We start from the raw sequence: 49251 nt of genomic DNA, 5'->3' as shown, positions 1-49251 counted from the left end.
ACGACGCTCGAGTGGCAGCTGTCATCGCCGCCGCCGTTCCACCAGTGGGAAGAGCTGCCGCGCATCAAGTAGCCTATTTCCGGACGCCGTGATAAGCGGCGTCCGGCTCAACTGACATTGGAAGAAAGAATGACGGTCATCGACAATCACGAAGCGCTTGCGAAGGAAGGCGATAACGGCCTCTCGGAAGCGGGTGCGCGCGATTATTTCGAGCTTCTGAAGCCGCGTGTCATGTCGCTGGTCGTCTTCACCGCCTTTGCCGGTTTGGTTCTGGCGCCGGGGCATATCAACCCGGTTCTCGGCCTGATCGCCATTCTCTGCATTGCCGTCGGCGCCGGCGCGTCGGGTGCGCTGAACATGTGGTACGACGCCGATATCGACGCGATCATGACCCGCACGGCGAAACGTCCGATCCCGGCTGGCCGCGTGGCGCCTTCCGAGGCGCTGGCTTTCGGCCTGGTGCTGTCGGGCTTCTCGGTGACGATCCTCGGCCTCGCCGTCAATTGGCTGTCGGCCGCGATCCTCGCCTTCACCATTTTCTTTTATGCCGTCGTCTACACGATGTGGCTGAAGCGCTCGACGCCGCAGAACATCGTCATCGGTGGTGCCGCCGGTGCTTTCCCGCCGGTCATCGGCTGGGCCTGCGTGACCGGCAATGTGACGATCGAAAGCGTTGTGCTTTTCCTGATCATTTTCCTCTGGACACCGGCGCATTTCTGGGCGCTGGCGCTGTTCAAGATGGGTGACTACGAGGCCGTCGGCGTGCCGATGTTACCGAACGTGGCGGGCGTGCCCACCACGAAGAACCAGATCGTCGCCTATGCCGTGCTGACCGCGATCATCGGCGTCGTGCCGTCCTTCATGGGCTTTGCGAGCCTCGGTTACGGTGTTGTCGCCACCGTTCTCGGTGTGATCTTCGTTCACTGTTCCATCTCTGTCTGGCGCATGCCCGATGGCGATGTGAAGATGGTGCCGGCGAAGAAACTTTTCGCTTTTTCGATCTTCTATCTCTTCGCAATTTTTTCGGCGCTCTTGATCGACAGGCTCGTTGCCGTGCTGATGTCGGGCGGCGTGGGGGGCTGGCTATGATCGAACTTGTCAAGCTTACGGACAAGCAAAAGAAATCACGGCGAGGGCGCAATATCGCGCTCGGCCTGGTGCTCGCTGGCCTGGTGATCCTGTTCTACGCGATCACCATCATCAAGGTCGGCACCGGACACGTTTGAGGAGGCGTGATGGAGGAGGGGACAACGAACAAGGTGAGGACGGCAGGCCGCAACAACGGCCTGGTAGTCGCCATGTGCCTGAGCTTCGTCGTCGGCATGAGCGCCATGTGCGCCGCCGCCGTGCCGCTCTATCGCATCTTCTGCGAGGTCACGGGGTTTAACGGCACGACGCAGCGCGTCGACCAGGCATCCAGCATCATTCTCGACAAGCCGATCAAGGTCACCTTCGACGCCAATGTCGCTCCAGGCGTGCCCTGGGACTTCAAGCCGATGCAGAAGGAAGTCAATCCGAAGATCGGCGAGACGATCGAGATCAAGTTCGTGGCCGAAAACAAGTCCGATCAGCCGACGCGCGGACAGGCTATTTTCAATGTCTCGCCGGTGGAAGCAGGCGCCTATTTCAACAAGGTGCAGTGCTTCTGCTTCAACGAGACCGATCTCGCGCCGGGGGAAAAGCGCGAGATGCCGGTGGTCTTCTACGTCGATCCTGAGATCACCAAGGCGGAAGAGACGAAGACGATCACGGCGCTGACGCTGTCCTACACCTTCTACCCACGCGATGGTGCAAAGCCGGTCGCGTCGAACGAGGGCGCGGCGACGAAGGCGGCGGAAAAGAAACTTTGATGGAGAGTGCTTTTCGGCTCGGCCGGAAGCAATATGGGAAAAAGTCATTCGGGGATTGCTGACATGGCAGAGGCGCATCAGAAGAAACACGACTACCACATCATCGACCCGAGCCCGTGGCCGCTGCTGGCAGCCATTGGGGCCTTCATCATCACCTTTGGTGGCGTCGGCTTCATGCGCTATCTCAACGGCGGCTCGCTGCACCTGTTCGGCCTCGATTGGGCGCATCCATGGCTGTTCTTCATCGGTCTGGCACTGATCCTCTACGTCATGTACGGCTGGTGGTCGGACACGGTGAAGGAAGCGCATGAGGGCGCACATACACGCGTCGTCTCGCTGCATCTGCGCTACGGCATGATCATGTTCATCGCCTCCGAGGTGATGTTCTTTGTCGCCTGGTTCTGGGCCTATTTCGACGTCAGCCTCTTCCCGAACGAGGCGATCCAGGCATCGCGTACGGCCTTCCTCGGCGGGCAATTTCCGCCCAAGGGCGTCGAAGTCCTCGATCCCTGGCATCTGCCGATCTACAACACCATCATCCTGCTGCTGTCGGGCACGACGGTCACCTGGGCGCACCATGCGCTGCTGCATAATGACCGCAAGAGCATGATCCAGGGCCTGACGCTCACGGTTCTGCTCGGCGCGTTCTTTTCCTGCGTGCAGGCCTATGAATACGCCCATGCGCCCTTCGAGTTCAAAAACTCGATCTACGGCGCGACCTTCTTCATGGCGACCGGTTTCCACGGCTTCCATGTATTGATCGGCACGATTTTTCTGCTGGTCTGCCTGATCCGCGCGATCAAGGGTGACTTCACGCCGAAGCAGCATTTCGGCTTCGAGGCGGCCGCCTGGTACTGGCATTTCGTCGACGTCGTCTGGCTGTTCCTGTTCTTCTGCATCTACATCTGGGGCAGCTGGGGCGCACCGATCGCACACGGCTGACCGACCGCTGCTCCGCGTTCGGCCTTTGGTCGAAACGAACAATGCTTGCCGCCGCAAAATCTGGCCTGGTCCGGAACGTTTGCGGCGGCATTTTTTCGACATGGCATGCAACATCATGTTTGCCCTCCACCTCCAGGATCGCCTGTCCGCTCATAAGGGATCGCTCCGTTGCCCATCTGGATTTGCAAGACATGTGGCGCGCATACCGCGTTAAGCGCCGTCCCGCCTCCGACTTGTTCCATTTGCGAAGATGAACGACAGTTCGTTCCCGAAGGCGGCCAGGAGTGGATCGCCCGGGAAGCGCTAATCTCCACCCACGCGAACGAATGGAGTGAGCTGGAACCGAACTTGATTGCCATCGGTGTTTCACCAGCAATCGGTATCGGCCAGCGGGCACTTCTGGTGCTTACTCCGCATGGAAATGTCCTGTGGGATTGCATCCCTGTTTTGGACGGCCAGACGCGGAGCCGCATTTTAGAGCTCGGCGGCATCAAGGCCATCTGCCTGTCCCATCCGCATTTCTATACCGGCATGGTGGAATGGAGCGAAGCCTTGGGCGGCGTGCCGATCCTGTTGCCTGAGGCCGATCTGGCCCATGTCCTGCGCCCGAGCGAGCATATCCAGCCTTGGCGGGGAGACCGCCGCGACGTGTTGCCCGGTATCGTCCTTCACCGGCTGGGCGGGCATTTCGAGGGGAGTAGTGTCCTGGAATGGCAGGCCGGCGCGGACGGAAATGGCGCGCTGCTCGTCGGCGACACCATGCAAGTGGTTCCGGCGAAGGGATGGGTTTCCTTCATGTATTCCTTCCCCAACCTGATCCCTCTGCCGGCGCGTGAAGTCCGGCGTATTGCGAATCGCGTTGCAGAGATAGGCTTCGATCGCATCTACGGCGCCTGGCGCGAAAAGTTCATTGCTAGCAAGGCCAAGGATAGCGTCGCCCGCTCCGCCGAACGCTATATCCGGCTGCTCGAATCGCAGCCGTAGGGTTCCACCGAAAAACCACGCTGAGATTTGTCGCAGGAGCCAGGTCGGATGAGGCATACCGCTCGACCATCCGGCGCGAGTGGGTGAAGGCTGGAAGATGGTCATTCACCGGGCTCAGGACCTATTAAACCGGATTGCGGATCAATTGATTCATTGCGGCGCGAGGCGGCATTGCAATCCATACCAATCAATTAGTATTGACTCATTAATTAGTATGGGCTATTGATTTCCCATGACCGAAGCCGCTCCCATCAATGCCGTCATGCGCGCACTTGCCGATCCCACACGGCGGGCCGTGTTTGAGAAGGTCGTCAGCTCCGACGAGATTACCGTCGTCGAACTGACGCGAGGAAGCGGAGTGACTCAGGGCGCCATTTCTCAACACCTCAAGGCTCTGAAACAGGCCGGCCTGGTCGCCGAGCGCCCCGAAGGCCGGAAAGTCTATTACCGTGCCCAGCCGGAAGGCCTCGATCCGCTGGTCGAGTGGATGAGCCATTATGGCGTCTTCTGGCGCGAACGTTTTGTAAATCTCAGGACGCTGCTGAAGGAGATTGATCCATGAACGACGCCGTATTGGAGCCCAACACGCAGGACATAGTGGTCGATGAGGTTTTTCCGCATACGCCGGAGGCGATTTGGAGAACGCTGACCACGGCCAGTTTGATGGGCCGGTGGTTGATGATGCCGGCTGGCTTCGAGCCCGTGGAAGGCAAACATTTCACCTACCAGACCACGCCGGCCGGCGCATGGGACGGCACCATTCATTGCCAGGTGCTGGAGGTGAAGCCGTACGAGCGTTTGGCTTATGCCTGGAAAGGCGGACACGCGAAAAATGTCGGATACGGCTCACAGCTCGACACTGTGGTCACGTTCATCCTTTCCAAGGTTGAAGCCGGCACGCGCCTCCGCCTCGTCCATTCCGGCTTCGTCGTGCCGAAAAACGATACCGCCTTCAACAAGATGAGCGAAGGTTGGAAGAAAGTAGTCCAGAACATTGGCGCTATCGTCGACGGGAAAGACTGACGCGACAGAAGCGTCGTGGCCGATGAAGCGCTTAACCAGGAGAGAGACATGAACAAGCCTTACACCGGCGGATGCGCCTGCGGTGCGATCCACTATGAAATCTCGGCTGAGCCGATCGCGATGAACGACTGCCAGTGCCGCGACTGCCAGAGTACGAGTGGCACCGGGCATGGATCCTATTTGACCTTCCCGAGCAGGGAGGCGGTGAAGCTCGAAGGCGAGGCGACGCATTGGGATATGGTCGGCGACAGCGGGAACGTGAAGACGCGTGGCTTCTGTCCCGCCTGCGGATCGCCCGTCTATCTGACCTTCGCGGCCATGCCGGACCTCTTCACCATTCACGCCGCGAGCCTCGACGATCCAGGCCGATACAAGCCGCAGATGGTGACGTACACGGTGCGCGGTCATGCTTGGGACCGGCTCGACCCGGCCGTGCCGAAATTCGAGAAGATGCCGCCGATGTGAAGCTAGGCTCAGGACTTATTGCTCAGCGCCGTGTCTCAGCGGTCCGCCGCAAGCCGCTCGAATGCCGTCGGGCGCGAAATGCCCCGGTCCATCAGCTGCCTGATCTCCTCGGCGCAGGCCTCAGCGCTCCTGACCGAAGTATCGACCTCCAGATCATAGATCCCCGGCTGGTGCACCTCTTGCTGCCAGGCAAGCACCGGTGCCGGGATCGGCTCGCCGGCGGCAACGCCGACATAGGTGCCGCTCCGTTCGGGGCCTTCCGCCAGACGCCGCTGCATGATGGTCTCGATCGGGCATCGCACGCCGATGAAAAGGACGGGCAGGCCGGCCAGTTGCCGGGCGCAGTCCTGCAAGATGCCCAGTGGGCGCGAATGGGCGTCATGATGACCGAACTCGGCGACGACGTTCAGCCCCAGCCGGCTATGGGCGGCGATGGAGGCATAGAGCGCGGCATAAAAGCGCGGCACAAGCGCTTCCATATCCGGTCGCTCGCCGCCGGGGCGCAGGCCGATGCCTGGCCAGTAGCGTTGCGGCGTGGCGTGGCGGACATAGGTGTCGACGCCGAGATTCATCCAGGGGCCGTCGAAACCGGCCTGAATAGCCTCGACAATGCTGGATTTTCCGGATCGCGGCGCACCGTTCAGGATGATGATCCGGCCGGCTTCGTGGTCTTGATCGAGTTCCATGGGCCTCCTCGGGGGCGTCTGTATTGTAGCAGGCCCGCCGCGCTTACCAAGCTTTTGGATTGGACGGACGGCCGCATCGCGGTTACTGATGATGCAGGGGACGAGAGGTGGAGCTCGTCCGGGATGATGGATCGATCGAGACCAAACTTTGAGCTCAGAGCAAGACAAAACCCCGCATGATGGGGCAAGCAGCGACAGCGCCCTGTTTCCGCCGGTCGATCCCTTCAAGGTCGGTATCCAGGGATGTTGCCCGCGTTGTGGAAATGGCAAGCTCTTCGATGGGCTTTTGTCGCTGAAACCGCGCTGTGCCGCCTGCGATCTCGACTATGCCTTTGCCGATGCCGGCGACGGGCCGGCGGTCTTTGTCATCCTCATCGTCGGCTTTATCGTCATCGGTGCGGTCCTGTGGCTGCAGGCCAATTACGGGCCGCCGATCTGGGTGCATATCCTCCTGTTTGCGCCGCTGACCATCATCCTGTCGCTTCTGTCGCTGCGCTGGTGCAAGGGCATTCTGATCGCTCTGCAATACCGCAACAATGCCAGCGAAGGGCGTATTCACCGTGACTGAGGCCGCTATCCCCGCTCGCCGGCCGAATGTTTTCTGGCAAATCTGCAAGGCGCTGATCCTGCTCGTTGCGCTGGGCATCCTGCTGGCGCTCGGCACTTGGCAGGTTCAGCGGCTGCACTGGAAGGAAGGCCTGCTGGCCGACATCGCCGAGCGTCAGGCCGCTGCTCCGCTGCCGCTGTCGGCGATCGAGACCATGGTCGCATCCGGCGGCGATATCGAATATCGCGTCGTCACGGCATCGGGCCATTATCTCAACGACAAGGAACGGCATTTCTTCACCACCTACGAAGGCGATGCCGGCTATCATGTCTATACGCCCTTGCAGCTTGCCGACGGGCGCTATCTCTTCGTCAACCGGGGTTTCGTGCCCGATGTCGACAAGGCGCCGGAAAAGCGCATGCAGGGGCAGTTGACGGGCGAGCAGACCGTCACCGGCCTTGCCCGCGCCAAGCTCGCCGGCCAGCCCTCCGGCATACCGGACAACGATCTCGCCAAGGATATCTTCTACTGGAAGGACCTCGACGCCATGGCGACGAGCGACGGGCTGCCGAAGGACAAGGTGTTGCCCTTCTTCGTCGATGCCGGCAAGGCTCCGAACCCCGGCGGCCTGCCGATCGGCGGCGTCACCATCGTCGACCTGCCCAACAGCCATCTGCAATATGCCGTGACATGGTACGGTTTGGCGGCGGCGCTCACCGCCATCGTTGCGATCTCCTGGTGGCGCAAACATCATCCGGGCGCGCCTCAGCAATAGAGGCATGCAATAGAATAGCTTCATTTCGATGGAATATTCGGCTAGAGCATGATCCCAAAAGTGCGCAGCGATTTTTGGATAAGATCATGCGGACGAGTGGGACAAGCGGCAAGGCGAACCTATCTATTGCTTTGCCATCGTCCCGGATTTCGGAAGAGACATGAACATAGCAGTTTCCAAACCTGACCTGACCATCCGGCTCTGCGGCCCGCGCGGCTTTTGCGCCGGCGTCGATCGCGCCATCCAGATTGTCGTGCTGGCGCTGAAATCCTATGGCGCGCCGGTCTATGTCCGCCATGAGATCGTGCACAATCGCTACGTGGTCGAAGGGCTGGAAGCCAAGGGCGCCATCTTCGTCGAGGAGCTGGATGAGATTCCGGCGGAACATCGCGCTCAGCCGGTGGTCTTCTCCGCCCATGGCGTGCCGAAGGCTGTGCCGGAGGATGCGGATGCCCGCAATCTCTTCTATCTCGACGCCACATGCCCGCTGGTTTCCAAGGTGCACAAGCAGGCCATGCGCCACAATCGCCTCGGCCGCCACGTCGTCCTCATCGGTCATGCCGGCCATCCGGAAGTGATCGGCACCATGGGCCAGCTTCCCGAAGGCACGGTGTCGCTGATCGAGACCGTCGAGGATGTCGACGTCTATGAGCCCGCCGATCCGGATAATCTCGGCTACGTTACGCAGACGACGCTCTCGGTCGACGACACCGCCGGGGTCATCGCGCGGCTGCAGGAGCGCTTCCCGAACCTGACAGCGCCATCAGCCGATTCGATCTGTTACGCCACCACCAACCGCCAGGAAGTGGTGAAGCAGGCGGCTCCCGGCTGCGATCTCTTCATCGTCGTCGGCGCACCGAATTCGTCCAATTCCAAGCGTCTCGTCGAAGTGGCGCTGAGGGCAGGCGCGACGAAATCCGTGCTGGTACAGCGCGCCGCCGAGATCGATTGGGACGATATCGGCGATATCAAGACCGTCGGCCTGTCTGCCGGTGCATCTGCGCCAGAGGTTATCGTCAACGAGATCATCGAAGCCTTCCGCGACCGCTATAGTGCGGTGGTGGAGCTGGCCGAGACGGTCAAGGAGACCGAGAATTTCCTCGTCAATCGCGAGCTGCGCAACATCGAATTGACGACGGCCGACATGGCTTTCGTCAACGGCGAATAATCAAATCCCTTAAAGCATTTTCCAGGAATAATTCGTGGCCGTTTATACCGATATTACCGAAGACGATCTGAAGTGGTTCCTGACGGAATATGATGTCGGCACATTGCTCTCCTACAAGGGCATTGCCGAGGGCGTCGAAAACTCCAATTTCCTGCTGCACACCTCGCGCGATCCGCTGATCCTGACGCTCTATGAAAAGCGCGTGGAAAAGAACGACCTGCCGTTCTTCCTCGGTCTGATGCAGCACTTAGCGAGCCGTGGCCTTTCCTGCCCACTGCCGCTGCCGCGCAGGGATGGCGAGCTGCTCGGCCATCTCTCCGGCCGCCCGGCGGCGCTGATCTCCTTTCTCGAGGGCATGTGGCTGCGCAAGCCCGAGGCTAAGCATTGCCGTGAAGTCGGCAAGGCGCTGGCCGCCATGCATGTTGCGGGCGAAGGTTTCGATATCAAGCGGCCGAACGCGCTTTCGCTGGCGGGCTGGCAGGGGCTTTGGGAAAAGTCCGAGGCCCGCGCCGACGAGGTCGAGCCCGGCCTACAGGATGAAATCCGTGGCGAACTCGATTTCTTGGGCAGCCATTGGCCGAAGGACCTGCCGGATGGCGTCATTCATGCCGATCTCTTCCCGGACAACGTCTTCTTCCTCGGCGACGAGCTGTCCGGCCTGATCGACTTCTATTTCGCCTGCAACGACCAGCTCGCCTACGACGTCTCGATCTGCCTCAACGCCTGGTGCTTCGAGAAGGACGGCGCCTATAACATCACCAAGGGCATGGCGCTGCTGGAGGGCTACCAGAGTGTGCGTCCGCTGAGCGACGCCGAAATCGCCGCCCTGCCGACGCTGTCGCGCGGCTCGGCGCTGCGCTTCTTCCTGACCCGCCTCTACGACTGGCTGACGACGCCGGCCGGCGCCATGGTCACCAAGAAGGACCCGCTCGAATATCTGCGCAAGCTGCGCTTCCACCGCCAGATCGCCTCCAGCGCCGAATACGGGCTGAAGGCATGAAACAGGTCGATATTTTTACCGACGGCGCTTGCTCCGGCAATCCCGGCCCAGGCGGCTGGGGTGCTGTGCTGCGCTATGGCGATAAGGAAAAGGAATTGTTCGGCGGCGAGGCCGAGACGACCAACAACCGCATGGAACTGATGGCGGCGATCTCGTCGCTCAACGCGCTGAAGAGCCCTTGCGAGGTCAACCTCTATACCGATTCCAAATATGTGATGGACGGCATCTCCAAGTGGATTTTCGGCTGGAAGAAAAACGGCTGGAAAACCGCCGACAAGAAGCCGGTGAAAAACGCCGAACTCTGGCAAGCGCTCGAAGAAGCCCGCAACCGCCATCAGGTGACGCTGCACTGGGTCAAGGGCCATGCCGGGCACCCGGAGAACGAGCGGGCCGATGAACTGGCGCGCAAGGGGATGGAGCCGTTTAAGCGGAAATGAGGGTTGGGGTGGGCCAATGTGCGGACATTGTCCTTTGGCAGGCAACAGGTCAGCCTCGGTCAGATTGGCGACAAGACGGCTTCGTGATAGCAAAGTAACCTATGATCCGTCCGCGTAGAGTTACGCGGCGTTAAGGTCTTGGGGACGTCGGAACTCGTATGAACGCAAGGGTTGCTCTTCTAAGGCGACGCAGGCATCTTATCGGTTGTCGGTAGTTCAACTTTTGCATTGAGGTCAGGCGTGAAGCACAAATCAATTGATCTCGCATCTGAAGTAAAGCGGGCGACGTTACCTGACGGCTTAGAGGGCTTCCTTTTTCCTCTTTACGAGGCTGTGTCTAATTCCTTCCACTCACTAGAGGGGCGATGACGTCGAAGAAAAAGGACACATCGAGATCGAATTCGATGTCGATGGCCAGGAAATCCTAATCGCCGATAATGGTGTCGGGTTCGACGACAAAAACTTGGGCGCCTTTCTCACTCCCCTTACCGGTAATAAATACGAGCGAGGGGGGAAGGGCTTCGGAAGATTTATCGCGTTCAAAATCTTCAAGGAGGTCTTCTACTCTTCTCGGCAGACCGGTTCAGACGGCTGGACTTCTAGCGGCTCTTATAGATATGAGCCGTTCGCAACCGATGATAATCTTATCGAGGTTTCCCCGGACGTAGGAGCCGGAGCCCATCGTTTCGACACGGGCTTGACCGCGCTAATGAAGTCGCCGCTGCCAGAGTCGCAAGACTTCTTTGACTTGGATGGAGAGCGGTATTTCGAAGATGGGCAGGAAGCAATAGCTTCAGCGCTGTTGGATCACTTCCTAATCGAATTCATCCAGAAGAAAGTACCGCAGAACTTTTTCCTTACAGTTCAAGGGCTTCGAGTCAACCTTCACGACTATTTCCACAAATCGCTTTCAATTGGGGGCTCCAAGGTCGAGAATCTTGAAATCGGGCAGGTCGATAGGCTATTTGAATTCAGCTACTTCAAGGTAGGTGAAGCGCAAGCGAAGAAGCACCGACTGTATTTTTACGCGAACAACCGGGCTGCCAGCGACCTCGAAAATATCTCTTCTGGCCTGAACGACAAGCCATTTTCCGAAATGGGAGAGGATGGCCTACGCCGGTATTTCTATCTTGTTGCGGTCTCAAGTGACTTCTTTGCATCTTCTCAATCGCGTGACAGGATCACAAATCTGCATGCAAAAATCGAGTATGACGGTAAGAGAAAGTCCATTAAAGATCACCTGATCGCCTTGGCAAAACAGCACATTTTGGAGATCGAGAACGCCTACACTGCCGAACGAAGAGCCAAGATGGCCGCAGATGTTGAACATCTTATTGCGATCGATCCTCTCTTGCGGCGCGGTCTAGGTGATAAGTCCGCCGCAGACTTTGTGCGAAAGCGCGCGATCACGGAAACGCGGGAGCAGCTCGCACAGGACCTATTTGTCGAGAGATTCCGCAAGAAGTTTGATTTCACAAAACTAGATGGTAACGCGAGCATCGATCAGCTCGTCCACCTTGTTAAGACGCAAATTCCTGAAGACGCGAAGGAAGCTCTGGCGGTTTATGTAGCATACAGAAACCATGTAATTCGGATTTTTCGCGAGTTGTTGAAAAAGGAAGAGGATGGCCTTGCAACGGAAGACAAGGTGCACCAGCTGATCTATCCGCGCTACAAAGACAGTGAGGAAGTAGATTATAGCTCGCATAACCTCTGGTTGCTAGATGACGATCTTGCTTACGCTCAGTATATCTCCAGTGATCGGACGCCGGACGGAAACTATCGGGCCAAAGGTCAGTACGCGCACGATCTCCTTATAAATAACGAAAACGAATTGATGGTCGTCGAGATGAAGCGGCCTCAGAAGACCGGGTACGCCGCTGACAGCGATAGCGCCACGAACGACCCCGTGGACCAGCTAAAAAAGCAGATTTCGGATATCCGTAAGAAGGGCAAGGTCAAAACCTCAAGCGGACGAGAGATCACCATCTCTCCCGACACGATGGTGCGGGGATATGTCCTGGCCGATTGGAACGATAACCTACAAAGCTATCTGGAGATGGAGGATTTCATGATCACCAACTACGGTGGCCGGATGGCATATCGGTATTACAAGACGTTGAACCTCATGCTCGAAGTTGTTGCGTTCGACCGGTTGGTGGATCGTGCTAGCAATCGGAATGAGGCCTTTGTTCAGATGCTCGAAGGTCGTTCAACATTTGATCGAAAGCCAAAAGGTACACTTTTGAGCCTTAGCGACGCGGCGAGCGTACCGCATCGTTAAGCTCCTGCTGACTGAGACATTGGTAATCACGGCAGGAACCACCTTAACCCGGGAAATTTCAACTACTGCTGCCTTTGAGGCACTTCGAAACTGGATAAGACTTTTGGGGTAAGCCATCAGGTTCTACGTCCGCAATAGAGCGAAAACGGTCATTGTAGGTGATCACCCAAAAGCCCAAACATCGCGACTCTGCATCTTGCCCCATCCCCCTTTCCCTCTATGCTGCCCCCAACATCCAGGGAGGCTGTATCCATGATCCTGCATTGCGTTTTCTTACGGCTCAAATCCGCCATGACACAGGATGAGAAGAAAGCGCTTTTCGAATCCGTGGCCGCGTTGCAGCAGGTCATTCCCGGCATCGTCGATATCAAATACGGGCCGAATGTCTCGCCGGAAGGGTTGCATGGCGGCTTTGTCGATGGGTTTGCGGTGACGTTTGAAAGTGCCGAGGCGCGGGATGCCTATCTGGTGCATCCGGAGCATGTTGCCGTTGGCGAGCGCATCGTCTCGTCGACCGATGGCGGGCTTGCCGGGCTGCTGGTCTTCGATCTCAATCTCTAAATAAAAGTAGGGCCGCGGGCGGGTGCCCGCGGCCCTCTCTGTCCTGATATCTCAGCTCGATTTCGCCATCGCGGCGGCGAGCTGGTCAACGTTATAACGGAACATTTTTTCATATGTCGGAGCCGGGCCGTTGGCCTTGGAGAGGGATTCGACATAGAGCTCGCCGCCCGGCTCGGCGCCGGTGGCCTTGGCAACCTGCTTGACCAGGCGCGGATCGTTCGAGTTCTCGAAGAAATAGGTCTTCACATGCTCGGTCTTGATCTGCTCGATCAGCTTGGCGACGTTGGCGGCCGAGGCTTCGGTCTCGGTGGAAACGCCGAGCGGCGACAGGAAGCTGACATTGTATTCGCGGCCGAAATAGCCGAAGGCGTCATGGCTGGTGAGCACCTTGCGGCGGTCGTCGGCAATCTTGTCGAACTTGCCGTGGGCATAGGCGTCAAGCTCGGTGAGCGTCTTGGTGTAGCGCTCGGCATTGGCCTTGAAATCGGCGGCGTCGGCCGGGTCGGCGGCGGACAGCGCCTTTTCGATGTTGGCGACCCAGATCTTCACATTGACCGGGCTGTTCCAGACATGAGGATCGGTAACCGTCTTGCCGTCGTCGACCATGGTGCGGGTGTTGATGCCTTCCGAGGCGACGACTGGCGTGCCCTTGTAGCCCGAGGCGCTGATCAGCCGGTCCATCCAGCCTTCCAGGCCTTCGCCGCTGACGAAGGTGACCTTGGCGGCATTCAGCTTCTTGGCGTCGGCCGGTGAGGGCTCGAATTCATGGGGGTCACCGTTCGGGCCGACGAGACTCGACACCTTCACATGGTCGCCGCCAACCTGCTTGACGACGTCGGCAAGCACGGTGAAAGAGGCGACGACGTTTAGCGTTTCGGCGGATGCGGGAGCCGCGACGCCGAAGGCGACGAAGGCGGCCGCAGCCGTGGAGAGAAGCAGTCTGTGTTTGCTCATGAATGTCTCCTTGATGTATTGATGGAAATTAGCCCCTGAGATGGGAACGGGGGAGGAACCGGCGGGCAATGCCCGAGGGTGCGAAGAGAATGGAAAAGCCGTAGATGATGCTCGCCGTGATGATGATGGTCGGGCCGGAGGCGAATTCGAGATGGTAGGAGGCGATGAGGCCGATATAGCCCGAGGCCGCCGCCGTTGCCGTCGCGATCGCCATCATCGCCGGCAGGCTGCGCGACCAGAGCTGCGCGATCGCCGCCGGCAGCATCATCAGCCCCACGGCCATCAGCGTGCCGAGCGCCTGGAAGCTGGCGACGAGGTTGAGCACGACGAGCAGCAGAAACAGGAAATGATAGACCGGCCCGCGTCCGCCGACCGCGCGCAGGAAGCCGGGATCGAAGCACTCCATCACCAGCGGCCGGTAGATGACCGCGAGCATCAGCAGCGTCACTGTGGTGATCGCGCCGATCTGATAGAGGGCAGGGGCGTCGATGGCGAGGATCGTGCCGAACAACACATGCAGCAGATCGATATTCGACCCGCGCAGAGAGACGATGAGCACGCCGAGCGCCAGCGACGTCAGATAGAAGCTGGCGAAACTCGCATCCTCCTGCAGCACCGTCATGCGGCTGACGAGCCCGGAGAGCAGCGCCACGGAGAGCCCCGCCACCAGCCCGCCAAGCCCCATCGCCGTCAGCGACAGCGAGCCGGCGATCAGATAGCCGATGGCCGCACCGGGCAGCACCGCATGGCTCATAGCATCGCCCATCAGGCTCATGCGCCTCAGCATCAGGAAGACGCCGATCGGGCCGGAACCGAGGCCCAGGCAAAGGCAGGCGATCAGCGCGCGCCGCATGAAGCCGTAATCGGCAAAGGGCGCGAGGAAAATATCATAGGCCGTCATTCGGCCGGCTCCCGCTTCACCAGTTCGTGGCCGGCATGATCCGGCTCGGGCGAGCAGCTTTCGGCGTCTTCGTCCCAGCTTTCGGCCATGGCTCGCGCCCGGATGAGGTTGGCGGGGCTCATCACATCCTGCGTCCGGCCCCAGCCGACCAATTCGCGGGCTATCAGCAGCGTCTCGGGAAAATGCGCCCGCACCTGATCGAAATCATGCAGCACGGCAATGACCGTGCGCCCGTCGCCATGCCAGCGCAGCACGATGTCGAGCAGGTCGCGCGTCGTGCGCTGGTCGATGGCGGTAAAAGGTTCGTCGAGCAGGATGACGCGGGCGTCCTGCAGCAGCAGCCGGGCAAAGAGCACGCGCTGGAACTGTCCGGCCGAGAGCGAGCCGATATGCCGGCGCTCGAAACCGGAAAGGCCAACGGCGGCCAGCGCATCGCGCGCGCGCTCGGCGTCCTCGCGGGAAAAGCGGCCGAAGGCACCGGAATTCTTCCAGGCGCCGAGCATGATCGTATCGGCAACCGAAATCGGAAAGCGGCGGTTGACCTCCGCCGCCTGCGGCAGATAGCCGAAATCATTGCGCGTCAGCTGGCCGCGATCGATCGAGCCCTCAGCGACCCGGAGCTCGCCGATGATCGCCTTCAAAAGCGTCGATTTGCCCGCCCCGTTCGGCCCGGCAATCGCCGTCAAGCTGCCCGCCTGGAAGGCGCCGGAGACATGATGAACGGCCGGATGGCGCTCATAGGTGACGGTGAGATTGTCAAGGCGGATCAGAGCGCTCATGCCAAGGCCACCGCCCAGCCGATGGCCGCCCAGAGAGCCGCAATGCCGACCGCGACAAAGACCAGACGCGTCAACACGGAGCGCCCGATCAGGGATGAGGCGAAGGGATCGTTGCTGAAGGGCATGCGGCGTTCTCTTAATGTAATAACGTTACGTGTAGTAGCCGAGAGAATGCGGCGAAAAAGAGGCGGGGTGTGGATAGATGGGTGTTGCGGACTGAAATGTTGATGGGAAGATATTTCCGTGAGTGTCGCCGTGATTAGCCTCAAAGCAAAAGAGGGCGCCGTCTGGCGCCCTCTTTTGTTTATCGAAGCTCGGAAGCGCTCAAAGCTGCTCGATCATCGCAGCCGCTGCCGAGACCGTGGCCTGGCCGGGGCTTTCCTCGATGTTGAGTGTCTTTACCACGCCGTTTTCCACCAGCATGGAGTAGCGCTTGGAGCGCACACCGAGGCCGCCGGCGGAGAGGTCGACGTCAAGGCCGACGGCCTTGGCGAAGGAGCCGTCCCAGTCGGCGAGGAAGTGGATCTTGCCGAGGCCGCCGGAGGATTGCGCCCAGGCGCCCATGACGTGCCAGTCGTTGACGGAGATCACGGCGATGTCGTCGACGCCCTTGGCGAGGATAGCGTCGCGGTTTTCCAGGTAGCCCGGCAGGTGGTTCAGCGAGCAGGTGGGCGTGAAGGCGCCGGGAACGGCGAACAGCACGACGCACTTGCCGGCAAAAAGCTGTTCCGTGGTGATTTCCACCGGGCCGTCGGCGGTCTTTTCCTTGAAGGTGGCGGCAGGCAGCTTGTCGCCGATAGCGATGGTCATGGCTCTCTCCTTGGGTCGCGATTGTGGGGCGGCTCAACCACCGCCCCGAATGAAGATGTCGGGCGAAACTATAGATCCGGCCTATTCGAACGCAAGCGTGGTTTCCATGGCATGCTCGCCGTCGATGACGAGAATGCCCCAGTTCTTGCCCTTGATATCGTAATTTTTCGGCAGCTTGCCGATGGCAATGTCGGTCGCAAAAGTCTTGCCGTCGCGCTTGCCGTTGGCCTGTTTGAAAAAGACGTAGCCGGTCGGTCCGGTCACATAGATCAGCGGCGCATCTCCGGTTTCCTCCGGCAGCGTCAGGCGCAGTGAAAGTGTCTTCGTATCCGTCGAAAGACTGTGGCTTTCGACCGTAAAATCCGGCGCCGGGCCTTGCGGCAGCGCCGCGTCGGCCGCATCGAGCAAGGCCTGTTCATGCGGGGTCGACTGACCGGCGGCCGACAGTGGCAGCGAAAGCGCAGCCTGGAACGGAATGCAGATATCCTTGCAGAGGCCGATGAAAGCCGTGAGCTGGAGGGTCGCCGGTTGCTTGCCCTCGACACGAAAATCCAGCAGAAATGTCACCGGCGCGTCATAGCCGATCTCCTGGATCGTGCCGACGGTGATCGGCTTGGGCACGGGAAAACCCATCTTCGTAAGCGTCACGCCACTGTCCGGCACCGGACTGACCTGCGGTGGAATTCCACTCTCGCCGGGCTCTCGCCAGTAGGTAATCCAGCCGGGTGCCGGCTCGATCTGCAACGCGGCGCGTATATGACCTTGCGCGTCCGGCGCCAGCGCCACCAACCGCATGCGGCCGCCCTGATTGTCGGCCCAGTCGCTCATGGCAGCATGGGCCGGGGAAGAGGCAAGTATCGCCGCCGCGAGCACGCCCATCGGCATTCCAAACAGGCGGGCTAAAGAGAGTTTTTCCAACATGGAGCAAGGGTTTACCGGATGGCGTCGTGCTGTGCCAGAACAGCGGGAAAAAGAAATGATCATTTTCAGTTGATTGATTTATGACATTGCCCCATCTTTCTTCTCAGGGGCGCAGTTACGGACTGCAGTCAGGAGGCACGATGTCCCTATCGACGTTGAAGAATAGACGCGAAAGAGGTTTGCTCGACGGCCAGTTCCTGATTGCCATGCCCGGCATGGAGGATCGGAATTTCAACCGTACGGTGATCTATATCTGTGCCCATTCCGATGCCGGCGCCATGGGTTTCGTCATCAACCGTGCGCAGAACCTGACCTTTACCGACGTGCTGCTGCATCTGGATATGATCAAGGACGACGATGCCATCGTCCTGCCGCCAGTCGCACGGGATTTCCCGATTCAGACCGGCGGACCGGTCGAAAGTGGCCGGGGCTTCGTCCTGCACTCCGACGACTATCTGAGCGACGGCAGCATCCCGGTCAGCGATGACATCAGCCTGACGGCGACGCTGGATATCGTGCGCGCCATTTCCAGGGGAAGCGGGCCGAAGCGCGCCACCATGTTGCTTGGCTACGCCGGCTGGGGAGCAGGCCAACTGGAGGCGGAGATCGGCAGCAACGGCTGGCTGAACTGCCCGGCCAATGAGGAGTTGATTTTCGACCGCAGCCTTGACGACAAGTATGAACGCGCTCTGGCTTTGATGGGCATCAACGCCGCCATGCTGTCGCCGCATGCGGGGCACGCGTAATCTATTTGCGCGGAACGAAACACTTCTCGTGACGTTTCCTCCTGACAGCACCGGCAACTCCGCTGGTGCCGAATGAGGAGGTGCTAGACATGGGCAGCATGAGTGACAAGATATCCGGCAAGGTCAATGAAGTGGCCGGCAAGGCCAAACAGGCCGTCGGCAAGGCCACCGATGACAAGCGCATGCGCGCCGAAGGGGCAGCCCAGGAAACTAAGGGCAAGGTGCAATCGGCTGTCGGCAAGGCCAAGGACAAGGTCAAGGGTGCGGTCGACCGGATGTGATCGGACTGGCGATTAAGCATTGGCTTATAAATCGCCGCGCCGTTTGATAGACTGCCAAAGCAAAGAGCCTGTCACGAACGCGCGACAGGCTCTTTTATGTCCGTCATGGCTTAATTGTGGGGGCTTTCCATGCGGCTTTTTGCCTGTGACCATTGCGGCCAGCCGGTGCATTTCGATAACAGGCAGTGCATACGATGCGGCCATCAGCTCGGCTTTGTTCCCGAGCTTCTGGCGATCTACGCGCTTGAGGCCGGCGATGGACAGAGTTGGTGCGTGCTCGCCGAGCCGGATCGCACGGTGCGTTTTTGCGCCAATGCCGAGCTCGATATCTGCAACTGGCTTGTGGATGCGGCGGATCCGGAACCTTTCTGCCTGGCGTGTCGCCATAATCGCCTAGTACCGAACACCGATACGCAACAGGGCATCGACCGTTGGCGGCGGATCGGCCAGGCGGAGCGGCATCTGTTTTATTCGCTGTTGCGCTGGAACCTGCCGCATCCCGATCGCAAGCAGGATCCGCAGGGCGGTCTGGTCTTCGATTTCCTCGAGGACGAGGTGCAGGGCGGTTATGTCGTACCGGCCAGGACCGGGCATGAGGAAGGACTGATCGCCATTCGCGCCGCCGAGGCCGATGACGTGACGCGCGAACAGGCGCGTGCCTCGATGAACGAGCCTTACCGCACCTTGCTCGGCCATTTCCGCCACGAGACCGGCCATTTCATCTGGAACAAGCTGATCCGCGACCGCAACCAGTTCGACACCTTCCGCGCCGTCTTCGGCGACGAGCGGGTGGATTACGGAGTTGCCCTGCAGCAACACTATGACAACGGCCCGCCGCCGAACTGGCGGGACAATTTCATCAGTGCCTATGCCAGCGCCCACCCCTGGGAAGATTTCGCCGAATGTTTCGCGCATTATCTCCATATCGTCGACACGCTGGAGACCGCCCGCTCTTTCGGCCTGGCGGTTGATCCCTTCGGCTATCACGAGATGGCGGCCGAGGTGGATTTCAATCCCTATAGGGCCGAAAGCGCCGCGCAGCTGGTCAGCGCCTGGATCCCCTTGAGCGTCGCCATCAATGCCATCCAGCGCAGCATGGGCCAGCCGGATGCGTACCCATTCATCCTGTCGTCGCCGGTGGTGACGAAGCTGGAATATATCCGGCAGGTGATTGGCGGGGTGTGATTTTCACCCTTCCCTTGAGGGGTAGGGTCGGAGCGAAGCTCCGGGGTAGGGTGATGTCTCCTCGCATTCAGGGTCACCCCCACCCGCGCGTTCCGCGCGACCTCCCCCATCAAAGGGGGAGGTGGATATTATATCAAGCCCGCTTCGTCAGCGGAAAGCGTTCCTTCAGCAGCCGCAGCACCGAGTCCGTGCCCATCGGCGGTCCGAAGATGAAGCTCTGGCCGTAGGCGCAGCCCATCTTGGCGAGTTCGAGCGCGTCTTCTTCCGATTCGATACCTTCGGCGACGACGCGCATGTTGAGTTCGCGGGCCATGGAGATGACGGAGCGCAGAAGTATGGCCTTCTTGTCGCTTTCGTCACAGACCATCGTCTTGTCGAGCTTGATCGTGTCGAAGGGGAAACGGGTGAGGTAGGAGAGCGAGGAATAGCCGGTGCCGAAATCGTCAAGCGCCAGGCCGATGCCGGCATCGCGCAGCTTGCCGAGCACGAGGCGGGCCTGTTCCGGGTTCTCCATCACCTGCGATTCCGTCAATTCGAGCTTGATGCGGTGCGGTTCGCAATGGGTTTTCGCGAGCAGGGCTCGGATATCGTCGTAAAGCTCGTTGTTGAGGAGCTGCACGCTGGAGAGGTTGATGGATACGAAGAGCGGCAGGTCGCCCGTCTGGCGCTGCCAGGCCATCAGGTCGTTGGTCGCCTGTTCCAGCGCGAACATGCCGAGCGGGCCGATAATATCGGAGGCTTCGGCGATCGGGATGAATTCCGACGGCGGAATATTGCCGCGCTTGGGATGTTCCCAGCGCATCAGCGCCTCGAAACCGGCAACCTCAGCGTCTTCCAGTCGAACAATCGGCTGGTAGACCAGCGACAGTTCCTTGCGCTCGACGGCGCGGCGCAGATCCGTTTCAAGCTGTAGGCGGTCGGTGCCGAAGCTGCGGAAGGCGGGCTGGAAAGGCTCGACGCGATTGCCGCCGGCGCGCTTGGCGCGGTACATCGCAAGCTCGGCATCGCTCAATAGGCCCGAGGCATTTTCCTGCTGGTCGACCCAGGATGTCAGGCCGATCGATGCCGTCAGAATGATCTCGCGATTGGCAAAGTTGATAGGCACCATGATCGCCTTGCTGATCGCATCGGCGAAATCGGCGACCTTGGCCGGATCGCGCTCTGACACCAGGATGAGGCCGAACTGGTCGCCGGAGAGCCGTGCCAGCGTATCCTGCGGCTTCATAAGGCGGCGCAGGCGCCGGGTCAGGGCAATCAGGATATTATCGCCCGCCGCAACGCCGAGCGTATCGTTGACCAGCTTGTAGCGGTCGATGTCGATCACCATCACCGTCGGGCGAAGCTGATTGCCTTCCGGCGCCAAAGTGAGCACGGCCTGCAGGCGGTCGAGGAAGACCTGACGGTTCGGAAGGCCGGTCAGATTGTCGTGCAACGCATCGTGCAGCAGCCGCTCGATCGAGTTCTTCTGCTCGGTGACATCGACGATGGTGCCGACGCAGCGGATAATTTCGCCGTTCGAACCGAGTACCGGCCGGGCGCGGATCGACAGCCAATGGAAATGCCCGTCTTCGGCACGAATGCGGAATTCATGATTCAGCCGGCCGCGGCGATGTTCGAGAAGCACATCGAGCGTGGCACGGAAACGGTCGCGATCGTCGGGATGCAGCCGCGGCAGCCAGTTGCGCGCCGCGCCATGCATGGTTCCGGGCGACAGGCCAAGCTTCGTCGAGATATCCGGTGTCGTTACGACGCGGTCGCGCGCCACATCCCAGTCCCAGACGGTGTCGCCGGAGCCGGTCAGCGCCAGCGATTGCCGCTCGAGATCGGAGAACAGGCCCTGCTGGAACGCGCCGCCGGCAAAGGCATGCTGCATCACGGTGAAGCCGATCAGGAGCACGATCAGCACGAGGCCGCCGCCGAGCGCCGGCTGAATGATGTCGTTGTCGAGCTTGCCGGTGATCGTCATCCAGCCGCCGAACAGCCAAACCAGGATCAGAGCCCAGGCGGGCACCAGCAGAATGGCGCGATCGTAACGGCTGAAGCCGAGATAGATGATCAGCAGCAGGCCCGCCGTCGCCGTCAGCGCCAGCGACAGGCGCGCGATGCCGGACGCGATCGACGGATCGTAGATCGCCACGCCGAAAAGCAAGGCGAGACCGAGAATCCAAGCGAGCGTCACGTAGCCCAGATGGGCATGCCAACGATTGAGGTTCAGATAGGTGAACAGGAAGATCACCAGGCTCGACGCGAGCGCCACCTCCGCACAGGCGCGCCATATTCGCTGATCGCTGGAGGTAATGCTGATGAGTTTGCCGAGGAAGCCGAAGTCGACGCAGATATACCCGAGCACCGCCCACGCAAGTGCGGCCGTCGCCGGCAGCATCGAGGTGCCCTTGACGACGAAGAGAATGGTCAGGAACACCGCCAGCAGGCCGGCAATGCCGAGCACGATGCCGCGATAGAGCGTGAAGGCGTTGACCGTATCCTTGTAGGCGTTCGGCTCCCAGAGATAGAGCTGCGGCAGGTTCGGCGAGGAAAGCTCGGCGACGAAGGTGACGACAGCGCCCGGGTTCAGCGTGATGCGGAAGACATCGGCCTCGTCGCTCGGCTGACGGTCCAGCGCGAAGCCTTCGCTCGGTGTGATCGCGACGATGCGTTGCGAGCCGAGATCCGGCCAGAACATCTTCGAATTTACCAGACGGAAGTGGGGGGCGACGATGACGCGCTCAAGCTGCTCTTCCGAGACATTGGCGAGCGCGAAGACGGCCCAGTCGCCCTGATGGTTGGGTGAAGAGGAGCGTACCTCGATTCGGCGACGAATACCGTCGGCGCCGGCGGCCGTGGAGACCTGAAAGGCCTCGCCCTGGTTGGTGTAGATCTCCGTCGTCGCGGTGAGGTCCAGCGCGGTGTCGTCGCGCGAAATCTTCACAGGCTCGGCCGCCTGCGCCATGCCGGCCAGGAAAAACAGAATAGTAGCCGCAAGGGCCGCGAGGATCGCGGACGGCCATTTGGTCACCGGCAAGGATGGCTTGAGCGCGGCGGTCATCGCTTGACGGAGTTTCCGTTCAAGTCGGTGTCGGACACCAACCGGGAAAACATCACGTGATCACGCCACTGACCGTTGATTTTGAGATAACCGCGCAAATGACCTTCCCGTTGGAAACCGGCCTTTTCTAAAAGCCGTATGCTACGCTCGTTATCCGGAATACAGGCTGCTTCAATACGGTGCAACTCAAGTCCGGAAAAGATATAGGGTATAACCAACCGAAGTGCGGCGAACATATGGCCCTGACCGGAATGACGCTCGCCCATCCAATATCCGATCATGCAGCTTTGCGCGGCACCCCGGCGAATATAGCCAATCGTGATGCCGCCAAGTAATGTGCTGTTTTCCTTAAGGAAAACGAAAAGAGGAATGGCCTGGCCGGAGCTGTATTCCTGTTTTCCCCGAATGACTCTGGCCCGATAAGCGCCTTCAGTCAGCTCATCGTGGCGCCAGGTCGGCTCCCAGGGCTCCAGAAAACGGCGGCTCTCGGCTCTCAGCCTGTGCCATTGGTTAAAATCAGAATAACGCGGCAGGCGCAGCACATAGGTCGCGTCTTCAAGTTCAACCGCGTCCGGATGACGTGACAGAAACCGAAAGACCGATTTTTGCATTCCGCCCAACACTCCCCCGAGAATTGATCCGATCGGCACGCGAAGCGGGTTTTAGCCGCTCGCGCTTTTGGAGGCGGGGGTCGATGAAGACAGCGACGTGACGATGTCTTCCATCGGCGCCAGCTGCTCCAGCGGTCCGATCGCCGACAGCGTCGGCACAGTATCGAAGAACAGGCGGCCGGCAAGGTCCGTCAGGCGTTCGATGGTAATGCCCTGCAGACGCTCCTGCATCTCCTGGTTCGGGATCGGCCGGCCATAGAGCATCATCTGCCGGGCGACCTGACCTGCGCGGGCTGCCGGGCTTTCCTGACCCATCAGCAACTGCGCGCGGATCTGGGCGCGGGCGCGCTCGATTTCCTGCTGCTCGATCTTGTGGGAGGCTTTGTGCAGTTCGTCGACGATGACCGGCACCAGTTCCGGCAGGTTTTCGCCGCCGGTGGCGGCATGGATGCCGAAGATGCCGGTGTCGGAAAAGCCCCAATGGAAGGCATAGACGGAATAGCAGAGACCGCGAAGCTCGCGCACTTCCTGGAACAGCCGCGAGGACATGCCGCCGCCAAGCACATTGGCAAGGATCTGCGAACAGTAGAAATCGCGCGTGTGGTAAGCGCGGCCCTCGAAGCCGAGCAGGATCTGCGCATCCATCAGGTCGCGCGTCTCGCGGATATTGCCGCCGATATAGCGGGCCGGCTCAATGATGGGCGGAGCGGACGGTTTGGTCGGCAGGCTGGAAAAACGCTCCTCGACCTGGCGCACGAAGCTGTCATGGTCCACGGCACCGGCGGCCACCACGAACATGCGGTCGGTCGTGTAGTTGCGGTCGAGATAGCCGCGAATCTGTGCGGGCGAGAAGGAAACGACGGTTTCCGGCGTGCCGAGGATGGCGCGTCCAAGCGTCTGGCCACGATAAGCGACTTCGGAAAACTTGTCGAAGACCACGTCGTCGGGCGTGTCGTTCGCCGCGTTGATTTCCTGAAGAATGACCTGCTTTTCGCGGGCCAGTTCCTCTTCGTCGAAGGCGGACTCGGTCAGAATATCGGCAAGGATATCGACGGCGAGCGGCACATCGTCCCGCAACACGCGGGCATAATAGGAGGTCGTCTCGGTGGAGGTGGCGGCGTTGACTTCGCCGCCGACATTCTCGATTTCCTCGGCGATCTGCCGCGCGGAGCGGCGGGCAGTGCCCTTGAACGCCATGTGTTCGAGCAGATGGGCGATGCCGTGCTCCGCCTCGGTTTCGTTACGCGAACCCGATTTGATCCAAACGCCAAGCGCCACGCTTTCCAGATGTGGCATCGTTTGGGTCGCTACTGTCAACCCGGACGCAAGCCGGGTGCACTCCACTGTCATCGCTTGTCTTTCTGCGTTTATCATTCCCCGGCCCGAGTATGGTTGCCGATGAAAGTTTCAACGGCTTTAAGCTCCGGATCGAGGACGTCGAAACGCTCCTCCCTGTTCATCAGTCCAGCAAGCCACGTCGGAAGCGCCGGGTCAATACCACATGCCGATTTTACTGCGGCGGGGAATTTTGCCGGGTGCGCGGTTGCAAGCGTCACCATGGGACTCGTTGGTTTCTCATTCTTTTCCGCCACGAAGACGCCAATGGCGGTGTGCGGGTCGATGAGATATCCGGTGTCGTCGAGGGTTTTGCGGATTGTCGCGGCCACCTGCTTTTCGCTGGCACGGCCGGCCCGGAAGTCCTTCTTGATGAACTTCAGTGCGTCTTCGCCGATCGCGAAACCGTTCGATTGTTTCAGGCTTTCCATCGCGGCGCGCACCTTCGATGCATCGCGGCCATGGGCTTCGAACAATAGCCGTTCGAAATTGGAGGAGATTTGGATGTCCATCGACGGCGCCGTGGTCGACTTGACCGCGCGCATCTCGTAGCGCCCGGTCTTCAGCGTGCGGGCGAGGATATCGTTTTCATTGGTCGCGATCACCAGCCGGTCGATCGGCAGACCCATGCGCTTGGCGACATAGCCGGCGAAGATATCGCCGAAATTACCTGTGGGGACAGTGAAGGAAATCTTCCGGTCCGGCCCGCCGAGCGCGACGGCGGTGGTGAAGTAATAGACCACCTGCGCCATGATGCGTGCCCAGTTGATCGAATTGACGCCGGACAGCCTGACGCCGTCGCGGAAAGCCTTGTCGTTGAACATCGCTTTGACAAGGTTCTGGCAATCGTCGAAATTGCCGTTGATCGCCAGCGCATGCACGTTGGCGGCCGTCGAGGTCGTCATCTGCCGCTGCTGCACCGGCGAGACCTTGCCGTTGGGGAAGAGAATGAAGATGTCCGTGCGGTCGCGTCCGGCAAAGGCATCGATCGCAGCGCCGCCCGTGTCGCCCGAGGTCGCACCGACGATGGTCGCCCGTTGCCCGCGCTTTTCCAGCGCATAGTCCATCAGTCGCGCGAGCAGCTGCATGGCGACATCCTTGAAGGCGAGCGTCGTGCCGTGGAACAGCTCCATGACGAAGCTGTTCGGACCGGTCTGCACCAGCGGGGCGACGGCCGGGTGACGGAAGGTGGCATAGGCCTCATCGATCATGCCGCGGAAGACGTCATCGGGGATTTCGCCATTGGTGAAGGGCGACAGCACCGCGAAGGCGACCTCCTGGTAGCTCTTGCCGCGGAAGGCGCGAATCTCTTTTTTCGTCAGGCTCGGCCATTGCCGGGGAACATAGAGCCCGCCATCACGAGCAAGGCCGGCCAGAAGAGCGTCGCAGAAGCCAAGGGCAGGGGCTTCTCCCCGCGTTGAGATATAGTCCACGGTATAGAATTCCTTTGGTCGCAAAATTGCCTGAGTGATGGGTTGAGAGAGTAGAAGAACGAAGCGATGGCCGTCCGTCTTTTTGCGTCGGATCAGCCGCGTGGTTTTCGCGTTTGCGCAATGTCCGTCCGGTGGCTTCCGGAGGGCGGCGGCTTTCGCCAATCTGTCGACGTCGAAAAGTGAGCCAAAACGGTGTCTACCCAATCGATTTTTCGCTGCGTCGCTGGTATAGACCATCGCCAAGTGTCATAAAAGGCCCGTCGAACAGGCTGCAGGCCGATAATGTAAATTATATGCAGAGGGTGGAATTATAGTGTTTGGCAGGGTTTCGCGTCGTCTTTTCTCCGCTTCGCTTCTGGCATTGCTGGCAGGTTGCAGTTCTCTCGGTTTCGGCGGTGGCGGCGACAAGCAGCCCGCGACGGATGTGACGGTGGCGCCTGCGGCGGGAGCTGCTGGCTCTGCCCAGCCGGTCACCGGCGGTCAGGCCTATATCGCCGGCAAATGCCCGCAAGTGGTGATCCGCGACGAGGCATCCACCTATCGCACCTATGCCAAGGGCGCCAAGGACGATCCGAACCAGTTGACCTATCAGGCATCGCTCGCCCAGGCGACGCGCCAGTGCACGAGCGATGGCACCAGCCTTGGCATCAACATTGCCGCCCAAGGGCGTCTTGTCGCCGGCCCGATGGGTAGTTCCGGCACGGTCACCCTGCCGGTGCATGTCGCCGTCATGGACAACAACACGGCGCTCTACGACAAGACCATTAACTTCACCGCCGAAATCCCGCCGGGCGAGACGACCACGCAATTCCTGTTCACCGCAAACGACATCAAGGTCGCCGGTGGTTCGGGCGGCTTCACCATTGTCCAGCTCAGCTTCGATCAAGGTCCGCAGAAGCCAGCAAAGGCCGAGAAGCCGGCTCGCAGGAAGCACGCAGCGACAAACTAAGCGTTCAAGCAGCAAGGCAGTAGGCTGAAACTATTGCCTGCTGCCTTACAGAACTCCGTCCCATTCCGCCAAAGCCATTACCACGCCCGGAAGGTCAACCATCCGGGCGATGACCGTTTCAGCGCCCGCATCCGTCAGCTTGTCGGCGTGCGACGGGTAGGTGTGTGATGCCCCGGTAAAGCCGATGACGCGCATGCCGGCGGCCCGCGCCGCCTGGACGCCGTGAACGGAATCTTCGACGACGATTGTGTTGGCCGGCGAGACATTCATTTGCTTGGCGCCATGCAGGAAGATATCCGGCTTCGGCTTGACGCGATCGGCGCCGAGATCCTTGGCGGAATAGATGTGCGGCGCGAACAGCTCCTTGTAGCCGACCTTGGTGAGCATCATGTTGAGGCGCGCCGAGCTGGAATTCGAGCAGATGCAGCGCGGCATCGGCAGGCGCGACAGGGCAAGCGGTACGCCGGGGATAGCCTTGACGTCGCTGGCGAGCTTCAGATCGAGCAGCTTCTCGGACTTATCGAGGAGCGATGCGGAGAGCGGGATGCTCGCCTCGCGCTCAACCTGGAACAGGATGTTCTGCCAGGTCATGCCGGCGAAGCGCTCGCCCATTTCCTCGGTGCTGATTGGATAGCCGGCGTCCGTCAGCAGCTTGGATTCGACTTCCGCCGCGATGATTTCCGAATCGACCAGAACGCCGTCGCAGTCGAAGATGATGAGGTCGAAGCCATTGCTCATGAGGATATTCTGCCTTTGAAGAGGGCGCTGGATCGGGCATCGCCTTGTCCGAAAGCCGTCCACGGCCTTCGGGGCATGCTCTGAAATGGGATCGTGCGGCTTTACACGATGCGCCGGCAAAGCTCAACCGTTCGGCGGGCATGGCTGGACTGCGCTGGCGGAAAGGGTCCTTGAGTGCTCGACAATCGGCAATCCCGCCTTTAAGGATCAGCCATGGCCAAAGAGCGCGACGACACGATTGCCAGCCGTATCAGCCGGGTGCTTGCCGACCGCATCATCCGCGGCGAGATCGCGCCCGATGCGCGGCTGCGGCAGGATCATATCGCCGAGGAGTTCGGCGCTAGCCATGTGCCAGTGCGTGAGGCGTTCCGGCGCCTGGAGGCGCAGGGTTTGGCGATCAGTGAGCCCCGTCGCGGCGTTCGCGTCGCTTCTTTCGATCTCAAGGAAGTCCGTGAAGTCGCCGAAATGCGGGCGGCGCTCGAAAGCCTGGCGCTCAAGCACGCGGCGCAGCATCTAACGCCGGCCATTCTTGATGCCGCCGAGGAGGCGACGCGGGAAGGGGATGCCGCCGCCGATGTTCGCGCCTGGGAAGAAGCGAATCGCCGTTTCCACCGTTTGATCCTGGCTCCCTGTGATATGGCGCGGCTACTCGCCTCGATCGATGATCTGCATGCCGCCAGCGCCCGCTTCCTCTTTTCCGCATGGCAATCGGGCTGGGAAAAGCGCACCGACCATGACCATCGCGCTATCCTTTTTGCCCTGCGCCAGGGGCGGACGGAGGAGGCTGCGTCTATCCTGCAGAAACATGTGCAGTGGATCGGCCGGGCACCGGTTCGGACACCTTCCGGGGTGACGCGCGAAGCATTTGCGATTGTCGGATAGCTCTCCGCGCAAATTATAGATAATTCAGCAGTGGCCTTTCGCCTACCTTTGCGGTGGAAAGGAGGATTGCACCCGGCTGCCTCTTGCATCGCGCTCCAATTTTCTTCATAAAAATAGATGAGACTCAAAAATTATCTATAGTTTTAAAAGGAGAGCCATATGTCCCTGTTGCATCATCATGAAGAGACCACCTTCGATCCGCTGCGCCTCGGCGGTCGGTCGCTGATCGTCAAGGCAATTTTCGTTCTTGCGGGCACGCTGATGCTGACGCTTGCTTCGTGGATCTCGGTGCCGATGGTGCCGGTGCCGATCACCATGCAGACCTTTGCGGTCACCATGATCGGCGCACTCTATGGCTGGCGTCTTGGTGCGCTCACCATTCTTGCCTGGCTGGGCGAGGCGATCATCGGTTTCCCAGTTCTCGCCGGCGGCGCCGGCGGCATTGCCCCCTTCATGGGGCCGACGGCCGGCTATCTCGTCTCCTTTCCGATCATGGGCGCGCTGGTTGGCTGGCTTGCCGAGCGTGGCTGGAGCGGTGATCGCGTCGTGCGCAGCTTTACGGCGCATCTTGCCGGCAACGCCCTTGGCCTGGCGATCGGTGGCGCCTGGCTCGCCATGCTGATCGGTGCGGAAAAGGGCTGGCTCCTCGGTATTGCCCCCTTCATTCTCGGTGCCGTCCTGAAGTCGGCGCTGGCTGCCGCCGTGCTCAAGGGTGTGAGGCTCTATGGCGGCAAGGCGCGCCTGAATTGACCATCCGGCTTCGTGCCCATCATCTGCTCTGCATGCTGACCTTCGTCGGTGAAGGCTATACGCCGGCCTTCACCGCCAATTATCGCCGCATAGCCGAGCGTCTGACAGCGGGAGAGGAGATCAAACTCGTCTCCGGCCCAGACGACATCTGCGCGCCGCTTTTCGACGAGAAGGAGCCGCATTGTTTCAAGGATTCCGTGATCGAGCGCGACGCCGCCGCCCTGGCGGATGTGGTCGCGCTGCTGGGCGAAGAACTCGCGCCCGGCTCGGTGGTCGTTCCCGATGCCAGCCTTCTCGCCAAACTGCGCCGGCATTTTGCCAGCGGAGACATTCGCCATGCCTGTCTCGGCTGCGAATGGACGGGGCTTTGCAGCCGTATCGCCACGGACAGTTTCAAAGGCGTGCTGGTGGGTCAAACTACGTGAAGCCATAAGCCCAACGGGCGTTTCCTTCTCAATAGCCGAAGAGGATTTCCGCGACCTTGTGCGCCCGTATCCGGGGGCCTGGAACGCCCATGTGGTTGGTTAGGACGATGATCGTGCGCTGGGTATTAAGAAGGCGGATTATGTAGTTGTTGTAGGCGACGCAACTGCCTCCGTGCGCGACGTGGCGAAGATCAGTTCCGCCAAGTGCCAGCAGTTGTTCGCGCTCGGAGGCGTTACAGTAAGGAAGGACATTCGTGATCCAGCCGAAGCCGTAGCCAACCGGTGCGCCGTCATTGGTTGCGCCGGAGGTAAAGGCTTGCTCCAGTACCGCTTTCGGGACGAGACATTCGGTATTCAAGGCCTGATCCCAGAGAAACAGATCACCGAGCGTGGAGAAGAGACCGCCGTCGCCCGCTGTCAGCAGGGGGTAGTCCCACCGCTGGAATTGACCCTCGTCTTTCCAATAGCCATGCGCCAGCTTGTGACGCGTGGGACGGGACGCATCGTAGACGACGGTATGCTTCATGCCGAGCGGATCGAAAACCTTGGCTTGCAGGAATTCGGCAAAGGATTGACCGGAGACAATCGCCACGATCATCGCCAGCAGCGTATAGCCCACGCCGCTATAGGCGTACTGCGTGCCGACGGGGAACTCCAGTCCTGCTAGGCCGATGGTTCGTTCGAGTACGGCCTCATTGGTGACGCCGGTGACATCGCGGGTCCATTCGGGGATCCCTGCGTTGGAGCTGAAGAACTCCATATATCCCGGCAGCCCCGCCGTGTGATTCAGCAAATGGCGAATGGAAATTTCCGCGCTCCATAATGGAAGCTGCGGGAAATAGGCTGGCAGGCAATCTTCGTAGTTTAGTCTCCCGTCCTCAGCCAGCAGCATGATCGCCATGGCGGTGAACTGTTTGGAGATCGAGCCCAGATAAAACGACGTGTCCGTTGTAATCGGCCGCTGGGTTTCCAGATCGGCAAGGCCATAACACTTGCGGTAGGTGATCTCGTCATGATCGATAACGAGGAGTGCTGCGCCCGGATGCTGCGGCACGTCCATATCGGCAAAGACCGCATCAATCTTGCCGGCGAGCCTGTCCATCGATCTCTCCCTTCGAGCGAGGGGATGATACACCGCTGCTTTGCACCGTGGAACCCGAAGCTGGCCAATGTCGGCTCTCAGTCATTCACGATTTTGGTATGTTCACGCCCTAGCGCCGGACGGTTTGCCGATAGTTTTAATCCGCGCTTTCCAGTTCCCTGGCGTTGCGCTCGGTTTCAAGGGGAAACAGCGCCAGGAAGCGCCGCTCGCCTTCCGAGGTGAACAGGATTGAGCGGCTGTCTTCCATTCGGTGCGCCCAACCCTTGTCGAAGAAGCTGGATAGCAGCGCCTTGCCGAGGCTGCCGGCAAGATGGGCGCGGCGCTCGCTCCAGTCGAGACAGAAGCGGCAGAGCGGGCGGCGTGTCGAACGCAATCCCGTCACATCTATGCCGATCGAGGTGAGATGCGTTTCGCCGCGTTCCGTCAGCCTCAAGCTCTCATCGACCGCCGAGATCGCGCCGGCCGCAATCAGGCTGTCGAGCATGCGTACGCCGTAATCGCCGGCCAGATGATCGTAGCAGATGCGCGCCTTGCGCAGTGCCGGTTCCTTCGGGCCGGGGCGATGGCGCAGGTGCCCTCGCGTGGCGGCAAAGCCCATGATACTCTCGAGAAGCTTGCCGACGCTGTCGTCGGCCAGTGCGAAATAGCGGTGCCGGCCCTGCTTGCGCTGCGCCAGCAGCCCGCCGGCTTCGAGCTTCGACAGATGCGTGCTCGCTGTCTGCACCGTAATACCGCCGGCCGCCGCCAACTCCGTTGCCGTCAGCGCGCGGCCATCCATCAGCGCGGTGAGCATGTTCGCCCGCGCCGGGTCGCCGATGAGTGCGCCAATCTGCGCTATGTCAGGACCTTCCTTCATACTTCGATCGTAACCGAAGCATCGACGTCAGGCAATGTGCGAAAACATCTCCGTTAACGAAGGAGAAAACCATGATCACCTGTTTCATCCGCTACGAAATCGACCCGTTCAAAAAAGATGCCTTCGCCGAATATGCCCGGGCCTGGGGCCAGGTTATACCGCGCAACGGTGTCGATCTCATCGGCTATTTCGCTCCGCACGAGGGGTCTGCGACGACGGCTTACGGCGTCTACAATATCGAGAGCCTGGCCGCCTATGAGGCCTATCGCACCCGTCTCGCTGCCGACCCGCTCGGTCAGGCGAACTTCGATTTTGCGCGCCGTGAACGTCTCTTCGTCAAGGAAGACCGTGTCTTCCTGAAAAACGTATCGTTGCCGCATGGTCCGAAGGTGGCGCCGTGATCGCCGTCATCTTCGAGGTCGTTCCTTATCTCGGCGAACGTCATCACTATCTCGATCTTGCCGGCAAGCTACGCGCCGAACTCGAGACGATCGACGGTTTCATCTCCATCGAACGCTTCGAGAGCCTTAGTTCGCGCGGCAAGATCCTGTCGCTGTCCTTCTGGCGCGACGAGGCGGCGGTGAAGGAATGGCGCAATCGTGAAGCCCATCGCGCCGCGCAAAAGGCCGGGCGAGGGACGGTCTTCGCCGATTACCGCCTGCGCATCGCGCATGTGGTGCGCGATTACGGGATGAACGAACGGGACGAGGCGCCGGCCGATAGCCTGATGGTGCATGATGGACCGAGGACAGTGAAGCCTAGCGACGACTGAAGACAGACTTATTTCCGGGAAATCGTGAAATGTGAGACCCGCTTTAGCCTTTGGTAACCAAGTTAGGTAACCATAACACTCAGTTAAGCGTAACGATTCAGTGTAACAGCGAGTATCACATGGCGTCAGTTTTCCCGCTTGCCGACCTTAGAACTTCCGCAACGCCGGGCTCTTGGGTCGACACGATCATCAAGGGCGATTGCGTGGCGGCTCTTGAAGCACTGCCCACGCATTCCGTCGATGTTATCTTCGCCGACCCACCCTACAATCTCCAGCTTGGCGGCACATTGCACCGCCCCGACCAGTCGCTGGTCGACGCCGTCGATGACGAGTGGGATCAGTTCGCTTCCTTCGAAGCCTATGATGCCTTCACCCGCGCCTGGTTGCTGGCCTGCCGCCGTGTCCTGAAGCCGACCGGCACCATCTGGGTCATCGGCTCCTATCACAACATTTTCCGCGTCGGCGCGACGATGCAGGATCTGAACTTCTGGATCCTGAACGACATCGTCTGGCGCAAGACCAACCCGATGCCGAATTTCAAGGGCCGTCGTTTCCAGAACGCCCATGAGACGATGATCTGGGCGAGCCCGAACGCCAAGACCAAGGGCTACACCTTCAACTACGACGCCATGAAGGCCGCCAATGACGATGTGCAGATGCGCTCGGATTGGCTGTTCCCGATCTGCAACGGCGGCGAGCGCCTGAAGGGTGACGACGGCAAGAAAGTACATCCGACGCAGAAGCCGGAAGCCCTGCTGGCGCGTGTCATCATGGCTTCGTCCAAGCCCGGCGACATCATTCTCGATCCGTTCTTCGGCTCCGGCACCACCGGCGCCGTCGCCAAGCGTCTCGGCCGCCACTTCGTCGGTATCGAGCGCGAGCAGGATTATATCGATGCGGCCAGCGCCCGCATTGCCTCCGTCGAACCGCTCGGCAAGGCGGAGTTGACGGTGATGACCGGCAAGAAGGCTGAAGCCCGCGTTGCCTTCAACGTGCTCGTTGAAAGCGGTCTGATCAAGCCCGGCCAGGTGCTGACGGATGCACGGCGGCGCCATAGCGCCATCGTTCGCGCCGACGGCACGGTTGCTGCCGGTGGTGAGGCCGGCTCCATTCATCGCCTCGGCGCGAAAGTCCAGGGCCTTGATGCATGCAACGGATGGACATTCTGGCACTTCGACGACGGGCAGTCCCTGCGCCCGATCGACGAACTCCGGGCGATCATCCGCAATGATATGGGGAAGGTGGGGTAGTCCCACTCATCTGACAGGCACGATCCCGTTCCAAAACCGCCCCACGGTTTTCGGGATCGCACTGCTGCCCATTCCGCACACTCGCCTTTCTCTGTCTTGTACCTCCAGTTAGGGAGGAAGGCGAAACGCCCAGGGCCAAAACCCTGGGCGTTATTTTTTGAGGTTGGCGGCTCAGAATTCCTGATAATCCGTCACATCGACCCGGACGACACGGCCATCCTCGTCGAAGGTGATCGTCTCTTCGCCCTCGCGAATAAGCGGCTTGCCGGTCTTGCTGTTTGTCGCTCGCACGGACCAGACGGAGCGACCGGACAGCGGCGTCAGCGTTTCCACCAATGAATTGGAGGCTGTCTGATCGGGATAGGTGTCGAAATAGCCGCGGAAGGCCTCCATGATCGCCTCGCGGCCGGCAAGGCTGCCGACGCCGTTCGAGACGTAGGTGGCGTTTTCCGCGAAGAAATTCTCGATCGTCGCGTAGTCGAGCCTGTTGATGGCGTCGTGAAACAGGGTGATGCGTTCTGCCGGGTCGAAAATCATGGGCTCAAACCTTAATGCCGTAGGCGGCGAGATCGCTGCGCAGCTTCGCAGCGCCGGTGAAATGAACTGCATGCCAGCCGGCCGCCTTGGCGCCTTCGACGTTGGCGAGCGAATCGTCAATGAAGATCGTCGACGCGGGATCGAGGCCGAAACTCTTCACATGCCTCTCATAGATCGCGACATCCGGCTTGATCAGACCGATATCGCCGGACACGGTAACGCCGCGCGGCTTGTTGAGGAAATCGAAGCGCGCCTGCGCCTCCCGAAACGTGTCGGATGCGAAATTGGTCAGCATGGTGACATCGCGGCCTTCCGCGATCAATCCTTCGAAGATCGCAATGCTGTCATCATAGGCATGCGGCACCATCTCGTGCCAATGCTTGCGGAAGGCGCGGATCTGCTCTTCGCGCTCCGGATGTTCGGCAATCAGCAGCGCCTCGGCGTCTTCCCAGGTGCGGCCGCGATCCTGCTCGATGTTCCATTCGTGGGTGCAGACATTGGTGAGGAACCAGTCACGCTCCGTCTTGTCGGGAATGATACGGCTGTAGGGAATATTCGGATCGTAGTGAATGAGAACCTTGCCGATATCGAAGACAATGTGCCGGATTTCGGTCGTCATGAATGATTTCCTGATGGTTAGGCGCTGGCTTTGCTAAACGCGAGAGGAATAGCCTGGGTGATCGCTTTTTTCATGACGGTCGGCAGGGCCTGCGCTTCAAGATTTGTAACCGGTTCCCACCATCCGTCATTGCGGTTGGCGCCCGCCGCCACTTGAGCGCGATAGATCGACAGCCGCAGTTCGAAGTGGGTGAAGACATGCGTCACGGTCCCCGCTGCCTGCCAATCGGCCGGGAAGGGGGCAGCATCGGTACTGGTTTCGCCGTCGATCCGCGCCGTCCAGCCGGTGGTCGGCACTTCGGTCATGCCGCCGAGCAGGCCGCTGGCAATGCGCCGGCGCAGATAGATCTCACCGTCGCCATTGACCGCCACGAAAGCGGCTCCCTGCCGCACAGGTTTTTCCTTCTTCGCCGCCTTCACCGGAAAATGTTCCGGATCATGCGAGGCCAGCGCCTCGCAGGCGTTGTTGAAAGGACAGAGCGCACAGGCCGGCCGCTTCGGCGTACAGATCGTCGCACCCAGATCCATCATCGCCTGCGCGAAGTCGCCTGGGCGGTCGGCGGGAGTCAGCAACGCCACCTTCTGCTTCATCAGGGGCTTGCCGGCGGGTAGGGGTGTCGAGATGGCATAGAGCCTGGAGATGACGCGCTCGACATTGCCGTCCATGACCGCCGCCTGCCGGTTAAAAGCGATGGCCGCGACTGCTGCGGCTGTGTAATCGCCGATCCCCGGCAAGGCTCGCAGCCCATCCTCGGTATCGGGAAAGCGCCCGCCATGCTCCGCCGCCACGGCTTCCGCGCATTTCTTCAGATTGCGAGCGCGGGCGTAATAGCCAAGGCCGGCCCAGGCGGCCATGACGTCATCGGTGGGCGCCGCCGCGAGATCGCCGACCGTCGGCCAGCGCGCGAGGAATTTGGCGAAATAGGCTTTGACCGCCGGCACAGTGGTCTGCTGCAGCATCACCTCCGACAGCCAGATATGATAGGGATCGGGTCGGATGCCCCGCGCCGCCATCGGCGGCGAGATCCGCCAGGGCAGGTCGCGGTGATGGCGGTCGTACCAGGCAAGCAGGGATGCGGCCGTCGGGAATTGAGATGTCATCGTCATGATTTGCCGCATCGAGGGGAAGTGCTCTATACTTGGCCAAGCTGCGTCGGACGATCAAGGTCCCGATCGCGCAAACGAGGTTCCGGACCGCTAATCATATGAGTTATCCCCGAAAAGGCGAAAAGCAGATTTCCGAGCTGACCAACGGCATCGTCGATCCGGTGCTGGCAAAGCGTGCTGGCATCAATACGGCACTGCTCGGATCCTGGGACGAAATCGCCGGCGAGGATTTCGCCGAATGCACGCGGCCTGAAAAGATTGCCTGGGCCAAGCGTGTAGGCTCGGGCGAGGAGGGCCGCTATCAGCCCGGCGTGCTGACCATCGCCTGCGAAGGTGCCCGCGCCCTGTTCCTGACCCATGCCCAGGGTGAACTCATCCAGCGCATCAACGGCTTCTTTGGCTTCCACGCCGTCAGCCAGATCCGTATCGTCCAGAAGCCTGTCTCGGTTGCCTCAAGACGCTCCCGCACTCCGCCGCCGCTGAAGGGCGAGGCGGCCCGCAAGCTGGAGGGGATGATGGATGGTATCGAGGACGACAAGCTGCGGGCTGCAATCCAGAGACTGGGGACGGCGATGGTCTGGAAGCGAGGAAGATAAACCGCTTCAATCGCCATCCCCATGCAATTCTGACGATAATTTAATCTCTCCGTCTTCTCCAGGTCACAATTCTTTGAAGAAAGTTGGTCAACCGTGCCTTGTTAGCGGCAACCAGCCGTTATATCGCAATGGACCATTCACAGACCTCCTAAACGACGGGTGACTCTATGCCGATGTCCGACATGCTCTTGACCAAACGCCACCTGCTGGGCGGCAGTGCCGTTGCGGCCCTCTCGGTAGCGTTCGCTGCCTTTGCCGACACCGCATCCGCCGCCAACGCCACGACGGCTGGTGGCGCGCAGGAGACGACCAGCACGGCCTCCACGCCAGAGGATGAAATTCCCACGGCCGATGGCAGCGTCGACATGAACGAAGTGCTGAAGCCCGGCTCCCTGCCGGAAATCGCGCTCGGCAAGGAAGATGCTCCAGTCAAGATCGTCGAATACATGTCGCTGACCTGCCCGCACTGCGCGCATTTCGCCGTCACCACCTTCGACGCCATCAAGCAGAAGTACATCGATACCGGCAAGGTTCGCTTCATCATCCGCGAATTCCCGTTCGATCCGCGCGCTGCCGCCGCCTTCATGCTGGCCCGTTGCGCGCCGCAGGAACAGTACATGCCGATGGTCGAAATGCTGTTCAAACAGCAGATCGCCTGGGCTTCGCCTGACGTCGATGGCCGTGCCGCACTGCTGCAAATGTCGAAACTTGCAGGTTTTACTGAGGATAGCTTTACGAAGTGCTTGACGAACCAGAAGCTTCTGGATGATGTCAACTCAGTTAGGGAACGTGCAGCCAAGGATTTCGGCGTCAATGCGACACCGACCTTCCTGATCAACGGCAAGCGTTACGCAGGAGACATGTCGGTTGGTGCCATGTCGAAGCTTATCGACAGCCTTCTCTGACCCGCGCATTTTGCAAATGGCGGGCGGCGGGGAAACCTGCGCGCCCGCTTTTCGCTGCCTCCCTCTTGAGGGGGGTGATCTCTGGGGTGAACAGATGATCACCCCACCCCGGACCTTTGGTCCGACCCTCCCCCTCAAGGGGAGGGTGGAGATCGGCCCATGAAGTTCAACAGGCTTCGTCTCGTCGGCTTCAAATCCTTCGTGGAACCAGCGGAATTCGTCATCGAGCGCGGTTTGACCGGCGTTGTCGGCCCGAACGGCTGCGGCAAGTCGAATCTTGTCGAGGCGCTGCGCTGGGTGATGGGCGAGAATTCCTACAAGAACATGCGCGCCTCCGGCATGGACGACGTGATCTTCTCCGGCTCCGGCAACCGGCCGGCGCGCAACACCGCGGAAGTCGGCCTCTATCTCGACAATAGCGATCGCACCGCGCCCGCCGCCTTCAACGACAGCGATGAAATCCAGGTCACGCGCCGTATCGAGCGCGAGCAGGGTTCGCTCTATCGCATCAACGGCAAGGAGGCCCGCGCCAAGGATGTGCAGCTGCTGTTTGCCGATGCGTCGACCGGCGCGCGCTCGCCGTCCATGGTCGGCCAGGGGCGTATCGGCGAGCTGATCCAGGCGAAGCCCCAGGCCCGCCGCCAGCTTCTCGAAGAGGCGGCCGGCATTTCCGGCCTGCATTCGCGCCGGCATGAAGCGGAGCTGCGCCTGCGCGCCGCCGAAGGCAATCTCGAGCGTCTCGACGACGTGACCTCGCAGCTCGAAAGCCAGATCGAGAGCCTGAAACGTCAGGCCCGTCAGGCCAACCGTTTCAAGACACTGTCCGCCGATATCCGCGCTCGCGAGGCCATGCTGCTGCATATCCATTGGGTGCAGGCCAAGGAGGCGGAAGCGGAGGCCGACAGCGGCCTCAACCAGGCAACCGTCCTGGTCGCCGAAAAGGCGCAGCTGCAGATGGAGGCGGCGAAGGCGCAAGGTATTGCCAGCTTCAAGCTGCCGGAGCTGCGTGACGACGAGGCAAAGGCTGCAGCCGCGCTGCAACGGCTGCAGTTTGCCCGCAATCAATTGGAAGAAGATGCCAATCGCATCCTGCGCCGTCGCGACGAGCTGACCCGCCGGCTGGCGCAACTGGGCGAGGATATCCGTCGTGAGGAGCGTCTTGTCGCCGACAACGCCGCGATCTTGGCCAAGCTCGATGCTGAAGAGGCGGATATTGCCGATATCCTTGCGGATTCCGGCCGGCTTGCCGAGGAGACGCGCGAGGCTTTCGAGGAGGCCGCGTCCAAGCTTGCAGATAGCGAAGGCATCTTCACCGCGCTGACGGCCGAACGCGCCGAGGCCGCCGCCGCGCGCAACCAGCTCGAACGCGCCATTCGCGATCTCGCCGATCGCAAGATGCGGCTGGAACGCCAGATGGACGAGGCGAACCGTGAGCTGTCCGCCATCGACGAGAAGATGGCCGTGCTGCCGGATCCCGGCGAAAAGCGCGATATGGTCGAAACCGCTGAGGGCGTCGTTGCCGATGCCGATGCGGCAATCCAGCGCGTCGAGACGGCTCTTGCCAAGGCTCGCGAAACCGAAGCTCTATCGCGCGCCCCGGCCGATCAGGCCCGCTCGCGGCTGAATGCCCTGGAAACGGAAGCGCGCACGATCTCGAAGATGCTGGCAGCGGGCGCCGCCTCCGGCACCTTCGCGCCGGTTGCCGAAGAGCTGCGTGTCGATCGCGGCTTCGAGACCGCGATTGGCGCGGCGCTCGGTGATGATCTGGAATCGCCGCTGGATCCGCAGGCACCCGCGTACTGGTCGGACAATGGCAGCGGCACCGCCGATCCCGTCTTGCCGGAAGGCGTAAAGCCGCTGATTTCCCATGTCGGCGCACCGGCTGCCCTGACGCGTCGCTTGCGCCAGATCGGCCTTGTCGCGGCCGGGGATGCCCTGCGTCTCATGCCGGCGTTGAAGCCGGGACAGCGGCTCGTGACCAAGGAAGGCGCCGTCTATCGTTGGGACGGGCATGTGACCGGGGCGGATGCGCCCAGTGCCGCGGCCCTGCGGCTGGCGCAGAAAAATCGCCTTGCCGAGCTTGAGGCCGAGGCCGAACTTGCGCGCGATGTGTTGCATGAGGCTGAAGAGCGTCTGGCTGCAGCCGGTGAGGCAATCCGGGCAGAGGAAGGCCGCCTGGCTGTTGCCCGTGATGCCAGCCGCCTTGCGGCTCGACATCTCGCTGAAGCCCGTGAAGCCCTGGTTGCGGCCGAACGCGCCTCCGGCGATCTGATCCGCCGCCGGGATATCATCACCGAGGCTGTCAGCCAGCTGCAGGCGCAGATGGAAGAAGTGACGGTGCAGGATGAAAATACCCGCATTGAACTGGAAGACGCGCCCGATCTGACGGCTATCGATATCAAGCTGCGCGACCAGCAGGCGGAAGTTGCGACCGATCGCGGCGTGCTGGCCGAGGCCCGCGCCCGACATGAGGGATTGAACCGGGAAAATGAGGCCCGGCAGCGCCGTATCCTGGCGATCCAGCAGGAGCGCGACGGCTGGCACCAACGTGCCGCCAGCGCCGAGGAGCATATCCAGACCCTGCGCGACCGCGAGGAAGAGGCGCGCGATGAAGCCGCCGAGCTTGACCTCGCCCCGGACGAATTCGACGACAAGCGCCGCGCGCTGATGAATGAGTTGCAAAAGGCCGAGGAGGCCCGTCGCGCCGCGGCCGACCGCCTGGCCGAAGCGGAAATCGTGCAGCGCGACGCCGACCGGCAAGCGACGACGGCCCTGTCCGAACTGGCGGAAAGCCGTGAAAAGCGCGGTCGTGTCGAGGAGCGGCTGGTGTCGGCTCGCGAGCGCCGGCAGGAGAGCGAGCTGCGTATCCGCCAGGCGCTCAATGTCGAACCGCACGAGGCGCTGCGGCTCGCCGGGCTGGCGGTGATGCAGGATATTCCCGATCCTCGCGAGATCGAGCGTGAGCTGGAGCGGCTAAGGATCGAGCGCGAGCGCCTGGGCGCTGTCAACTTACGGGCCGAGGAGGAAAGCAAGGAGTTGACCGAACGGCTACAGGCCTTGATCAAGGAGCGCGATGACGTTATCGACGCCATCCGTAAACTGCGCGGCGCGATCCAGAGCCTCAACCGCGAAGGCCGTGAACGGCTGATTGCCGCTTTCGATGTCGTCAACGCGCAATTCCAGCGGCTGTTCACTCATCTCTTCGGCGGCGGCACGGCCGAACTGCAACTGATCGAATCCGACGATCCGCTGGAAGCGGGCCTCGAAATCTTAGCCCGCCCGCCGGGCAAGAAGCCGCAGACCATGACGCTGCTTTCCGGCGGTGAGCAGGCGTTGACGGCCATGGCACTGATCTTCGCCGTGTTCCTCACCAATCCCGCGCCGATCTGCGTGCTGGACGAGGTGGACGCGCCGCTCGACGACCACAATGTCGAGCGCTATTGCAATCTGATGGATGAGATGTCCGCCTCGACCGAGACACGTTTCGTGGTCATCACCCACAATCCCATCACCATGGCGCGCATGGATCGCCTTTTCGGCGTCACCATGGCCGAGCAGGGCGTTTCCCAGCTCGTCTCCGTCGACCTGCAGACCGCCGAGCGGCTGCGAGAAATAGCCTAAGCGCATTCTCCCGACTGGAAAGAGAGAAAACTGTTTCCATATCGACAAGAAATTGCCGCTTCGGCTGCCGTACAGCTACAAAGCGTGATAGTTTTGTTTTCGATCAATAATACGTGGCGCTGAACCGCCCGGAAGGGAAGCATGTCTGGGTCTGATGGCAGTATTTTCGATATCCTCGGAATACTCGCCGTATTGTTTCTTGTGGCAGCCAATGGATTTTTCGTCGCCGCCGAGTTTTCTCTCGTGTCCGTGCGACGCAGCCGCGTGACAGAGCTGGTCGCCGAAGGGCGGATGAACTCCAAGGCGCTGCAAAAGGCGGTCGACAATCTCGACGCCAATCTTGCGGCCACGCAGCTTGGCATCACCATCTCCTCGCTTGCGCTTGGCTGGGTCGGTGAACCCGCACTCGCCCATCTCCTTGAGCCGCTTCTCGCTTTTCTGCCCGGCTCCTGGGCCGCTGCCGGATCGCATGCTGTCGCGGTTGCGATTTCCTTCATCATCATCACCGCCTTGCATATCGTGCTTGGCGAACTCGCGCCGAAGAGCCTGGCATTGCAGCGCAGCGAAGGTACGGCGCTGAGTGTCGTGCGGCCGCTCGGCCTCTTCCTCTTCCTGCTTCGCCCGGCGATCACGGTGCTGAATGGCCTCGGCAATCTGGTTCTTCGGCTTTTCGGTCTGCGGCCGGGCACCGGCGAAGGCTCGCTGCATTCGCCGGCGGAAATCAAGCTTCTGGTCGCCCAAAGCCAGGAAGCCGGTCTTTTGGAGCAGGCGCAGCAGGAACTGGTCGAACGCGTTTTCAACATCGGCGACCGGGACGTCTCCGACATCATGACGCCCCGGCTGGAAATCGATTGGATCGATGCCGACGACACGCCCGAGGAGATACAAAAAACCATTCGGGAGAGCCGTTTCGAACAGCTTCTCGTCAGCCGCGGATCGATAGACGAGCCGATCGGCATGGTCTTGAAGAAGGATCTCCTCGATCAGCTTCTGAACGGCAAGCCGCTCGATCCGATGGCGGTCATTCGCCAGCCGCTGATCGTCCACGAAGCAACCGCCGTCTTCAAGGTGCTGGAAAGCTTCAAGCGCGCGCCTGTCCGCCTTGCCATGGTCATCGATGAATATGGTAGCCTGGAGGGGATCGTCACGCAGACGGACCTCTTGGAGGCCATCGCCGGCGATCTGCCTGACATGGAAAACGAGAGCCCGGATGTCGTCGAGCGCGCTGATGGTTCGCTGCTGATGGAAGGCATGATGCCGGCCTACGACGCTTTCGAGCGGCTCGGCCTGCGCGATCGCTCAGAAGACAGCAACTTCCACACGCTCGCGGGCTTTGCGCTCTATCATCTGGGCCATCTGCCGGACGTCGGCGAAAGCTTCACATTCGACGGCTGGCATTTCGAGATCATCGATCTCGACGGCATGCGGATCGACAAGATATTGGCGCGGCGGGAGCCGGGGGCTTAGTTATTTGTTTAGGATCATTTAGGTTGCGTTGACGGCAGACCGTTGAGCTTCGGTTGGAATGGCGTGACCTCGATTTCTCCCTCTCGCTTGCGAGTTTGAGCAATGTCGTAGCTATTCTGCATTCGCATCAGCGTATCCATGGACACGCCGAATGCTTTTTCGATCCTGAGAGCCATCTCCGGCGAAAGATGCGCTCGTTCGTTGAGAAGAGCGGAAAGGGTCGGGCGCGTGACGCCGAGGGCCTTGGCGGCATCGGTGACGGAAAGCTCAAGAGCCTCAACGATCTCGCTTTTGACAAAACCGCCCGGATGGGCGGGGTTTTTCATGCGGATGCCCTGTATAGCGTTCATGACCACCTCCTAGTGATAGTCTTCATAATCGAGGTCGATGATCTCAATTTCCGTCCGGTCTATTCGAAACGTCAATCGCCAGTTTTTCGTAACAAACAGGCTCCAGGTGCCCTTGCGGTCGCCCGTCAGTTGATGGGCTTTCCAACTCGGAACCGTCCGCAATTCCTCTTCCTGCTCCATATCCTGAAGGAAAGAGATAATTCGCCGTAGCTTCGGCACGAAGGCAGATTGCAGGCCAGAGGCATCATCTTCCTCGATGAAGCGGCGTAGCCCTTTATGGATCACGTTTCTGATCTTCATGGCTTTAAATAGTAAATATGCCGTAGTGCGTCAAGTTACGCTTTACGAATTTGCTGCGGCAGGCATGGTTTTAAGGGCCATGATCCCATATTTATTGTGCAGCGCAACAATTTGCCGCATTTGTCGATTTTCTTTTCCGTCTCAATGAATTAAGTTCAGCTTAAGGAGTTGGACGGGGGAAAATGACCAAGTGGGTTTATACATTCGGCGATGGCAAGGCCGAGGGTCGCGCTAAGGATTATGAGCGGCTCGGGGGGAAGGGCGCCAATCTTGCCGAGATGTGCAGCCTTGGCCTGCCGGTTCCGCCCGGCCTGACGATCGTGAGCGATGCCTGCGCTTTCTATTACAAGAACGGCCGCAACGTTTCGGATGAGCTGAAACCGCAGGTCATGCAGGGGCTGAAGCAGATGGAAGCGATCACCGGGCGCAAGTTCGGCGATACCGCGCAGCCGCTGCTCGTCTCCGTGCGCTCCGGCGGGCGCGCCTCTATGCCCGGCATGATGGATACCGTCCTCAATCTTGGCCTCAACGATGCCACGGTGCAGGCGCTCGGCCACGATGCCGGCGATGCCCGCTTTGCCTGGGACAGCTACCGCCGCTTCATCCAGATGTATGCCGATGTCGTCATGGGTCTCGACAACGAGGTTTTCGAGGAGATCCTCGAGGACGAGAAGGCCCGTCTCGGCCATGAGTTCGATACCGATCTGTCCGCCGTCGAATGGCAGCATGTGGTCTCGCTCTACAAGACCGTCATCGAAGAGGAACTCGGCGAGGCCTTTCCGCAGGAACCGGAAGTGCAGCTTTGGGGGGCGGTCAGCGCCGTCTTTTCCAGCTGGATGAACCCGCGCGCGGTCACCTATCGCCATCTGCATAATATTCCGGAGGCTTGGGGCACGGCGGTCAATATCCAGGCCATGGTCTTCGGAAATCTCGGCAATTCGTCGGCGACCGGCGTCGCCTTCACCCGCAATCCATCGACCGGCGAGAAGGAGCTTTACGGCGAATTCCTCGTCAATGCACAAGGCGAAGATGTCGTCGCCGGCATTCGCACGCCGCAGAGCATCACCGAGGCTGCCCGCATCGCTTCCGGCTATGATCGGCCGTCGATGGAAAAGCTGATGCCGGAGGCCTTTGCCGAATTCCGCCGCATCTGTACCCAGCTTGAAACGCATTACCGTGACATGCAGGATCTGGAGTTCACCATCGAGCGCGGCAAGCTCTGGATGCTGCAGACCCGCGCCGGCAAACGCACCACCAAGGCGGCGATGAAGGTGGCGGTCGACATGGTCGACGAGGGCGTGATCACCGAAGATGAGGCCGTCTCGCGCATCGAGCCCTCGACGCTTGACCAGCTCCTGCATCCAACCATCGACCCGCGCGTCCATCGCGAAGTCATCGGCTCCGGCCTTCCAGCATCGCCGGGGGCGGCCACGGGCGAAATCGTCTTTACTGCCGAGGAGGCGATCGCTGCCGAGGAGGAGGGCCGCAAGGTCATCCTCGTGCGTATCGAGACCAGCCCCGAGGATATTCACGGCATGCATGCCGCCGAGGGGATCCTCACCACGCGCGGCGGCATGACCAGCCATGCGGCGGTCGTCGCCCGCGGCATGGGCCTGCCCTGCGTCGTCGGCGCCGGCACCATGCGCCTCGACATGCGCAACGAAAAGCTGATCGGCATCGGCATTACCCTGAAGAAGGGCGACATCATCACCATCGACGGTTCCGCCGGCCAGGTGCTGAAGGGCGAGGTGCAGATGATCCAGCCGGAGCTCTCCGGCGATTTCGGCCGCATTATGGAGTGGGCCGACCGCTCGCGCCGCATGACGGTGCGGACCAATGCCGATACGCCGGCGGACGCTCGCGCCGCCCGCGCCTTCGGCGCCGAGGGCATCGGCCTTTGCCGCACGGAGCATATGTTCTTCGAAGGCGATCGTATCCATGTGATGCGCGAGATGATCCTTGCGGAAGGCGAGGAGGGGCGCCGCGCAGCCCTCGACAAGCTCCTGCCGATGCAGCGGCTCGATTTCACCGGCCTGTTCACCATCATGCACGGCCTGCCGGTGACCATCCGCCTGCTCGACCCGCCCTTGCACGAATTCCTGCCGAAGACGGACGAGGAGATCGCCGAGGTCGCCGGCATCATGGGCATGGAGCCTGCCATCCTTCGCCAGCGGGTCGACGCACTGCATGAGTTCAACCCCATGCTCGGCCATCGCGGCTGCCGGCTGGCGATTTCCTATCCCGAAATCGTCGAGATGCAGGCCCGTGCCATCTTCGAGGCGGCGGTTGCCGCCGCGAAGGAGACGGGTGCGGCGGTGGTTCCGGAAATCATGGTGCCGCTGGTCGGTCTGCGTTCCGAGCTCGATTACGTCAAGGCGCGGATCGACGAGGTCGCCGGTGCCGTCATGACCGAAGCCGGCATGAAGATCGACTATCTCGTCGGCACCATGATCGAGCTGCCGCGCGCAGCACTTCGCGCCCATATTATCGCCGAGGCGGCCGAATTCTTCTCCTTCGGCACCAACGATTTGACGCAGACGACCTTCGGCATGTCGCGCGACGATGCCGCCGCTTTCATCCCGACCTACCAGCGCAAGGGCATCATCGAGCATGATCCCTTCATCTCGCTGGATTTCGATGGGGTGGGAGAGTTGATCCGCATCGCGACCGAACGCGGCCGCCGCACCCGCAACGACATGAAACTCGGCATCTGCGGCGAGCATGGCGGCGATCCCGCCTCGATCCATTTCTGCGAGGAGATCGGGCTGGATTACGTCTCCTGCTCGCCTTTCCGCGTGCCGATCGCGAGACTCGCGGCGGCACAGGCGGCCATCAAGGCCAGGATCTGACGCTCACGCGAGTGGCGGCGCGATCAACGCCGCCAGTAGCCGCGATGATGATAATAGCGCGGCCCGATGACATAGGGCGGTCCCCAGAAGAAATCGTCATTGCTTTCCATGAAGGCACGCTGGTCGGCGCGGCGACTCAAATCCTGGTTCATCATGCAATTCGCAAAATTCTGCGTGCCGGGCCTGAAGCCGTAGCCGCTGCATCTCGACTGGTCCGCCGCTCGGATCTCTTCCGCCGTCTGGCAGCCGGATAGGAGCAAGCCCGTGGCGATGAGGAGGAGTGCCGGAGAAATACGCATGACTCTATGTCCTGGATTGAGATGTGCAGGCCGAGATCATAATGCCGTGCGGCAGGGCGCGAAAGGCCTGTCGCACGGCTAAAACGTTCAGGCGGCGTCGTCCAGCCTTTCCGGCAGGCGTTGCAGCAGATCGACGAAGGCATCGGTGAAGCTGAGCAGATGCTCGGTTTCCTCACTCGGCTCCAGCACGCGAATTTCCGCTCCGTCCAGGTCGAGCGCCGCGAAGATGATCCGCATGTTCTCTCCGCCCTCCGGTATCCACAGAACGGCCAGCCGGCGGTATTCCGATATCAGTCCGGTGGCCGGAAGATCGAACAGGAGTTCGCCGCCCACAGCTCTGGCGGCGGTTCGCACCGCTTCGCAAAATCCCGCTTCCCCACCGGAAAAACCATCGAGCGAAAGCTCGAGTTCCAGCAGTTCGAGCGGCAGGGCAGGCTCGCTGGCATCGGCAGCCACGCCGGTCGATGCAGGCGATGGCTTGGCGGCGATGTCGGGCGATTTCTTCGTTCCCATCTCCTCAAGTCCTTTCATAGCCACGGTAAAACACGAAAATCATGGCCTTTTTTCGGAATTTAAGCAAGTACTCACGTTTTTGTGCTAGGCGATACCAAATCGGCTCGCAGTCGAAGCTTGTTTATCCGTGCCGCGACATCCGATTTATTTTCGCCGTTTCTTGCTCTAAACATGGGATCAGCCCCAGGGATTCGGTTCATCCGCTTTCCGATCCGACGCGCCGACGAGCCCTTGATGACCATTCGTTTCGACCGTCCCGTTTCGCATGCCGCCCGCGCCGCGCGCCTGATTGCTTCTTTTGCGCTGGTGCTGTGCGGGGTGATCTTGATCGGCCATCGGTTCGGGCCGCTGGAGACACCCTATTTCGTTCTACTGCTGCTGGTTTCGGCTGGCTTCGCAGCTCTTGCGGTGCTGCTTGCGGTCATTGGCCTCACGCAGCTCTGGCGGATGGCGGCGCTCGGCGGAGTTTCTGCCGTCAAAGCGCTGATCTATGCCGCGCTGCCGCTGGCGATCGTCGGCGTTGGTGTCGAGCGCTACTGGAGCCGGCCGGCGATCTATGATGTGTCCACCGATGTCACCGACGCTCCGGAATGGCTGGCGACGCCGGAGGCCAAGCAACTCTGGCTGCCGGCCAGGCGGCTTGTGACATCAGGGGATCGCGAGGCGCAGAATGTCGCCTATCCCGCGCTCACCAGTCGCCGTTATGAGGGGGCGTCCGACCGCGTGCTTGAAGCCGTGCGCAAGGTCGCCAGTGACAATCACATCACCATCGTCAAGGTTGAAGGCACCGATTTGGTCGATCCGAACGGCGATCAGAGACCGCGCCGTCGCACGCCCCGGCAGCGCCCGAGCCCGACGGCGGATGACAGCGCCGTCACCGACATGCCCGATATCATCCCGGTGCCGACGCCGCGCCCCTATCGCGACGGCGTAGCCGATCTCATCCGCCAGAATACCGATGTCGTCTTGCAGGGGCAGACCCGCACCCGCATTTTCGGCCTGCCTTTCGATGTGCTGATCCGCCTGCGCGAGGAGGCGGAGACGACATTGGTCGATGTCCGCGTCGCCTCGCGCTACGGTCAGGATGATCTCGGTATCAGCGCCGATATCGCCGAAAGCTATTTGAAGGCGCTGGACGCCGAGCTCCTGGGCATTGCCGGAAGCTGACCTGGTTTAGGCGGGCCTGTAAGCCCCGAGCAGCGCCGGCGGCCCGTCCGTCAGCACCTGACCCTTTTCCACCAGATCCTCCAGATGCGCCAGCACTGACAGGGCGGCGGCACCATGCAGGCGCGGGTCCGTGTCGCGGTAGATGGCCTTGACCATGTCGGGGATCAGCCGGTCTCCGACCTTGATACGCTCCAGCACGGCGCGCTCGCGCATGCGCCGGTGGGTTCGCAGGCCACGCATGAAGGAAGCGGGCTCCTTCACCGGGCCGCCATGGCCGGGCAGAAACAGGCGGTCGTCACGGGCAAGCAGTCGCTCGAGCGAGGCCATATAGTCGGCCATGGAGCCGTCCGGCGGCGCGACGATCGTCGTTGCCCAGGCCATGACATGGTCGGCGGAAAAGACGACGCCGCTGCCCTCTAGCGCGAAACAGGCATGATTGGCCGTATGGCCGGGCGTCAGAAGCGCGGTCAGCTGCCAACCGTCCCCCGAGACGCTTTCTCCATCGCCAAGCGTGATATCCGGCCGAAAATCCGTGTCCGAACTCTCGGCGAAAGGATTGACCTCACCCTCATGCAGGGGCCGCGCCGCCCGGTGCGGCCCCTGGCCGACCGTCAGCGCCCCCGTCGCCTCCTTCAGCCGCTTGGCGAGCGGCGAGTGGTCGCGATGGGTGTGGCTGACGAAGATATGCGTGACCTCGCGCCCCTTCAGCGCCGCCATCAGCGCGGCAAAATGCTCTTCATTCTCCGGACCGGGATCGATGACTGCGACCGACGAGCCGCCGACGATATAGCTGTTGGTGCCGTGAAAGGTGAAGGCGCTGGGATTGTTGACCGTCATCCGTTCGATGCCGGGCGCAACCGGCACGGCGCGGCCGTAGGCGGCCTCGAAGGCAAGATCGAAGTCTGGATTGCTCATGATCGCTTGTATTCGACCTCTATGAAGGACATCGGCTCGGAGCCGGCATTGACCACATTATGCTCGACGCCGGCTTCCCGCCGATAGGCCGCGCCCTTGGCAATGTCGACGCGCCTGTCTCCGCTCGGCTCCTCCAGCAGGAACTGGCAGTCGGTCATCGGCACCACGACATAGCCGAGGCCATGGACATGGTGGCCGGTATCGGCGCCCGGCTCGAAATCCCAGCGGGTAATCCGCACGACATCATCGTCGACAAGCACGGTGGGGACAGCGGGCGGGCGGGCACGATACTGGCTCATTGGGTCTCCTGATGGGATTTGGGGATGACAAGACCTAGCATAGCCACTTGGGAAGCGTATAAAAATATGCGCTCACCTATAACTTAATGATTGTGAGCGGATGCGACCTTTGCTAATCAGGCGGTGATTTGGCGCGGATCGTCGCCATGTCACTCTGGTGGGGCGTAGCCAAGCGGTAAGGCAGTGGTTTTTGGTACCGCCATCCCTGGTTCGAATCCAGGCGCCCCAGCCATTGCAATTTGGTCCGTTCTGGACACATG

Annotated in this window: 54 protein-coding genes and 1 tRNA gene; 32 read left to right on the top strand and 23 right to left on the bottom strand. The window is 60.8% G+C overall.

Annotation, left to right across the window (positions count from 1 at the left end):
* The first annotated feature begins 129 nt into the window (after positions 1 to 129).
* The 8 genes from PMI03_RS13310 to PMI03_RS13275 all read left to right on the top strand — a co-directional run bounded on the left by PMI03_RS13310 (position 130) and on the right by PMI03_RS13275 (position 5264).
* Positions 130 to 1089: a heme o synthase gene (locus tag PMI03_RS13310; RefSeq protein WP_007693935.1), complete on the top strand. Its 960-nt coding sequence runs from the start codon at positions 130 to 132 to the stop codon at positions 1087 to 1089.
* Entirely contained in the window at positions 1086 to 1226 is a 141-nt protein-coding gene (locus tag PMI03_RS31340) for a hypothetical protein (RefSeq protein WP_007693934.1), read from the top strand. Before PMI03_RS13310 ends, PMI03_RS31340 begins: the two co-directional genes overlap by 4 nt.
* Positions 1227 to 1235: 9 nt before the next feature.
* On the top strand, positions 1236 to 1850 hold the full coding sequence (locus PMI03_RS13300; protein ID WP_007693932.1) for a cytochrome c oxidase assembly protein: 615 nt from the start codon (positions 1236 to 1238) through the stop codon (positions 1848 to 1850).
* Between the two features lie 63 nt (positions 1851 to 1913).
* Entirely contained in the window at positions 1914 to 2792 is an 879-nt protein-coding gene (locus PMI03_RS13295) for a cytochrome c oxidase subunit 3 (RefSeq protein ID WP_007693929.1), read from the top strand.
* Positions 2793 to 2960: 168 nt separating this feature from the next.
* A complete protein-coding gene (locus PMI03_RS13290) occupies positions 2961 to 3776 on the top strand; it encodes an MBL fold metallo-hydrolase (RefSeq protein WP_007693927.1) in 816 nt (271 codons plus the stop codon).
* A gap of 232 nt (positions 3777 to 4008) precedes the next feature.
* On the top strand, positions 4009 to 4338 hold the full coding sequence (locus PMI03_RS13285) for a helix-turn-helix transcriptional regulator (RefSeq protein ID WP_007693925.1): 330 nt from the start codon (positions 4009 to 4011) through the stop codon (positions 4336 to 4338).
* Complete coding sequence (locus PMI03_RS13280; RefSeq protein WP_007693923.1) at positions 4335 to 4799, top strand: SRPBCC domain-containing protein; 465 nt, start codon at positions 4335 to 4337, stop codon at positions 4797 to 4799. The genes PMI03_RS13285 and PMI03_RS13280 overlap by 4 nt, the downstream gene beginning before the upstream one ends.
* Positions 4800 to 4847: 48 nt before the next feature.
* Positions 4848 to 5264, top strand: coding sequence for a GFA family protein (locus PMI03_RS13275; protein WP_007693921.1), 417 nt, complete (start codon positions 4848 to 4850; stop codon positions 5262 to 5264).
* 35 nt (positions 5265 to 5299) lie between these two features.
* Here the strand turns inward: PMI03_RS13275 and PMI03_RS13270 are convergent, their stop codons facing one another.
* A complete protein-coding gene (locus PMI03_RS13270) occupies positions 5300 to 5950 on the bottom strand; it encodes a chloramphenicol phosphotransferase CPT family protein (protein ID WP_007693919.1) in 651 nt (216 codons plus the stop codon).
* A 148-nt stretch (positions 5951 to 6098) separates the two neighbouring features.
* On the opposite strand from PMI03_RS13270, the gene PMI03_RS13265 reads away from it, so the two are divergent.
* From PMI03_RS13265 to PMI03_RS13235, 7 genes are all read left to right on the top strand, one after another.
* The gene (locus PMI03_RS13265; protein WP_007693905.1) at positions 6099 to 6518 is read left to right on the top strand and encodes a DUF983 domain-containing protein; all 420 of its coding nucleotides are present in this window, start codon (positions 6099 to 6101) and stop codon (positions 6516 to 6518) included.
* Positions 6487 to 7272, top strand: a complete 786-nt coding sequence (locus tag PMI03_RS13260) for an SURF1 family protein (protein ID WP_007693903.1) — start codon at positions 6487 to 6489, stop codon at positions 7270 to 7272. The genes PMI03_RS13265 and PMI03_RS13260 overlap by 32 nt, the downstream gene beginning before the upstream one ends.
* 160 nt (positions 7273 to 7432) lie before the next feature.
* Positions 7433 to 8440: a 4-hydroxy-3-methylbut-2-enyl diphosphate reductase gene (ispH, locus tag PMI03_RS13255; protein ID WP_007693901.1), complete on the top strand. Its 1008-nt coding sequence runs from the start codon at positions 7433 to 7435 to the stop codon at positions 8438 to 8440.
* A gap of 34 nt (positions 8441 to 8474) precedes the next feature.
* Positions 8475 to 9440: a homoserine kinase gene (locus PMI03_RS13250; protein ID WP_007693899.1), complete on the top strand. Its 966-nt coding sequence runs from the start codon at positions 8475 to 8477 to the stop codon at positions 9438 to 9440.
* Positions 9437 to 9877, top strand: coding sequence for a ribonuclease HI (gene rnhA / locus PMI03_RS13245; protein WP_007693897.1), 441 nt, complete (start codon positions 9437 to 9439; stop codon positions 9875 to 9877). The genes PMI03_RS13250 and rnhA overlap by 4 nt, the downstream gene beginning before the upstream one ends.
* 463 nt (positions 9878 to 10340) lie before the next feature.
* Complete coding sequence (locus tag PMI03_RS13240) at positions 10341 to 12161, top strand: hypothetical protein (RefSeq protein WP_007693895.1); 1821 nt, start codon at positions 10341 to 10343, stop codon at positions 12159 to 12161.
* A gap of 252 nt (positions 12162 to 12413) precedes the next feature.
* Positions 12414 to 12722, top strand: a complete 309-nt coding sequence (locus PMI03_RS13235; protein ID WP_007693893.1) for a Dabb family protein — start codon at positions 12414 to 12416, stop codon at positions 12720 to 12722.
* Positions 12723 to 12773: 51 nt separating this feature from the next.
* On the opposite strand, the gene PMI03_RS13230 is transcribed toward PMI03_RS13235, so the two are convergent.
* From PMI03_RS13230 to PMI03_RS13210, 6 genes are all read right to left on the bottom strand, one after another.
* Positions 12774 to 13676 (bottom strand): metal ABC transporter solute-binding protein, Zn/Mn family, encoded by a 903-nt coding sequence (locus tag PMI03_RS13230; protein ID WP_007693892.1) that lies wholly within the window; start codon positions 13674 to 13676, stop codon positions 12774 to 12776.
* Positions 13677 to 13704: 28 nt separating this feature from the next.
* Positions 13705 to 14577, bottom strand: a complete 873-nt coding sequence (locus tag PMI03_RS13225; RefSeq protein ID WP_007693890.1) for a metal ABC transporter permease — start codon at positions 14575 to 14577, stop codon at positions 13705 to 13707.
* The gene (locus tag PMI03_RS13220; RefSeq protein ID WP_007693888.1) at positions 14574 to 15356 is read right to left on the bottom strand and encodes a metal ABC transporter ATP-binding protein; all 783 of its coding nucleotides are present in this window, start codon (positions 15354 to 15356) and stop codon (positions 14574 to 14576) included. Before PMI03_RS13220 ends, PMI03_RS13225 begins: the two co-directional genes overlap by 4 nt.
* On the bottom strand, positions 15353 to 15481 hold the full coding sequence (locus PMI03_RS31675) for a hypothetical protein (RefSeq protein WP_007693885.1): 129 nt from the start codon (positions 15479 to 15481) through the stop codon (positions 15353 to 15355). The genes PMI03_RS13220 and PMI03_RS31675 overlap by 4 nt, the downstream gene beginning before the upstream one ends.
* A gap of 199 nt (positions 15482 to 15680) precedes the next feature.
* Positions 15681 to 16166, bottom strand: coding sequence for a peroxiredoxin (locus PMI03_RS13215; protein WP_007693883.1), 486 nt, complete (start codon positions 16164 to 16166; stop codon positions 15681 to 15683).
* An 81-nt stretch (positions 16167 to 16247) separates the two neighbouring features.
* Positions 16248 to 17045: a protein-disulfide reductase DsbD domain-containing protein gene (locus PMI03_RS13210; RefSeq protein WP_007693881.1), complete on the bottom strand. Its 798-nt coding sequence runs from the start codon at positions 17043 to 17045 to the stop codon at positions 16248 to 16250.
* A 182-nt stretch (positions 17046 to 17227) separates the two neighbouring features.
* Between PMI03_RS13210 and PMI03_RS13205 the strand changes: the two genes are divergently transcribed.
* From PMI03_RS13205 to PMI03_RS13195, 3 genes are all read left to right on the top strand, one after another.
* Positions 17228 to 17833: a YqgE/AlgH family protein gene (locus PMI03_RS13205; protein ID WP_007693879.1), complete on the top strand. Its 606-nt coding sequence runs from the start codon at positions 17228 to 17230 to the stop codon at positions 17831 to 17833.
* Positions 17834 to 17922: 89 nt separating this feature from the next.
* Positions 17923 to 18114, top strand: coding sequence for a CsbD family protein (locus PMI03_RS13200; protein WP_007693878.1), 192 nt, complete (start codon positions 17923 to 17925; stop codon positions 18112 to 18114).
* 129 nt (positions 18115 to 18243) lie between these two features.
* Complete coding sequence (locus PMI03_RS13195) at positions 18244 to 19299, top strand: putative zinc-binding metallopeptidase (protein ID WP_007693877.1); 1056 nt, start codon at positions 18244 to 18246, stop codon at positions 19297 to 19299.
* A 133-nt stretch (positions 19300 to 19432) separates the two neighbouring features.
* On the opposite strand, the gene PMI03_RS13190 is transcribed toward PMI03_RS13195, so the two are convergent.
* The 4 genes from PMI03_RS13190 to thrC are packed head-to-tail and all read right to left on the bottom strand — an operon-like array spanning position 19433 to position 25724.
* Positions 19433 to 22345, bottom strand: coding sequence for a sensor domain-containing phosphodiesterase (locus PMI03_RS13190; protein ID WP_007693876.1), 2913 nt, complete (start codon positions 22343 to 22345; stop codon positions 19433 to 19435).
* Positions 22342 to 22956 (bottom strand): GNAT family N-acetyltransferase, encoded by a 615-nt coding sequence (locus tag PMI03_RS13185; protein WP_007693874.1) that lies wholly within the window; start codon positions 22954 to 22956, stop codon positions 22342 to 22344. The genes PMI03_RS13190 and PMI03_RS13185 overlap by 4 nt, the downstream gene beginning before the upstream one ends.
* A gap of 51 nt (positions 22957 to 23007) precedes the next feature.
* A complete protein-coding gene (locus PMI03_RS13180; RefSeq protein WP_012651063.1) occupies positions 23008 to 24306 on the bottom strand; it encodes a pitrilysin family protein in 1299 nt (432 codons plus the stop codon).
* A 20-nt stretch (positions 24307 to 24326) separates the two neighbouring features.
* Positions 24327 to 25724, bottom strand: a complete 1398-nt coding sequence (gene thrC, locus PMI03_RS13175; RefSeq protein WP_007693869.1) for a threonine synthase — start codon at positions 25722 to 25724, stop codon at positions 24327 to 24329.
* Positions 25725 to 26037: 313 nt separating this feature from the next.
* Between thrC and PMI03_RS13170 the strand changes: the two genes are divergently transcribed.
* The gene (locus PMI03_RS13170) at positions 26038 to 26673 is read left to right on the top strand and encodes a hypothetical protein (RefSeq protein WP_007693867.1); all 636 of its coding nucleotides are present in this window, start codon (positions 26038 to 26040) and stop codon (positions 26671 to 26673) included.
* Between the two features lie 45 nt (positions 26674 to 26718).
* Here the strand turns inward: PMI03_RS13170 and PMI03_RS13165 are convergent, their stop codons facing one another.
* A complete protein-coding gene (locus PMI03_RS13165; RefSeq protein WP_007693865.1) occupies positions 26719 to 27411 on the bottom strand; it encodes an HAD family hydrolase in 693 nt (230 codons plus the stop codon).
* 213 nt (positions 27412 to 27624) lie between these two features.
* On the opposite strand from PMI03_RS13165, the gene PMI03_RS13160 reads away from it, so the two are divergent.
* From PMI03_RS13160 to PMI03_RS13150, 3 genes are all read left to right on the top strand, one after another.
* Positions 27625 to 28293 (top strand): GntR family transcriptional regulator, encoded by a 669-nt coding sequence (locus PMI03_RS13160; RefSeq protein ID WP_007693863.1) that lies wholly within the window; start codon positions 27625 to 27627, stop codon positions 28291 to 28293.
* Positions 28294 to 28452: 159 nt separating this feature from the next.
* Complete coding sequence (locus tag PMI03_RS13155; RefSeq protein WP_007693862.1) at positions 28453 to 29043, top strand: biotin transporter BioY; 591 nt, start codon at positions 28453 to 28455, stop codon at positions 29041 to 29043.
* On the top strand, positions 29040 to 29468 hold the full coding sequence (locus tag PMI03_RS13150; RefSeq protein ID WP_007693860.1) for a DUF1284 domain-containing protein: 429 nt from the start codon (positions 29040 to 29042) through the stop codon (positions 29466 to 29468). The genes PMI03_RS13155 and PMI03_RS13150 overlap by 4 nt, the downstream gene beginning before the upstream one ends.
* Before the next feature lie 28 nt (positions 29469 to 29496).
* On the opposite strand, the gene PMI03_RS13145 is transcribed toward PMI03_RS13150, so the two are convergent.
* Positions 29497 to 30570, bottom strand: a complete 1074-nt coding sequence (locus PMI03_RS13145; RefSeq protein ID WP_007693859.1) for a serine hydrolase — start codon at positions 30568 to 30570, stop codon at positions 29497 to 29499.
* Positions 30571 to 30706: 136 nt separating this feature from the next.
* A complete protein-coding gene (locus tag PMI03_RS13140; RefSeq protein WP_007693857.1) occupies positions 30707 to 31426 on the bottom strand; it encodes a helix-turn-helix transcriptional regulator in 720 nt (239 codons plus the stop codon).
* Between the two features lie 71 nt (positions 31427 to 31497).
* Here PMI03_RS13140 and PMI03_RS13135 point away from each other — a divergent pair, with 71 nt between their 5' ends.
* The 3 genes from PMI03_RS13135 to PMI03_RS13125 all read left to right on the top strand — a co-directional run bounded on the left by PMI03_RS13135 (position 31498) and on the right by PMI03_RS13125 (position 33448).
* Positions 31498 to 31827, top strand: coding sequence for an NIPSNAP family protein (locus tag PMI03_RS13135; RefSeq protein WP_007693855.1), 330 nt, complete (start codon positions 31498 to 31500; stop codon positions 31825 to 31827).
* Positions 31824 to 32198 (top strand): antibiotic biosynthesis monooxygenase, encoded by a 375-nt coding sequence (locus PMI03_RS13130; RefSeq protein ID WP_007693853.1) that lies wholly within the window; start codon positions 31824 to 31826, stop codon positions 32196 to 32198. The genes PMI03_RS13135 and PMI03_RS13130 overlap by 4 nt, the downstream gene beginning before the upstream one ends.
* Before the next feature lie 119 nt (positions 32199 to 32317).
* The gene (locus PMI03_RS13125; RefSeq protein ID WP_007693852.1) at positions 32318 to 33448 is read left to right on the top strand and encodes a site-specific DNA-methyltransferase; all 1131 of its coding nucleotides are present in this window, start codon (positions 32318 to 32320) and stop codon (positions 33446 to 33448) included.
* Between the two features lie 171 nt (positions 33449 to 33619).
* Here PMI03_RS13125 and PMI03_RS13120 read toward each other — a convergent pair whose 3' ends face one another.
* From PMI03_RS13120 to mutY, 3 genes are read right to left on the bottom strand one after another with little or no spacing between them, the layout of a single operon-like run.
* Entirely contained in the window at positions 33620 to 33985 is a 366-nt protein-coding gene (locus tag PMI03_RS13120) for a nuclear transport factor 2 family protein (protein ID WP_007693849.1), read from the bottom strand.
* Positions 33986 to 33989: 4 nt separating this feature from the next.
* Positions 33990 to 34604, bottom strand: coding sequence for an HAD family phosphatase (locus PMI03_RS13115; protein WP_007693847.1), 615 nt, complete (start codon positions 34602 to 34604; stop codon positions 33990 to 33992).
* Positions 34605 to 34621: 17 nt separating this feature from the next.
* Positions 34622 to 35710: an A/G-specific adenine glycosylase gene (mutY, locus tag PMI03_RS13110; RefSeq protein ID WP_012651066.1), complete on the bottom strand. Its 1089-nt coding sequence runs from the start codon at positions 35708 to 35710 to the stop codon at positions 34622 to 34624.
* 98 nt (positions 35711 to 35808) lie between these two features.
* Between mutY and PMI03_RS13105 the strand changes: the two genes are divergently transcribed.
* The 4 genes from PMI03_RS13105 (at position 35809) to PMI03_RS13090 (ending at position 42299) form a co-directional block, all read left to right on the top strand.
* On the top strand, positions 35809 to 36306 hold the full coding sequence (locus PMI03_RS13105) for a DUF721 domain-containing protein (protein WP_007693843.1): 498 nt from the start codon (positions 35809 to 35811) through the stop codon (positions 36304 to 36306).
* Between the two features lie 167 nt (positions 36307 to 36473).
* The gene (locus PMI03_RS13100) at positions 36474 to 37211 is read left to right on the top strand and encodes a DsbA family protein (RefSeq protein ID WP_007693841.1); all 738 of its coding nucleotides are present in this window, start codon (positions 36474 to 36476) and stop codon (positions 37209 to 37211) included.
* A 159-nt stretch (positions 37212 to 37370) separates the two neighbouring features.
* Positions 37371 to 40832, top strand: coding sequence for a chromosome segregation SMC family protein (locus tag PMI03_RS13095; protein WP_007693839.1), 3462 nt, complete (start codon positions 37371 to 37373; stop codon positions 40830 to 40832).
* Between the two features lie 141 nt (positions 40833 to 40973).
* Entirely contained in the window at positions 40974 to 42299 is a 1326-nt protein-coding gene (locus tag PMI03_RS13090) for a hemolysin family protein (RefSeq protein ID WP_007693837.1), read from the top strand.
* A 14-nt stretch (positions 42300 to 42313) separates the two neighbouring features.
* Here PMI03_RS13090 and PMI03_RS13085 read toward each other — a convergent pair whose 3' ends face one another.
* A complete protein-coding gene (locus PMI03_RS13085) occupies positions 42314 to 42649 on the bottom strand; it encodes a HigA family addiction module antitoxin (protein ID WP_007693835.1) in 336 nt (111 codons plus the stop codon).
* A 9-nt stretch (positions 42650 to 42658) separates the two neighbouring features.
* Complete coding sequence (locus PMI03_RS13080) at positions 42659 to 42934, bottom strand: type II toxin-antitoxin system RelE/ParE family toxin (RefSeq protein ID WP_234884832.1); 276 nt, start codon at positions 42932 to 42934, stop codon at positions 42659 to 42661.
* Between the two features lie 197 nt (positions 42935 to 43131).
* On the opposite strand from PMI03_RS13080, the gene ppdK reads away from it, so the two are divergent.
* The gene (ppdK, locus tag PMI03_RS13075; protein ID WP_007693832.1) at positions 43132 to 45798 is read left to right on the top strand and encodes a pyruvate, phosphate dikinase; all 2667 of its coding nucleotides are present in this window, start codon (positions 43132 to 43134) and stop codon (positions 45796 to 45798) included.
* A 23-nt stretch (positions 45799 to 45821) separates the two neighbouring features.
* Here the strand turns inward: ppdK and PMI03_RS13070 are convergent, their stop codons facing one another.
* Positions 45822 to 46097, bottom strand: coding sequence for a hypothetical protein (locus PMI03_RS13070; protein WP_007693831.1), 276 nt, complete (start codon positions 46095 to 46097; stop codon positions 45822 to 45824).
* Between the two features lie 87 nt (positions 46098 to 46184).
* Positions 46185 to 46610, bottom strand: a complete 426-nt coding sequence (locus PMI03_RS13065; protein ID WP_007693830.1) for a hypothetical protein — start codon at positions 46608 to 46610, stop codon at positions 46185 to 46187.
* A gap of 234 nt (positions 46611 to 46844) precedes the next feature.
* Here PMI03_RS13065 and PMI03_RS13060 point away from each other — a divergent pair, with 234 nt between their 5' ends.
* Complete coding sequence (locus PMI03_RS13060) at positions 46845 to 47777, top strand: DUF1499 domain-containing protein (RefSeq protein ID WP_007693829.1); 933 nt, start codon at positions 46845 to 46847, stop codon at positions 47775 to 47777.
* Between the two features lie 6 nt (positions 47778 to 47783).
* Here PMI03_RS13060 and PMI03_RS13055 read toward each other — a convergent pair whose 3' ends face one another.
* Both PMI03_RS13055 and PMI03_RS13050 read right to left on the bottom strand, forming a co-directional pair.
* The gene (locus PMI03_RS13055; RefSeq protein ID WP_007693828.1) at positions 47784 to 48692 is read right to left on the bottom strand and encodes an MBL fold metallo-hydrolase; all 909 of its coding nucleotides are present in this window, start codon (positions 48690 to 48692) and stop codon (positions 47784 to 47786) included.
* Positions 48689 to 48991: a cupin domain-containing protein gene (locus PMI03_RS13050; RefSeq protein ID WP_007693827.1), complete on the bottom strand. Its 303-nt coding sequence runs from the start codon at positions 48989 to 48991 to the stop codon at positions 48689 to 48691. Before PMI03_RS13050 ends, PMI03_RS13055 begins: the two co-directional genes overlap by 4 nt.
* A 158-nt stretch (positions 48992 to 49149) precedes the next feature.
* Here PMI03_RS13050 and PMI03_RS13045 point away from each other — a divergent pair.
* Positions 49150 to 49223, top strand: a tRNA-Gln gene (locus PMI03_RS13045).
* The last annotated feature ends 28 nt before the right edge of the window (positions 49224 to 49251 follow it).

Source organism: Rhizobium sp. AP16, assembly GCF_000281735.1.
Taxonomy (GTDB): Bacteria; Pseudomonadota; Alphaproteobacteria; order Rhizobiales; family Rhizobiaceae; genus Rhizobium; species Rhizobium rhizogenes.
The sequence above is the reverse complement of the archived record's forward strand: the minus strand, read 5'-3'. Positions and strand labels throughout refer to the sequence as shown.

What these genes read in the sequence shown, in the direction of transcription:
- PMI03_RS13205 (WP_007693879.1), top strand. Translation starts at nt 17,228, where the DNA reads ATGTCCCTATCGACGTTGAAGAATAGACGCGAAAGAGGTTTGCTCGAC.
- ppdK (WP_007693832.1), top strand. Translation starts at nt 43,132, where the DNA reads ATGACCAAGTGGGTTTATACATTCGGCGATGGCAAGGCCGAGGGTCGC.
- PMI03_RS13145 (WP_007693859.1), bottom strand. Translation starts at nt 30,570, where the DNA reads ATGGACAGGCTCGCCGGCAAGATTGATGCGGTCTTTGCCGATATGGAC.
- PMI03_RS13285 (WP_007693925.1), top strand. Translation starts at nt 4,009, where the DNA reads ATGACCGAAGCCGCTCCCATCAATGCCGTCATGCGCGCACTTGCCGAT.
- PMI03_RS13135 (WP_007693855.1), top strand. Translation starts at nt 31,498, where the DNA reads ATGATCACCTGTTTCATCCGCTACGAAATCGACCCGTTCAAAAAAGAT.
- PMI03_RS13295 (WP_007693929.1), top strand. Translation starts at nt 1,914, where the DNA reads ATGGCAGAGGCGCATCAGAAGAAACACGACTACCACATCATCGACCCG.
- PMI03_RS13095 (WP_007693839.1), top strand. Translation starts at nt 37,371, where the DNA reads ATGAAGTTCAACAGGCTTCGTCTCGTCGGCTTCAAATCCTTCGTGGAA.
- PMI03_RS13215 (WP_007693883.1), bottom strand. Translation starts at nt 16,166, where the DNA reads ATGACCATCGCTATCGGCGACAAGCTGCCTGCCGCCACCTTCAAGGAA.
- PMI03_RS13090 (WP_007693837.1), top strand. Translation starts at nt 40,974, where the DNA reads ATGTCTGGGTCTGATGGCAGTATTTTCGATATCCTCGGAATACTCGCC.
- PMI03_RS13270 (WP_007693919.1), bottom strand. Translation starts at nt 5,950, where the DNA reads ATGGAACTCGATCAAGACCACGAAGCCGGCCGGATCATCATCCTGAAC.
- PMI03_RS13060 (WP_007693829.1), top strand. Translation starts at nt 46,845, where the DNA reads ATGACCATTCGTTTCGACCGTCCCGTTTCGCATGCCGCCCGCGCCGCG.
- PMI03_RS13070 (WP_007693831.1), bottom strand. Translation starts at nt 46,097, where the DNA reads ATGCGTATTTCTCCGGCACTCCTCCTCATCGCCACGGGCTTGCTCCTA.
- PMI03_RS13055 (WP_007693828.1), bottom strand. Translation starts at nt 48,692, where the DNA reads ATGAGCAATCCAGACTTCGATCTTGCCTTCGAGGCCGCCTACGGCCGC.
- PMI03_RS13190 (WP_007693876.1), bottom strand. Translation starts at nt 22,345, where the DNA reads ATGACCGCCGCGCTCAAGCCATCCTTGCCGGTGACCAAATGGCCGTCC.
- PMI03_RS13195 (WP_007693877.1), top strand. Translation starts at nt 18,244, where the DNA reads ATGCGGCTTTTTGCCTGTGACCATTGCGGCCAGCCGGTGCATTTCGAT.
- PMI03_RS13300 (WP_007693932.1), top strand. Translation starts at nt 1,236, where the DNA reads ATGGAGGAGGGGACAACGAACAAGGTGAGGACGGCAGGCCGCAACAAC.
- ispH (WP_007693901.1), top strand. Translation starts at nt 7,433, where the DNA reads ATGAACATAGCAGTTTCCAAACCTGACCTGACCATCCGGCTCTGCGGC.
- PMI03_RS13235 (WP_007693893.1), top strand. Translation starts at nt 12,414, where the DNA reads ATGATCCTGCATTGCGTTTTCTTACGGCTCAAATCCGCCATGACACAG.
- PMI03_RS13105 (WP_007693843.1), top strand. Translation starts at nt 35,809, where the DNA reads ATGAGTTATCCCCGAAAAGGCGAAAAGCAGATTTCCGAGCTGACCAAC.
- mutY (WP_012651066.1), bottom strand. Translation starts at nt 35,710, where the DNA reads ATGACGATGACATCTCAATTCCCGACGGCCGCATCCCTGCTTGCCTGG.
- PMI03_RS13115 (WP_007693847.1), bottom strand. Translation starts at nt 34,604, where the DNA reads ATGACGACCGAAATCCGGCACATTGTCTTCGATATCGGCAAGGTTCTC.
- PMI03_RS31675 (WP_007693885.1), bottom strand. Translation starts at nt 15,481, where the DNA reads ATGCCCTTCAGCAACGATCCCTTCGCCTCATCCCTGATCGGGCGCTCC.
- PMI03_RS13230 (WP_007693892.1), bottom strand. Translation starts at nt 13,676, where the DNA reads ATGAGCAAACACAGACTGCTTCTCTCCACGGCTGCGGCCGCCTTCGTC.
- PMI03_RS13100 (WP_007693841.1), top strand. Translation starts at nt 36,474, where the DNA reads ATGCCGATGTCCGACATGCTCTTGACCAAACGCCACCTGCTGGGCGGC.
- PMI03_RS13085 (WP_007693835.1), bottom strand. Translation starts at nt 42,649, where the DNA reads ATGAACGCTATACAGGGCATCCGCATGAAAAACCCCGCCCATCCGGGC.
- PMI03_RS13200 (WP_007693878.1), top strand. Translation starts at nt 17,923, where the DNA reads ATGGGCAGCATGAGTGACAAGATATCCGGCAAGGTCAATGAAGTGGCC.
- PMI03_RS13220 (WP_007693888.1), bottom strand. Translation starts at nt 15,356, where the DNA reads ATGAGCGCTCTGATCCGCCTTGACAATCTCACCGTCACCTATGAGCGC.
- PMI03_RS13155 (WP_007693862.1), top strand. Translation starts at nt 28,453, where the DNA reads ATGTCCCTGTTGCATCATCATGAAGAGACCACCTTCGATCCGCTGCGC.
- PMI03_RS13210 (WP_007693881.1), bottom strand. Translation starts at nt 17,045, where the DNA reads ATGGGCGTGCTCGCGGCGGCGATACTTGCCTCTTCCCCGGCCCATGCT.
- PMI03_RS13120 (WP_007693849.1), bottom strand. Translation starts at nt 33,985, where the DNA reads ATGATTTTCGACCCGGCAGAACGCATCACCCTGTTTCACGACGCCATC.
- PMI03_RS13160 (WP_007693863.1), top strand. Translation starts at nt 27,625, where the DNA reads ATGGCCAAAGAGCGCGACGACACGATTGCCAGCCGTATCAGCCGGGTG.
- PMI03_RS13280 (WP_007693923.1), top strand. Translation starts at nt 4,335, where the DNA reads ATGAACGACGCCGTATTGGAGCCCAACACGCAGGACATAGTGGTCGAT.
- PMI03_RS13180 (WP_012651063.1), bottom strand. Translation starts at nt 24,306, where the DNA reads ATGACAGTGGAGTGCACCCGGCTTGCGTCCGGGTTGACAGTAGCGACC.
- PMI03_RS31340 (WP_007693934.1), top strand. Translation starts at nt 1,086, where the DNA reads ATGATCGAACTTGTCAAGCTTACGGACAAGCAAAAGAAATCACGGCGA.
- PMI03_RS13260 (WP_007693903.1), top strand. Translation starts at nt 6,487, where the DNA reads ATGCCAGCGAAGGGCGTATTCACCGTGACTGAGGCCGCTATCCCCGCT.
- rnhA (WP_007693897.1), top strand. Translation starts at nt 9,437, where the DNA reads ATGAAACAGGTCGATATTTTTACCGACGGCGCTTGCTCCGGCAATCCC.
- PMI03_RS13185 (WP_007693874.1), bottom strand. Translation starts at nt 22,956, where the DNA reads ATGCAAAAATCGGTCTTTCGGTTTCTGTCACGTCATCCGGACGCGGTT.
- PMI03_RS13225 (WP_007693890.1), bottom strand. Translation starts at nt 14,577, where the DNA reads ATGACGGCCTATGATATTTTCCTCGCGCCCTTTGCCGATTACGGCTTC.
- PMI03_RS13125 (WP_007693852.1), top strand. Translation starts at nt 32,318, where the DNA reads ATGGCGTCAGTTTTCCCGCTTGCCGACCTTAGAACTTCCGCAACGCCG.
- PMI03_RS13310 (WP_007693935.1), top strand. Translation starts at nt 130, where the DNA reads ATGACGGTCATCGACAATCACGAAGCGCTTGCGAAGGAAGGCGATAAC.
- PMI03_RS13065 (WP_007693830.1), bottom strand. Translation starts at nt 46,610, where the DNA reads ATGGGAACGAAGAAATCGCCCGACATCGCCGCCAAGCCATCGCCTGCA.
- PMI03_RS13165 (WP_007693865.1), bottom strand. Translation starts at nt 27,411, where the DNA reads ATGAGCAATGGCTTCGACCTCATCATCTTCGACTGCGACGGCGTTCTG.
- PMI03_RS13050 (WP_007693827.1), bottom strand. Translation starts at nt 48,991, where the DNA reads ATGAGCCAGTATCGTGCCCGCCCGCCCGCTGTCCCCACCGTGCTTGTC.
- PMI03_RS13275 (WP_007693921.1), top strand. Translation starts at nt 4,848, where the DNA reads ATGAACAAGCCTTACACCGGCGGATGCGCCTGCGGTGCGATCCACTAT.
- PMI03_RS13140 (WP_007693857.1), bottom strand. Translation starts at nt 31,426, where the DNA reads ATGAAGGAAGGTCCTGACATAGCGCAGATTGGCGCACTCATCGGCGAC.